General features: G+C 40.3%; 43 protein-coding genes, 4 pseudogenes and 1 riboswitch. Of the genes and pseudogenes, 38 read left to right on the top strand and 9 right to left on the bottom strand.

From position 1 onward, the window contains the following. The 5 genes from H538_RS0114145 to H538_RS0114125 all read left to right on the top strand — a co-directional run. Positions 1-488 (top strand): aldehyde dehydrogenase family protein (locus tag H538_RS0114145; RefSeq protein ID WP_154657981.1); only part of this gene is annotated, 488 nt, incomplete at its 5' end. 64 nt (positions 489-552) lie between these two features. Continuing rightward, complete coding sequence (locus tag H538_RS0114140) at positions 553-1,467, top strand: proline dehydrogenase family protein (protein WP_026678172.1); 915 nt, start codon at positions 553-555, stop codon at positions 1,465-1,467. Between the two features lie 192 nt (positions 1,468-1,659). Beyond that, on the top strand, positions 1,660-2,433 hold the full coding sequence (locus tag H538_RS0114135) for an ABC transporter ATP-binding protein (RefSeq protein ID WP_026678171.1): 774 nt from the start codon (positions 1,660-1,662) through the stop codon (positions 2,431-2,433). Beyond that, entirely contained in the window at positions 2,420-4,351 is a 1,932-nt protein-coding gene (locus H538_RS0114130; RefSeq protein WP_026678170.1) for an ABC transporter permease, read from the top strand. Before H538_RS0114135 ends, H538_RS0114130 begins: the two co-directional genes overlap by 14 nt. A 206-nt stretch (positions 4,352-4,557) precedes the next feature. Continuing rightward, positions 4,558-4,761, top strand: coding sequence for a DUF6501 family protein (locus H538_RS0114125; RefSeq protein ID WP_026678169.1), 204 nt, complete (start codon positions 4,558-4,560; stop codon positions 4,759-4,761). Between the two features lie 30 nt (positions 4,762-4,791). Here H538_RS0114125 and H538_RS0114120 read toward each other — a convergent pair whose 3' ends face one another. After that, positions 4,792-5,598, bottom strand: coding sequence for an alpha/beta fold hydrolase (locus H538_RS0114120; RefSeq protein ID WP_026678168.1), 807 nt, complete (start codon positions 5,596-5,598; stop codon positions 4,792-4,794). Positions 5,599-5,841: 243 nt separating this feature from the next. On the opposite strand from H538_RS0114120, the gene H538_RS0114115 reads away from it, so the two are divergent. From H538_RS0114115 to H538_RS0114105, 3 genes are all read left to right on the top strand, one after another. Then, positions 5,842-7,236: an L-cystine transporter gene (locus H538_RS0114115; RefSeq protein WP_026678167.1), complete on the top strand. Its 1,395-nt coding sequence runs from the start codon at positions 5,842-5,844 to the stop codon at positions 7,234-7,236. A gap of 126 nt (positions 7,237-7,362) precedes the next feature. Beyond that, the gene (locus tag H538_RS0114110) at positions 7,363-8,595 is read left to right on the top strand and encodes an aminopeptidase (protein ID WP_026678166.1); all 1,233 of its coding nucleotides are present in this window, start codon (positions 7,363-7,365) and stop codon (positions 8,593-8,595) included. Positions 8,596-9,021: 426 nt separating this feature from the next. Further along, positions 9,022-10,221, top strand: a complete 1,200-nt coding sequence (locus H538_RS0114105) for a saccharopine dehydrogenase family protein (RefSeq protein ID WP_026678165.1) — start codon at positions 9,022-9,024, stop codon at positions 10,219-10,221. Positions 10,222-10,314: 93 nt separating this feature from the next. Here H538_RS0114105 and H538_RS0114100 read toward each other — a convergent pair whose 3' ends face one another. Beyond that, a complete protein-coding gene (locus H538_RS0114100) occupies positions 10,315-11,775 on the bottom strand; it encodes an amino acid permease (RefSeq protein ID WP_026678164.1) in 1,461 nt (486 codons plus the stop codon). Positions 11,776-11,874: 99 nt separating this feature from the next. Then, a riboswitch (Lysine riboswitch) is annotated at positions 11,875-12,063 on the bottom strand. A gap of 188 nt (positions 12,064-12,251) precedes the next feature. On the opposite strand from H538_RS0114100, the gene H538_RS23935 reads away from it, so the two are divergent. The 4 genes from H538_RS23935 to H538_RS0114080 all read left to right on the top strand — a co-directional run bounded on the left by H538_RS23935 (position 12,252) and on the right by H538_RS0114080 (position 16,896). Beyond that, on the top strand, positions 12,252-13,859 hold the full coding sequence (locus H538_RS23935) for a phosphodiester glycosidase family protein (protein WP_051291488.1): 1,608 nt from the start codon (positions 12,252-12,254) through the stop codon (positions 13,857-13,859). Positions 13,860-13,992: 133 nt separating this feature from the next. Continuing rightward, complete coding sequence (locus H538_RS0114090; RefSeq protein WP_026678163.1) at positions 13,993-15,465, top strand: amidase; 1,473 nt, start codon at positions 13,993-13,995, stop codon at positions 15,463-15,465. Positions 15,466-15,614: 149 nt separating this feature from the next. Then, on the top strand, positions 15,615-16,106 hold the full coding sequence (locus tag H538_RS0114085) for a CarD family transcriptional regulator (RefSeq protein ID WP_026678162.1): 492 nt from the start codon (positions 15,615-15,617) through the stop codon (positions 16,104-16,106). A gap of 214 nt (positions 16,107-16,320) precedes the next feature. Next, positions 16,321-16,896, top strand: a complete 576-nt coding sequence (locus tag H538_RS0114080) for a histidine phosphatase family protein (protein WP_026678161.1) — start codon at positions 16,321-16,323, stop codon at positions 16,894-16,896. Positions 16,897-16,970: 74 nt separating this feature from the next. On the opposite strand, the gene H538_RS0114075 is transcribed toward H538_RS0114080, so the two are convergent. Beyond that, complete coding sequence (locus H538_RS0114075; protein ID WP_026678160.1) at positions 16,971-18,221, bottom strand: MFS transporter; 1,251 nt, start codon at positions 18,219-18,221, stop codon at positions 16,971-16,973. A gap of 248 nt (positions 18,222-18,469) precedes the next feature. Between H538_RS0114075 and H538_RS0114070 the strand changes: the two genes are divergently transcribed. The 7 genes from H538_RS0114070 (at position 18,470) to H538_RS0114040 (ending at position 24,621) form a co-directional block, all read left to right on the top strand. Further along, positions 18,470-20,794: a xanthine dehydrogenase family protein molybdopterin-binding subunit gene (locus H538_RS0114070; RefSeq protein ID WP_026678159.1), complete on the top strand. Its 2,325-nt coding sequence runs from the start codon at positions 18,470-18,472 to the stop codon at positions 20,792-20,794. Next, the gene (locus H538_RS0114065) at positions 20,791-21,630 is read left to right on the top strand and encodes an FAD binding domain-containing protein (RefSeq protein ID WP_026678158.1); all 840 of its coding nucleotides are present in this window, start codon (positions 20,791-20,793) and stop codon (positions 21,628-21,630) included. The genes H538_RS0114070 and H538_RS0114065 overlap by 4 nt, the downstream gene beginning before the upstream one ends. Then, complete coding sequence (locus H538_RS0114060) at positions 21,627-22,112, top strand: (2Fe-2S)-binding protein (protein WP_026678157.1); 486 nt, start codon at positions 21,627-21,629, stop codon at positions 22,110-22,112. The genes H538_RS0114065 and H538_RS0114060 overlap by 4 nt, the downstream gene beginning before the upstream one ends. A gap of 120 nt (positions 22,113-22,232) precedes the next feature. Continuing rightward, entirely contained in the window at positions 22,233-22,394 is a 162-nt protein-coding gene (locus H538_RS26475; protein WP_169729207.1) for a hypothetical protein, read from the top strand. Positions 22,395-22,576: 182 nt separating this feature from the next. Then, complete coding sequence (locus H538_RS0114050; protein ID WP_026678156.1) at positions 22,577-23,095, top strand: YfiT family bacillithiol transferase; 519 nt, start codon at positions 22,577-22,579, stop codon at positions 23,093-23,095. Positions 23,096-23,131: 36 nt separating this feature from the next. Continuing rightward, entirely contained in the window at positions 23,132-23,656 is a 525-nt protein-coding gene (locus H538_RS0114045) for a GNAT family N-acetyltransferase (protein WP_026678155.1), read from the top strand. Between the two features lie 269 nt (positions 23,657-23,925). Next, entirely contained in the window at positions 23,926-24,621 is a 696-nt protein-coding gene (locus H538_RS0114040; RefSeq protein WP_026678154.1) for a YukJ family protein, read from the top strand. A 25-nt stretch (positions 24,622-24,646) separates the two neighbouring features. Here the strand turns inward: H538_RS0114040 and H538_RS23930 are convergent, their stop codons facing one another. Then, positions 24,647-25,930, bottom strand: coding sequence for an MDR family MFS transporter (locus H538_RS23930; protein ID WP_051291487.1), 1,284 nt, complete (start codon positions 25,928-25,930; stop codon positions 24,647-24,649). A 114-nt stretch (positions 25,931-26,044) separates the two neighbouring features. Between H538_RS23930 and H538_RS0114030 the strand changes: the two genes are divergently transcribed. Then, complete coding sequence (locus H538_RS0114030; protein WP_026678153.1) at positions 26,045-27,772, top strand: SgrR family transcriptional regulator; 1,728 nt, start codon at positions 26,045-26,047, stop codon at positions 27,770-27,772. Between the two features lie 77 nt (positions 27,773-27,849). Here H538_RS0114030 and H538_RS0114025 read toward each other — a convergent pair whose 3' ends face one another. Next, a complete protein-coding gene (locus H538_RS0114025) occupies positions 27,850-28,800 on the bottom strand; it encodes a DMT family transporter (RefSeq protein ID WP_026678152.1) in 951 nt (316 codons plus the stop codon). A 117-nt stretch (positions 28,801-28,917) separates the two neighbouring features. On the opposite strand from H538_RS0114025, the gene H538_RS0114020 reads away from it, so the two are divergent. From H538_RS0114020 to H538_RS25605, 3 genes and pseudogenes are all read left to right on the top strand, one after another. Further along, complete coding sequence (locus tag H538_RS0114020; protein WP_026678151.1) at positions 28,918-30,324, top strand: aminotransferase-like domain-containing protein; 1,407 nt, start codon at positions 28,918-28,920, stop codon at positions 30,322-30,324. A 63-nt stretch (positions 30,325-30,387) separates the two neighbouring features. Beyond that, positions 30,388-30,724 (top strand): annotated as a pseudogene (locus tag H538_RS23925) (GNAT family N-acetyltransferase); the annotation flags it as partial. After that, positions 30,721-30,804 (top strand): annotated as a pseudogene (locus H538_RS25605) (SDR family oxidoreductase); the annotation flags it as partial. The pseudogenes H538_RS23925 and H538_RS25605, both read left to right, overlap by 4 nt. A gap of 62 nt (positions 30,805-30,866) precedes the next feature. On the opposite strand, the gene H538_RS0114010 reads toward H538_RS25605, so the two are convergent. Further along, entirely contained in the window at positions 30,867-31,442 is a 576-nt protein-coding gene (locus tag H538_RS0114010) for a DUF2238 domain-containing protein (RefSeq protein ID WP_026678150.1), read from the bottom strand. 11 nt (positions 31,443-31,453) lie between these two features. After that, entirely contained in the window at positions 31,454-32,032 is a 579-nt protein-coding gene (locus tag H538_RS0114005) for a DUF2238 domain-containing protein (RefSeq protein ID WP_026678149.1), read from the bottom strand. A 267-nt stretch (positions 32,033-32,299) separates the two neighbouring features. Between H538_RS0114005 and H538_RS0114000 the strand changes: the two genes are divergently transcribed. The 5 genes and pseudogenes from H538_RS0114000 (at position 32,300) to H538_RS0113980 (ending at position 38,175) form a co-directional block, all read left to right on the top strand. After that, positions 32,300-34,117 carry an assimilatory sulfite reductase (NADPH) flavoprotein subunit gene (locus H538_RS0114000; protein WP_026678148.1) on the top strand — a complete coding sequence of 606 codons (1,818 nt, stop codon included), beginning with the start codon at positions 32,300-32,302 and terminating at the stop codon, positions 34,115-34,117. Positions 34,118-34,142: 25 nt separating this feature from the next. Next, on the top strand, positions 34,143-35,861 hold the full coding sequence (cysI, locus tag H538_RS0113995; RefSeq protein WP_026678147.1) for an assimilatory sulfite reductase (NADPH) hemoprotein subunit: 1,719 nt from the start codon (positions 34,143-34,145) through the stop codon (positions 35,859-35,861). Positions 35,862-36,018: 157 nt separating this feature from the next. Continuing rightward, positions 36,019-37,124, top strand: a pseudogene (locus tag H538_RS23920) (metallophosphoesterase). An 88-nt stretch (positions 37,125-37,212) separates the two neighbouring features. Beyond that, complete coding sequence (locus H538_RS0113985) at positions 37,213-37,656, top strand: GNAT family N-acetyltransferase (RefSeq protein ID WP_026678146.1); 444 nt, start codon at positions 37,213-37,215, stop codon at positions 37,654-37,656. Between the two features lie 156 nt (positions 37,657-37,812). Continuing rightward, entirely contained in the window at positions 37,813-38,175 is a 363-nt protein-coding gene (locus H538_RS0113980) for a VOC family protein (protein ID WP_026678145.1), read from the top strand. Between the two features lie 131 nt (positions 38,176-38,306). On the opposite strand, the pseudogene H538_RS23915 reads toward H538_RS0113980, so the two are convergent. After that, positions 38,307-39,155, bottom strand: a pseudogene (locus H538_RS23915) (alpha/beta fold hydrolase). A gap of 559 nt (positions 39,156-39,714) precedes the next feature. Here H538_RS23915 and H538_RS0113970 point away from each other — a divergent pair. The 7 genes from H538_RS0113970 (at position 39,715) to H538_RS0113950 (ending at position 45,773) form a co-directional block, all read left to right on the top strand. Next, the gene (locus H538_RS0113970) at positions 39,715-40,353 is read left to right on the top strand and encodes a PDDEXK family nuclease (RefSeq protein ID WP_026678144.1); all 639 of its coding nucleotides are present in this window, start codon (positions 39,715-39,717) and stop codon (positions 40,351-40,353) included. Beyond that, positions 40,346-40,651: a hypothetical protein gene (locus H538_RS23910; protein WP_035350942.1), complete on the top strand. Its 306-nt coding sequence runs from the start codon at positions 40,346-40,348 to the stop codon at positions 40,649-40,651. The genes H538_RS0113970 and H538_RS23910 overlap by 8 nt, the downstream gene beginning before the upstream one ends. Beyond that, the gene (locus H538_RS23905) at positions 40,606-42,312 is read left to right on the top strand and encodes a DDE-type integrase/transposase/recombinase (protein WP_154657980.1); all 1,707 of its coding nucleotides are present in this window, start codon (positions 40,606-40,608) and stop codon (positions 42,310-42,312) included. The genes H538_RS23910 and H538_RS23905 overlap by 46 nt, the downstream gene beginning before the upstream one ends. A gap of 16 nt (positions 42,313-42,328) precedes the next feature. Continuing rightward, positions 42,329-42,589 carry a hypothetical protein gene (locus tag H538_RS27065; RefSeq protein WP_322786413.1) on the top strand — a complete coding sequence of 87 codons (261 nt, stop codon included), beginning with the start codon at positions 42,329-42,331 and terminating at the stop codon, positions 42,587-42,589. Beyond that, entirely contained in the window at positions 42,561-43,325 is a 765-nt protein-coding gene (locus H538_RS23900) for an ATP-binding protein (protein ID WP_322786412.1), read from the top strand. The genes H538_RS27065 and H538_RS23900 overlap by 29 nt, the downstream gene beginning before the upstream one ends. Before the next feature lie 11 nt (positions 43,326-43,336). Then, positions 43,337-44,659 carry a hypothetical protein gene (locus H538_RS0113955; RefSeq protein ID WP_026678143.1) on the top strand — a complete coding sequence of 441 codons (1,323 nt, stop codon included), beginning with the start codon at positions 43,337-43,339 and terminating at the stop codon, positions 44,657-44,659. Between the two features lie 493 nt (positions 44,660-45,152). Continuing rightward, positions 45,153-45,773: a DUF4030 domain-containing protein gene (locus H538_RS0113950; RefSeq protein ID WP_026678142.1), complete on the top strand. Its 621-nt coding sequence runs from the start codon at positions 45,153-45,155 to the stop codon at positions 45,771-45,773. A gap of 135 nt (positions 45,774-45,908) precedes the next feature. Here H538_RS0113950 and H538_RS0113945 read toward each other — a convergent pair whose 3' ends face one another. Continuing rightward, positions 45,909-46,334 carry a hypothetical protein gene (locus H538_RS0113945; RefSeq protein ID WP_026678141.1) on the bottom strand — a complete coding sequence of 142 codons (426 nt, stop codon included), beginning with the start codon at positions 46,332-46,334 and terminating at the stop codon, positions 45,909-45,911. A gap of 200 nt (positions 46,335-46,534) precedes the next feature. On the opposite strand from H538_RS0113945, the gene H538_RS0113940 reads away from it, so the two are divergent. From H538_RS0113940 to H538_RS23890, 3 genes are all read left to right on the top strand, one after another. Beyond that, entirely contained in the window at positions 46,535-47,470 is a 936-nt protein-coding gene (locus tag H538_RS0113940; RefSeq protein WP_026678140.1) for a tyrosine-type recombinase/integrase, read from the top strand. 26 nt (positions 47,471-47,496) lie between these two features. Continuing rightward, on the top strand, positions 47,497-48,036 hold the full coding sequence (locus tag H538_RS25600) for an HNH endonuclease (protein WP_081412666.1): 540 nt from the start codon (positions 47,497-47,499) through the stop codon (positions 48,034-48,036). A gap of 82 nt (positions 48,037-48,118) precedes the next feature. Further along, the coding region (locus H538_RS23890) for a transposase (RefSeq protein ID WP_026677951.1) at positions 48,119-48,344 on the top strand (226 nt) is incomplete at its 3' end.

Raw genomic sequence — 48,344 nt, 5'->3', positions numbered from 1 at the left:
ATGTGAACACTTACATGGGTCCAGTCATTGACCAGGCCGCGTACAACAAAATTATGAAATACATTGAAATCGGCAAACAAGAAGGGCGCTTAATGACAGGCGGTGAAGGGGACGACTCCAAAGGCTACTTCATCCAGCCAACAATCATTGCCGATGTAAAAGAAAACGACCGCTTAATGCAAGAAGAAATTTTCGGGCCGGTTGTCGCGTTCTGCAAGGCGCGTGACTTCGATCATATGATGGAAATCGCGAACAACACCGACTACGGCTTAACAGGCGCGCTCATTTCGAACAACCGCGAGCACATTGAACGCGCAAGAGAAGAGTTCCATGTCGGCAACCTTTACTTCAACCGCGGATGTACAGGCGCGATTGTCGGCTACCAGCCATTTGGCGGCTTCAACATGTCAGGAACCGACTCAAAAGCGGGCGGCCCTGACTACCTCATCTTGCATATGCAAGCGAAGACGACAGGCGAAACACTATAAACAAATTATGCATTGCAGCTTTTAGCCGAGCTGCAATGCGAACTTCATAGGGGGGGTACTATCCATGTTAGCGGCAATTTCAAAAAACTTTTTCCTTGCAGTATCTGAGAACAAGACATTGAATAAAGCGGCAAGAAAATGGGGACTAAAATTCGGAGCCTCGAAAGTCGTTGCCGGCGAAACGATCGAAAGTGCAATCCAGGCAGTAAAAGAATTGAACGATAAAGGTATCGTGGCAACGCTTGACCATTTAGGAGAGTTTGTGTCAAGCCGTGAAGAAGCGATTGAATCGACTGATTATTGCGTGAGAACGCTTGAAGCTATCGCTACATCCGGTGTGAAAAGCACGTTGTCCGTAAAAATGACGCAACTCGGTCTTGATATCGATCATGACTTTTGCTTTGACAATATGTGCCGTATACTAGATACAGCAACTAAACATAACCTTTTTGTCAGAATTGATATGGAAGATTATTCTCACTGCCAAATTACTTTGGACATTTTACGAGAATTGCGGAAAACATACGACAATGTCGGTACGGTCATTCAAGCGTATTTATACCGGACGGAAAAAGATATCGAAGAATTGAAAGGGGTTTCGCTCCGCCTGGTAAAAGGGGCGTATAAAGAGCCGCCCGAAGTTGCTTACCAGGATAAAAAAGACGTTGATGAAAATTATTGGAAAATTATTAAAGCCCATCTTCTCAGTGGAAGCTTTACCGCTATTGGATCACATGACCATAACATTATTGCGAAAGTCAAACAATTCGTAAAAGAAAACAACATTCCGAACGATCAATTCGAGTTCCAAATGCTATACGGATTTAGAACGGAAATGCAGCAGCAATTGGTTAAAGAAGGGTACAATATGCGCGTCTATATCCCGTACGGCGACGACTGGTTCGGATACTATATGCGCCGTTTAGCCGAAAGACCACAAAACGTGGCATTCGCTTTAAAAGGTTTCTTTTCAAAATAAGATAAAAGAGTTTATTTAGCCTGTTCCTTGACTACTTAAAGGAATAGGCTTTTTTCTTACAAAATCGTAAGCCAACTGTAAGGTAATTAGATGGCTCCTGTTTCTATCCATCTGTAAAGTTATAAGTGAAAAATTAACGAATATGGATAGGCCGCCAATTAAAGGCCCAATCGAAATGGGAGGGAATACAAGATGAATGTCGTATTAGAAGCGAAAAATGTTTCTAAAATCTATTCTACAAAAGGAAAGGGGAATGAATATAAAGCGTTGGATAATGTTTCATTTACCGTGAAGGAAGGAGAGTTTGTCGGGATAATGGGTCCTTCTGGCGCCGGGAAAACAACGTTATTAAATATGATTTCAACAATTGATAGCCCAACGTCTGGTGAAATTTACATTGACGGGAACAATATCGTCAAAATGAAAGAAGATAAGCTTGCGTTATTTCGGCGCAATAAACTCGGCTTTATTTTTCAAGATTATAATTTGCTTGATTCGCTAACCGTTGCAGAAAATATTGCACTTCCTCTTGCGCTGGCGAAAGTCAATGCAAAAGAAATCGATAACCGGGTTAAAAAAATCGCAGCAACTTTTGGGATTGAGCGGATTTTGAACCACTATCCGTATCAAATTTCTGGCGGGCAGAAGCAGCGCTGTGCCGCATCTCGCGCGATCATTACAAATCCGACATTAATTTTCGGAGATGAACCAACAGGGGCGCTTGATTCAAAATCTGCAACAGATTTGTTAGAAAGCTTAACACAACTAAACGAAAAGGCACGGGCGACGATATTACTCGTCACACACGATGCGTTTGCCGCAAGTTATTGCCGCCGTGTCCTTTTTATTAAAGATGGCCGCATTTTTAAGGAACTGTATAAAGAAGAGAGATCGCGCAAACAGTTTTTTTCCTCGATTTTGGCTATATTGTCCGACATCGGAGGTGGCGTAAGTGACGTTATTTAACCTTGCGATCCGAAATGTGAAGCGAAATTTCAAAAACTATTTTCTTTATTTCGCTTCAATGATTTTCAGCATTGTTATGTATTACACCTTTGTGTCGCTTAAGTATAATTCACAAATTGAAAAAGCGGCGGACGCGTCAACGAAAATTTCAGGAGGGTTTAGTGTTTCAAGCGTTCTGCTCATTTTATTTGTGGCGCTATTTATGATTTACTCTAACGGCTTTTTTACACGCAAACGAAAAAAAGAAGTCGGTTTATACTCCCTTTTGGGCCTGCGGAAAAAGCAAATCGGAAAAATGCTCTTTTACGAAAATTTATGTATGGGTTTAATTAGTCTCATGATTGGGATTTTGATAGGTGCTTTGCTTTCAAAAGCGTTTTTAAGCTTGCTTCTTGTGCTTATGGGGCTTGATTTGCACGTAACCTTTGAAATTCCTGTAAGAGCAGTCCTGCAAACATTTGCCGTCTTTTTCTTGATTATTCTATATACATCCTTTCAAGGATATCGGCTCATATACCGTTTTAAGCTAATTGAGCTGTTTTCTGCGGAAAAGGAAGGAGAGGGCGTCCCGAAAGGATCCTGGTTGATGGCGGCCGTCGCCATTTTATTCATTGCAACGGGCTACACAATGGCGCTCTTTTTTATGAAAATTGCTACTAAAGGTCTCGGGTTGTTACCGCTCGCGTTCGCCATTCTCTTTTTTACGGTCACCGGAACGTACATGTTGTTCCATTTTTTTACGGTTGCTATGTTGAAACGAGCGAAAAAGAAAAAACGTTCCTTTTATAAAGGAATGAACATTTTTAGCACATCGCAGCTTTTATACCGGATCAAAGGAAATGCGACGTCACTTGCGACGATTAGTGTTCTTAGTGCTGTAACGCTTTGTGCCGTCGGTTTTTCGGCAACAGTATATATAAGCACGTTTCAGACGGCAGACCAGATGCGTCCGTTCAGTTATTCATATGTGAAAAAAGATAAACACCTGGATGAAAAAGTGAATGCCGCATTAAATAGAGAAAAAGCGAATCATCCGGTGACAAACGATGTCGCGCTAAAAACGGTGTTTGTCAAAGGGGAAGTAAGCGGTGTTCGGTATGTTAGCAACATCCGGTACATGATCGATGAAGGATTCCATCTTATGCCGGAAAGTGAATTTCATTCATATATGAAACAAATCGGCAAAAGTGAAAACGTGCATTTAAAACCCGGAGAAGTATTTGCGGTCGATGGTTCATATGATGATAATTTAAGCGGATTTGATGATTCATATGTCCATAAATCCGTCCAGCTGAATATTGGTAAGTCTTCGATGCGGATGAAAATTAAAGGCGCCGGTGCTTATTACCTTTCAGATTTTGGTGAGTTCGTACTAGTCGTGCCGGATCATGTATACGACAGGGTGAAACAAACTGGCAAAGAGCGGGTTGTCCGCAATATTACTGTGAAAAACGAACGGGACAGCGAAGCGCTCTCAAACAATCTTGCGAAGGCTGTTAAAAACAGCGAGCAGTACAGCGATTATTATCACTTGTTTAGTGAAGGGCTGCAAAGTTCAGGACTCATGATTTTCATCGGGGTTTTCTTAGGATTAGTCTTTCTGCTTGCGACAGGGTCAATCATTTATTTCAAACAAATGATGGAAGCGGCTGCGGACAAGCCACAATACGACATTTTACAAAAAGTCGGAGTAACAAACCAGGAGAAGAAGCGCGCGATCCGAAAGCAAATGGCCGTCGTCTTTACCGCTCCTCTCATTCTCGGAGTGCTTCATACGCTATTTGCTTTAAAAGCATTGGAAAAAATGATGCCGGTAAGCGTCGCCATCCCTATTTTCATCTGCGTGCCGGTGTATATACTTATTTATTTTGGCTATTACGAAATGACTGTTCGGTCGTACTATAAAGAAGTAAGCTAAGAAGAGATATAATTTCATTTACCGTATTGAAAGCATAATCTTAAAAACTGCATTATTAACCCGGATTTTCAAAAAAGAAGAAAATCCGGGTTACCTTTAGTTTTTCTTTTAAGAACTTTCTTTAAGGTTGTAACGGCTGGTTTTTAGTTGATTAAAAATGGTATACTGACAATGGAAGATTAAGCTTTGGCAAAGGAGCAATGGGAATGATACATAAAACATGGCTTGAAAAAGAAACGATAAAAAAAGTGAAATGTGTCCATACAAACGCTGAAAAGTATATGGTGGACCGCGTGTTGACTGCCGGAAAAACGTACGACGTGAAAAATGAAACCGAAGACTTTTATTTTATTGTCGACAATACCGGAAAAGTCGGCGGCTATTACAAAAATTACTTTGAGGAACAATAAAAACAACAGCTGCGCGCTGTTGTTTTTCAGTTAATTGAGAGACTTTATAAACGCATCAACTTCCTTATTAAACAAGTCAGCTTCCTCCAGAAACGGGCAATGGCAGCTATTTTCAAAGACCACTAGCTTTGAGTTCGGGATGTTTTCCTGTAAATGCTTCCCTGCGGCAACAGGAATCAGTTTTTCTTCTCTTCCGAAGCAAAGTAGGGTCGGGATCTTAATTGTCGGCAATAGTGAACGATAGTCGACCACCGATTGATCAAATAGAATGGCGCTCGCAACCGATTCCAGTAGCTTACTTACTTCCGCGAACATCCAGTCCATTTCTTCATCGGCAAGGCCATTTTTAAACATTAACGGAATAAATTCTTTCACAAATGAATCTCTGTTCGTTTGAATCTCTTTCATAAAGTGGATAAGCGTTTCCATATTAAACGCGCCGATCGGGAAATCCGGCCATTTGAAATCCGATGCTAATTCATCGATAATGACCGTTCCTTTTATATTTTCTTGACCAAACTGCTTCATATATTCCCAGACGACAAATGCCCCCATTGACCAGCCAACCAGCACAATGTCTTTCAGATTAAAAGTTTGTATAAACTTATGAAGATCTCCGGCATATCCCGTAATCGTATGACCGGAGTGAACGTGAGATGACTTTCCATGGCATCTTAAATCTAAAGCAATCGCCCGGTAGTTTTGACGAAAGTAAGGAAGTTGTTTTTGAAAGAATTTGCCACTCATCCAAACGCCGTGGACAAAGATGACCGGAGTACCTTCACCAAGCGCTTCATAGTATAGTTTTACATTGTTTTCTAACTTCAAATAAGGCATGCAATCCCCCCTCTATCGGTTATTAGATGATACTTACATAATAAGTTTGCTATTCCTGAAATATGTTGTTTTATAGCTCCTATTTTCATATATGGATAGCAATAATCCGGAACTTGTTCGAATAAAATAAGGGGAAAGAAAATATAAAAAGGAGGGAGGATAGACGCAAGTAATTCCTACTTGACGTATCGGAATACATGTAATATAGTTTTTTTATTAAACGAATAAAGGGGGAGAAATAGGGTGTCTACATTTCTCGTAATTGTCAACATCGTTATTATGCTACTTTTAATTTCCGTCCTATTTTACATGCAACGAAAGCACGTTTCTTTCTCTAAACGCGTATTTACGGCATTAGGAATAGGAATTGTGTTCGGGCTTATTTTGCAATTTATTTATGGTCCGACATCTAACGTCATTGTTCATTCGGTAGATTGGTTTAACATTGCAGGTTACGGCTATGTTAAATTGCTGCAAATGATCGTCATGCCGCTCGTCTTTATATCGATTCTTGTTGCATTTATTAAGACGAAGTTGTCAAAAAATGCAGGTAAAGTCGGAGGTTTAGTGATTGGGACATTGCTCGTGACTACCGCCATTGCAGCGGCCATCGGCATTGCGTCGGCGCTTTCGTTCCATCTTCAAGGAATTGAGCTTCATAAAGGAGATGCTGAGACGCTTCAACTGCAAACGGTGAATCAAAAACTAGATAGTATTCAAAACATGACAGCACCGCAAAAGATTCTTGAATTGCTTCCTGGCAATCCATTTCTAGATTTCACAGGGGCTCGCCCTACATCGACAATTGCTGTTGTTATTTTTTCCGTTATTATTGGGATTGCCTTTCTCGGTGTGAAGCGAAAAAGCCCTGAACAAGCGGAATTGTTCGCGAAAATTGTAGATTCGCTTTACGCCATTGTCATGAGGGTCGTAACACTTGTGTTGCGTTTAACTCCATATGGAATACTTGCATTAATGACAAAGATTGGGGCAACGAGTGATTTAAATGCGATTTGGAAACTGGGCAAATTTGTGGTTGCTTCTTACATTGCGTTAATCGTCATGTTCATTATTCACTTACTTATTCTTTCTTTATCGGGGTTAAGCCCTTTGACCTATGTGAAAAAAGCGCTGCCGGTTCTTACATTCGCATTTACATCGAGAACAAGTGCAGGAACGCTGCCACTAAATGTGAGCACACAGACGAAAGAGTTCGGAGTTCCAGAAGGCATCGCCAATTTTGCCGGCTCGTTTGGGCTATCGATCGGGCAAAATGGATGTGCAGGCATTTATCCAGCTATGCTGGCGGTTATGGTTGCACCATCTGCCGGGATTGATCCATTAAGTCCTTCATTTATTTTGACATTGATCGTTGTCGTCGCACTAAGCTCACTCGGTGTGGCAGGTGTCGGAGGGGGAGCAACATTTGCTGCACTTATTGTCTTATCGACGATGAACTTGCCTGTTGCAATCGTTGGACTTCTTGTTTCGATCGAGCCGCTAATCGACATGGGCCGCACAGCGCTGAACGTGAGCGGAAGCATGACGGCAGGGCTATTAACAAGCAAGGTGACAAAAGAATTAGATACAACTGTTTATTCATCACAAGCAAGTAGCCAACAACAATTAGAGGCTTAAACCGATCAGGTCGCCAAACTTCCGGCGGCCTGATTTTTTGTATATAGTAATAATGTTCAAAATAGTTAACAAAATAACGAAAAAAATTTATAATAAAAAGATGGCAAAAATAACAAGGGGGTTTATATGGACAATTTTCAAACGTATCTTGACCAGTATGCTGAATTGGCAATTAAAGTAGGGCTAAATGTCCAAGAAGGGCAGCATGTTTTGATCCAGGCACCTATCCATTCGGCGGATTTTGTCAGAAAGGTGGTAGAAAAAGCCTATCTTGCAGGAGCTAAAACCGTTTACGTCGATTATAACGATGAAGAATTAACTTTATTAAAGTATAGGCTTGCGCCGCAGGAAGGCTTAAAAGAGTTTCCGATGTGGAGAGCAAACGGATATGTCGAAATGGCTAAAAATAATACAGCTCTACTGCAAATTTACGCACCAAATCCAACGCTTTTAAAAGACATTGACCCTGAAAAAGTCGCCATTGTCAACAAAACAGCGGCAACAGCAATGAAAGAGTTTAATGATTATACGATCACGGGAAAAATCAGCTGGAGCATTATTTCCGTTCCGTCACCAGAATGGGCAGCTCAAATTTTTCCTGGGGAAAGCAAGGAAGAAAGTGTAAAAAAGTTGTGGGAAGCTATATTTACCGTTACCCGGGTGATGGAAGAAGACCCTATACATAAATGGCAGTCGCATATTGAGAATCTCACTCGAAAAGTGGACTACTTAAATGAAAAAAAATATAAAAAGCTTCATTATCAATCAGAAGGAACCAACTTAACAATCGAACTTCCAAATGAACATCAATGGTTATGCGCCCAATTTACAAATAAAGCGGGAACTTCCTATGTTCCGAATATGCCGACAGAAGAAGTATTTACTGTTCCGGTAAAATATGGGGTTAACGGCGTCGTAACTAGCAAAAAGCCGTTAAATTATAACGGAGTATTAATTGATAATTTTTCACTTACATTCCAGGATGGGAAAGTCGTTGATTTCCAGGCTGAGACAGGTTATGAAACATTGAAAAATCTTTTAACTATTGATGAAAACATTTGTTATTTAGGGGAGGTGGCGCTTGTGCCGCACAATTCTCCGATTTCAAATTCAAATCTTATTTTCTACAATACATTGTTCGATGAAAATGCCTCCTGCCATATTGCGTTAGGCGCCGGACTGCCAATGTGCATCAAAGACGGATCCGATATGACGAAAGAAGAGCTGGAGAAAATCGGACTAAATGATAGCATCAATCACGTCGATTTTATGATCGGTTCTCATGATTTAGCTATTGATGGGGAAAAAGAAGACGGATCAATTGAACCAGTTTTTCGCAATGGGAATTGGGCTTTCTGATTTAAAAAAAGATAGAGCAAAATGATGGGGGAATCCTTTTAAACCGGAAGATGTAGCGAAACTTTTATATGCTGAACGAGAAAATTATCGATACAAGAAAAGTCATGCAATGATTATAATTCCGTGAAATAGCATACAGTCTTTAAAAAACGAGGGTGTTATTCAGCCTATAATTTGCTGAATGGCACCCTCGAGTTTTGTTTTTAAAACATCCATATCGCATTTTGAAGAAGCATCAAGGGGTTAAATGGAGAATAGGAATGATAAAAAGAAAGTAAAAGACAACCTCGGACAAAGAAGCAGTCGTTATTTAACTTAAAGGGGGTGGCAATTAAAATTGAGGAAATGGCATGAAATGGTATTTGATAAACAAAGGATGTTTCGGATTCGGATTTAGAATTTTTAATTAAATAGGAGGACGACTGTTTGGGTTTTAATGTAGCGATAGTAGGAGTTGGCGGAGTAGGTCAAGTTTGCGCATCAGAAGTAATCAAAAAACGTTATTTATCCAGGCTGGTTCTTGCGGATATTTCTACAATTGAGGCAGAAATCTTTGCAAATTCATTAAGGAAAAACACTTCAGCAGCGATTTCGGTTTATCAAGTAGATGCCAGCAGCAAAGAAAGTGTTGCCTCTATTTTGAATGGCATCGACGTACTGCTTCATGCAGGGATTCCGAAATTTAATTATACGGTAATGCAGGCGTGTATCGATACAAAAACCCATTATATTGATATGGCTTCCGATAGCCCGGACGACCTACTATCTCAACTGGATTGGGGTGATAAATTTAAAAAAGCGGGAATTTTAGGCATTATGGGGTTAGGCTGTGACCCTGGATTTTCAAATATTGCGGCAAGATATGCAGCGGATCAACTGGATACAGTTAAATCCATTACGATTCTTGATGGAGATAATTCTAAAGTGGACTATGAAGGCTTTTGCACCTATTTTAGCCCACAAACGGCCATTCAGGAATGTCTGGCAAGACCAAATTATTGGACCGCAAAAGATGGAATGAAATATTATCCGACACCATTTGCGAATAAGGATGAGTTTGAATTTCCAGACCCAATTGGCTGGTTAGATTGCTATGTGGTAGAACATGAGGAACCTACAACCCTTGGTCAGTCAATCGGGAAAGGATGTGAATATGTAGAGTTCCGGTATGCGCTTCACCCGGATTTTGTAAACACCCTTAAAGTTTTACGTTTTTTAGGGCTTGATAGTGATGAACCCATTCAAGTAGGAGGGGTGAACGTAATTCCGCGTGATGTTGTCGTAACAACAATGCCGAAACCTGCTGAACTTGCCGGAAAAATCCATGGCTATTCATGCGTTGGTGCGAATGTGAAAGGGACGAAAAATGGTGAAAACGTTGAATTATTTGTCTATACAATCGCGAATCACGATGTAATCTTTGAAAAGGCGGGCTTTCAAGCAACAGTCTGGCAAACCGGCGTTCCACCCGTTGTTGCTGTTGACATGATGGCTGAAGGACTTTTAAATGAAACTGGATGCATTCCACCCGAGAAGATTGCCCCCGTTCCTTTTCTTAAGCGCTTAAAGGCAAGAGGCATGGAATGGTATGTGATAAAGAAAACGAGTCCAATTTTGATGGCTTGAAAATAAAAATGAAATAACACCACCCGTGATAATGATAACGGGTGGTGTTCTCTGCGCTTGACCCTGTCAATTGGGCATTAACGGGCTTTCGATTTAAAATTCACATTGATCAAGTGGAACGACTTTAGTTTTTTTAACGAATTTATATCCAAGCCAAACGATAATGAATAGCGGCAATCCGATATAGGAAACAAGTACACTGTACCAATCAATTGAACCACCCATAAAGGCGGAATAGTTTTGACCTAAAATGACAACGAGACAAAGCGCAAAAGCGAATAATGGACCGAACGGGAACCACTTTGCTTTATATGGCAATGCATTTATATCGAGTCCCCGGGCGACATACGCTTTCCGGAATCTGTAATGGCTGATCGCAATCCCGAGCCAGGCGATAAATCCAGACATGCCGGAAGCGTTTAACAACCATGTATAAACAACCCCGTCGCCAAATAACGATGCTAAAAATGCCACGCAACCTACGAGTGAAGTAACGATCAATGCATTGACCGGAACACCGCGGTTGTTTAATTTAGCAAGAAACTTGGGCGCTTTTCCTTCCCGGGCCAAATCCCAGAGCATCCGGGTTGAAGCATACATCCCGGAGTTTCCCGCAGATAAAACCGCCGTTAAAATAACCGCATTCATAACAGAAGCAGCGAAAGCAATTCCCGCTTTATCAAACACGAGCGTAAAGGGGCTTACTGTTACATCGCTGTTGGCGAGGTTGCCATTTGTATAAGGGATTAATAAGCTAATAACGAAAATGGCCAATACATAAAACAACAAAATACGCCAGAACACTTGACGAACAGCCCGCGGGATATTTTGACGGGGGTCGTCACTTTCACCGGCAGCTACGCCAAGCAGCTCCGTTCCTTGGAATGAAAATCCTGCCGCCATAAATATGCCGAGAGTTGCCATGAATCCACCGTGAAACGGCGCATCTCCTACGGTGAAGTTTTTAAACCCGATCGCATCTCCGTTCATAATTCCAAAAATCATAAGGAAACCAACGATTAAAAAGACGATCACAGTAATTACTTTTATGATCGAAAACCAATATTCCGCTTCTCCAAACCCTTTAACGGATAAAAAGTTTAATAAAAACATAATAACTAAAAAGAGACCGCTCCAGAGAAGAGAGGGGCTATGCGGAAACCAGAACTTCATGATCATCGTAACAGCCGATAATTCAGCAGCTATGGTAATTGCCCAGTTATACCAATAATTCCACCCTAATGCAAACCCGAGAGAAGGATCGACAAATTTTGTTGCATATGTGCTGAAAGAACCGGCAACCGGCATGTATGCTGCCATTTCCGCAAGGCTTGTCATTAAGAAATAAACCATAATTCCTATCGCAATATACGCGAGAAGAGCTCCTCCAGGACCGGCCGAGTGAATCGCGCCTCCGCTTGCGAGGAATAACCCCGTACCAATCGTCCCCCCGAGTGAAATCATTGTTAAATGCCGTGACTTCAAATTCCGTTTTAATTCTGTTTTTTCGCTGGCAGTTGGATGATCTGCCAGATTTCTTGCTGCGCTTTGCATAAAATAACACTCCTCTTTCGTTTATTTGGAAGGAGTGGGAAATAAAAAAACCGCCGAAAGGAATCGACGGTTGTCTAATCTACCCGAATCATGCACCTTCCGTAAGATAGCGCACCACGTTTGATTGGATTACAAACGCGGCAGTTCTGTTCCTATTCGGAAACAGCCCCAGCTTAAGCCCCCAGAGATGGACTTAAACTTCGGCAGCTTTTCCTTTCAGATGGAGTCATTGACGTTCTCTGCATCTCGTCCCTCTTACTCATAAAAGCCGCGACCTCTACCTCATCGGATTGATGAGGATTTTAATCTGTATTCATTTAATAAGACATTTTTATTATAAATGATTCGACATGATCAGACAATAGTTTTCTAAAGAATACTTCTTGTATGGAATTAACAATGTTTTACATTGTTTTCATTGTGAATTAATAAACATGCGATAGCATAAAGTAAGCAAAATGAAGGGAGAACGAAAAATGAAAGTGAGTCCAAAAAGAATAAAAAGTACAATTTTTTCATTAACTTTTGCTTCCGCCATTGCTTCTATATCTATTCCTTCATCTTTAAATCCTTCAATAACTCTGGCGAAAATGAATGAAGCACCCACAACACGGCATATTAAAGAGCTCCCCCTCGGAAAATCCGGACTCCCGGAAAAGCGAGTAATTAAACAGCTCACTGAAGGTGTTACGTTCATTTCCATTGAAAGAGGCAAGAAATCGAACAACGAGTATTATACGGTGGACATTGGCTTTTTCAATAAAAAAACGGATGCGGCTATGATGATTGAAGACTTAAAAAACAAAGGGTATGACACTTATTTACATACGATTAAAAATGATTCAACCAACGATGTGAAACATCACAAATTAGGCTATTTAGTTCGAGTCGGCAAGTTCCCGGCGGAAAAGGAAGCTAACAATTTAAATAAAAAATTAAAGTCTGACGGCTTTTTAAATGCAAAAGTTACATACACTGGATTTGATAGTCCAAGGACAACCGGCCCGTGGTCCATTCATGTAATAGAGATTGATCGCCACCGATTTAAAGGCACTATTTCAACTTCTCTGGCAATGGACAAGGTTGAAGGAAAAGAAACCGTTTCAAGTATGGCGAAGCGAACACAATCGATAGCGGCGACCAACGGCGGCTATTTTGTGATGGATGCCAAAGACGGGACTCCAGGCGACCTGGCGGGAATTTCAGTCCATAAAGGACAACTTGTAAGCGAAGCCGTTAACTCCCGCACAAGCTTTATTTTACCGAATGCTAAGAATAACGCATCAATTTCAAAAGTGTCTACTCATTTGAGCATTCAATCATCAGATGGAGCGAAAAGAGAACTGGACGGGATGAACAGGCAACCTGGATTTATTCGAAGCTGCGGGGGCGTTGGCGGCGATCTTCCGACACAGCTTCCCATGCATGATTTTACTTGTAAGGATGACAGTGAACTCATCGAGTTCGATCCGATATTTGGGAGGAGTACACCAGAGGGCAAAGGTGTTGAAGCCGTATTGAATGCTGAAGGAAATGTCGTTGAGGTCAGAGAACAACGAGGGGGGCCGATCCCGTTCAATGGGTCTGTAATAGCAGGAACGAATGAAGCGGCCCTATGGTTGAAAAAACATGCCAAACGAGGAATGAGGCTAACTACTAAACACTACCTTTATGTTGATGGCAAACCATATGCCGCAGGAAAAGGAACAAACATTGTCAATGGCGGGCCACGTTTGTTGAAAAATGGGAAAATTTTTGTTAATGCGGAACAGGAAGGCTTTCATGCCAATGAAGAATTTTTCTACCATTTCGGGATCACACGTCACCCACGGACGATGGCCGGTATCAAAGCAAACGGAAATATATTGTTAGTCACTGTTGATGGAAGGAATCCGGAGCGAAGTGTAGGGACCAGTTTTAAAGAAAGTGCAAAAATAATGAAAGCATTAGGAGCTAAAGAGGCATTAAATTTGGACGGTGGAGGATCAACAGCTATGGCAGTTGGCGGAAAGCTCATTTCTCATCCGTCAGATGCCGCGGGTGAACGGCCGGTCGGTGATTCGATTACGATATTGCCTAAATAAATATTCTATTCATTTATCCCATTGAGTAACTTTACCCAATGGGATTTTTTATTTAAATAAGCTATTAAAGTAGCATTTTTAATGGTACGATAAAAAAGAAAATTCAATTATTTCCAATATTAAAGAGGTGTTGATGATGAATCCATTATTGCCGAAAATATTTCAACTTGAGGAAACAACGATCAACAATATTCAAGAAGCGTTTCAGAATGGAAATTTAACATCAAAAGAATTGGTCTGCATGTATATGGAACGGATATCCCTTTATGATAGGCAAGGTCCAGGCCTTAACACGATTCTTGAGTTGAATCCAGATAGCATACATATCGCCGAAGCGTTGGATGAAGAAAGAAAACAAAAGGGGGCGAGAAGCCCGCTTCACGGGATACCCGTTCTTATTAAAGACAATATCGACACGAATGATAAAATGCATACAAGTGCCGGGTCTCTCGCCTTAAAAAATGCCTATGCTGCACGAGATGCATTCATTGTAAAAAAGCTTCGTGAAGCAGGTGCGGTCATTCTTGGAAAAACAAACATGACGGAATGGGCGAACTTTATGACCGAAAATATGACGAACGGATACAGTTCGCGTGGAGGCCAGGTGCTGAATCCGTATGGCCCGGGAACTTTCGATGTGAGCGGTTCAAGTTCCGGGTCTGGAGCAGCCATTGCAGCTAATCTTGCGACGGTAGCAGTCGGAACAGAAACGTCAGGATCTATTTTATGCCCGTCATACGCAAACAATATTGTCGGCATTAAGCCAACAGTCGGCTTGCTTTCAAGAGCGGGGATCATTCCGATTTCAAACAGCCAGGATACAGCTGGCCCAATGGCAAGAACGGTGACAGATGCCGCCATTTTACTCGGCATTCTTGCAGGAGCGGATGAAGAGGACCCGGCTACTTTGAAATCAATCGAAAAAGCAAAAAACGATTATACGGCCTATTTGGATAAAGGAGGCTTAAAAGGGGCGCGTATCGGATTTGCTAAAAAACGTTATTTGAAAATGCTATCGAACTCACAACAACAAATTATGAAAAATGCGATTTCGATTATGGAGCAGCGAGGCGCGACGATTATTGAATTAAATGAAACGTCGCCGTTGGAACATGAAGAAGGGGATTTTGCCGTTTTGCTTTACGAATTTAAATCGGGAATCAATGATTATTTAAAGAGGCTCCATCCAGCAGTTGGCGTTCGAACATTAAAAGATATCATCCAATTTAACAAGGATAATGCTAAAGAGTGCTTAAAATTTGGACAGACCCTCCTGTTAGAAAGTGAACAAACGAGCGGAACATTAACTGAGCCCGAATATATCAAGAGCAGGTTAAATCAAATCGTAAAAGCCCAGAAACTTGGGATTGATAAAGTGATCGAAGAACATCAGTTAGATGCCGTTCTTTATCCAGGAGAATTCGGGTATGAGATCGGAGCGAAAGCGGGCTATCCGTCAATCACCGTCCCTGCCGGCTTTGATGATGCAGGTGCGCCATACGGTATTATTTTAACGGGAAGGGCATTTTCCGAACCGACTTTAATTCGTCTCGGCTATGCATTTGAGCAAGCTTCACTATTTAGGAAGCCTCCTGTTTTAGAATAAACCATGCTGTCCGCCCCCTTCAACTAAAGATGTGAAAATGATTAAATTTGAACGTGTGATAAATCGATTGACAAAGCGTTATCATCAGTGATATTATGATGAATTTGATAATTCAACATTGTTATGGTATCGTTAAACTAGATACTTTATTGGAGGTGGATGAATTGTTTCAAATTGGCGATAAGATTATTTATCCAATGCATGGTGCAGGCGTAATAAAATCCATTGAGGAAAAAGAATTCCTGGGTGAAAAGCATCGATATTATGTGATAAGCATGCCGATCAGCAACATGCAAGTAATGGTTCCTATTGGGAAATTATCGAAACTAGGCATTCGCCCGATCGTTAATCATTTAAAGCTAGAAGATGTCTTACGCATATTTCATCATGGAGAAACAACTCAATTACTTCCGTGGAAACAAAGGTACGATTTGAACATGAAAAAAATAAAAACAGGAAAAATAGAGGATGGCGCTGAAGTTGTTCGTGATTTAATGAGAAGAAATAAGGAAAAAGCGCTTAATTCAAGCGAAAAGCGGATGCTGGATAATGCGCGACAAATTTTAATTAGTGAATTAATGTTAATCGGAGACTGTACAGAATTGCAGGCAACCGATCTGTTAAATAACTCAATTGATTAGACTAGACATAGAAAAATTATATCTTTTATTAAAACTCAAGAGAACCAGATCGCCTGAGATCTTTTTGTTCCATTTGAATGAATATCCCCACGATATATCCCCATTATTTTCTTCACTCATACGTTATTATGCCGATTCAAAAACTATAAGGTCATTTACCCTTTGACCAGCTATTAAAAAGGAAGATTGTTCAAAATAGAAGGGGTTGAATGATATGGAAATGATTTTTGTTAGACACGCGGAAGGAGAGCATACGATCAATCTACCGGACAGTCTTCATATAGCTGACCCATCGTTGACGAAGCAAGGAATAGAACAAGCAAACTCTTTAAAAATACGGATTCCCTTAAATCAGGAAGAGCTATTAATTGTCAGCCCCATTCGGAGAACATTGCAAACGGCGATGTTATGGAGCAAGGGAACGCCGTGTTTAAAATATGTTACGCCTTTTGTTGGTCCAAGGTTGTTTCCGCTGAAGCAAAATGGAAAAACATTGCCCTGCGATCGGCTGATGCCCATTTCTGGTCTTAAAAACGAATTTCCGGACTTTGTAATTGACAATAATGCTTCATCAGTCTCTTGGGAGAACGGTATCAATTGCTTACCGGAAAATCAATTCAGTATACTGGCAAAACAATTTATAGGATGGTGTAACAAGTTCAACAAAGAGAGAATATTCATAGTCACTCATGATGGGACGATTACTGCTTATCGGCAATTTCTTATGGGAGAACAATTAACGCGGGATGATTTTCTTGGAGAAACAGGATGGATTAAGATAACAGTTTGAATATTACATATTTAGATCGATCACTAATGAAAGGTTCTCCAAGTTTAGGAGAACCTTTTATCTTTAACATCAACCTATTTAGATTCGAAGCGGAGATGTTGCTCTTTAAAAGATTCTGATGGCTCTAGTTTCAGGTGCTTTTTTCTAAAATACCCCCAAATAGCTGACATTGTTAACAGTAAAGCAGCGATGATAAACACCGTTCGCACCCCATAAGTTTCAGCCAAGTAACCGAAGATTAAGGACGATATTCCAAAAACGCCAGTAAAAATAGCATCTCTTGCCGAAAGCACTTTCGGAAGCAGTTGATCCGGACTCGTTAATTGGATGACGGTTTGTTGGCCAATTGCTTTTATTTGCGTCGCAAGTCCAACGAGAACCGATAAAAATAAGGAAAGCAAGGGAAATGGCGATAACCCGAAGCCTAATGTGAAAAGGCCAACGAATAACGTTCCGGCGCAAATTCCAATATGAAGGTTTTGTTTCATAAAGGATTCTCTTTTAAAACTAAGCAGCCCTCCTAAAATGAGGCCGGCAAAAAAAGTTGAATTAATGTAGCCCCACCATGCTTCGCTTTGATGAAGGATGTCTTCAACGTAAAGATATAAGATCGCTGCAATCCAAACAACATTGCTAATGGCATCAATGAAGTCGATGAAAGCAACTGTTTTTAATGAAGGAGTGATCCATATGGCGAGCCAGCCCTCTTTTAATGAGTTCCACTTACTAGTAGAAGAGGCACGTACCGTTTTTTCTTCATTGTCCCGAATAAAGGCCATCATGAACGTTGAAATAAAGAAAAGGATGACCGTTAAAGCCACTAAAAAGCCTCCATTAAAAATGGCTACTAGCATCCCGCCGATCGGCCAACCCCCTAGTTGTACAATTTGGTCAACAATTGAAATGAAGCTATTCGCTTTAATGAGATCTTCAGACTTTATCAACCGGGGAAGAATAGCGTTCCGTGCGGGTGTTGCCCAGCCATCAAGAAACGCAATGAGGGCAACGAGAGGAAAAATAAAGTAAACCCGATCCGGTTGAAATAAAGTCAATAAGTAAATCGACACAATGCATAATAGAATGCTTTTTGCGAGCTGAGAATAGACAAGGATTTTTCTTAACGGATAGCGGTCAATGACCCGGGGGGCTCCTATCCCGCCTAAAAATCGCGAAATTGTAATGACAAACGGGACGAATGCCATTAATGTGCCTGAACCAGTTGCTTTGTAAAGAATGCTGATAAGCCCGACAATGTAAAAGAGATCTCCACAGTTGGCCAGGGTTTGCCCAATCCATAAATAGTGGAAAGAACGTTTTGTACACATCTATCCTATCCCCTTTGCAAAATATTCAATTTTTTAAAAGGATAGGATCTTTCACATTGGATTTTTCCTCCAGTTTTTTTGTATCTCAATTATAGCGAAAATCATTAAACCTTGCTATGGAGAGCAGGAAAAATTTTTATTTATAGATTCATAATCCCGTTGATCAAGAATACACTTGAAACTGACGGAATACATTAGAATTTAAATTTTTAAAAGGGGCAAGCCATACGTTTAAAGGGGGCGATGGAATGGAATCCATTGGCCGGAGTGTCATTCGTAAGGACGCAGTGGCAAAAGTTACAGGAGCCGCAAAGTATACGGCAGATTTAAAAACCGTTGGGTCGCTTTATGCAAAATTGGTGACAAGTCCATACGGCCATGCCCGGATTTTATCGATAGATACGTCTGCCGCAGAAAAGGTTAACGGAGTACATAAAATTTTAACAGGAAAAGATACCAACATCTTAACAGGTGAAGAAATTAAAGACCGTCCCATTCTAGCTACTGATCGCGTCCGTTATCACGGTGAACCTGTTGCTGTCGTGATTGCCGATACGCTTGCGATCGCTAAACAGGCTGCCAATTTAGTGAATGTATCTTATTCCCCGCTTCCTGTTATCCGTTCACCGAAAGAGGCCTACCAGCAAGGTGTTCCGCTCGTTCATGAACATCTAGGTGACTATGAAAAAATTGCCGAAGTTTTTCCAAAGCCCGGAACGAATATATGCAACCATACAAAAATTCGTAAGGGGAGCATGGAAATTGGCTGGGCAAAAAGTACGGTCGTAGTCGAAACGGAAGTCTCATTCCCTCCGTCCGATCATTGCGCCATGGAAACGAGAAGCGTCAGCGCAGAAATTTTACCGAACGGGCAAGTGATCATCCATTCTTCATCGCAAGTGCCCTTTACGATTAAAAAAATGCTTAGTAGCATTTTTGGACTGAACCAGGGCAAAATCACGGTTCATACACCTCTTGTCGGCGGGGCATATGGAGGAAAATCGGCTATTCAATTGGAGTTTATTGCTTATCTTGCTTCAAGTGCGATAGGTGGACAAAAAGTACAATTAATCAATTCTAGAGAGGAAGATTTCATTACTTCACCCGTTCACCTTGGACTTGATGCGAAAGTCAAATTAGGGTGTGATGCAGAAGGTTATCTACAGGCTGCGGAAATTACGCTGCTTTTTGACGGCGGTGCCTATTCCGATAAAGCGGTCGATATGAGCCGGGCAGCGGCAACAGACTGCACAGGTCCTTATCAAGTTGAGAACTTATGGTGTGATTCATTCTGCATGTACACAAACCATCCATACGCGACTTCTTTTCGCGGATTCGGCCATCCAGAATCAACGTTTGCCGTCGAACGCGCAATCGAACGTTTAGCGGAAAAACTCGGCATGGACCCAATTGAATTTCGGTGGAAAAACGCTATCAGACCGGGGCAAACAACACCGACACAAGTCATTTTAAATGAGAGCAGAATCGGGAATGTGCGCCGCTGCATTGAAAGAGTAAGAGAGTTGATTAATTGGGAGGAAGGCCGGCGAATTGAAATTACTCCTGAACGTATTCGGGCGAAAGGGGTAAGCTGTTTTTGGAAAAACTCGAATATCGATACAAATGCCGGTTCTGGTGCCATTTTAAAGTTTAATGAAGATGGCACTGTTCATCTGAATTGCGGCGTCATTGAAATCGGAACCGGATCACGAACTGTTCTTGCACAAATTGCTGCCCAAAAGCTGGGAATCGATGTGGACCAAATTTACGTTGAGATGGATATCGATACGAGCTCCACACCTGAACATTATAAAACGGTTGCTTCCCGCGGACTGTGGATGGCCGGGAGAGCCGTGTTGGCCGCAGCCGAAGATGCCATCGGTCAATTGCTGAACGTAGCCGCTCAAGTGTTCCGTGTTTCTTTAGACGATCTCGATATCGGAAAGGGATTCGTTTTTCTAAAAGACAATCCTGCAAGAAAGCTCGCATTGAAAGAACTTGTCTATGGCTATGTCTACCCGAATGGCAATGCGATCGGAAGCCAGGTTATCGGGAGAGGAAGCTATACGCTGCGCGGGATGACTTTTTTAGATCCAAAAACCGGAAAAGGTGTGCCAGGCCCTGATTGGACGGTTGGTGCCCAGGCGGTGGAAGTGGAGTGGAACAAGCGGGATTATACGTATAAAATTTTACGGGCGGTCACCGTCATTGATGCCGGAACGATCATCAATCCAAAGCTGGCACAGGGCCAGGTAAAAGGCGCCATGCATATGGGTTTAAGTTTTGCTAGCAGGGAGGGCTTTATATTTGGTCCAAACGAAGTCGTTGAAACTACCCAATTCCGCACATACAAAGTTCTCCGGTATGGAGAAAATCCGGATTATACGGTCGATTTCGTCGTGACGCCATCCCGGGAAACGGCTTATGGGCTGCGGGGAATTGGGGAACATGCGCTCATTGGCATGCCAGCCGCGTTAGCGAACAGCCTCTCAACTGCTGCCGAAGTGCATCTTAATCGTCTTCCGCTTACCCCGGAACTTATTTGGCGAATGAAGACAGGTGGTGTAAGATGATTGGATTTGACTTTGAATATTATCGTCCTGCCACGTCAAATGAAGCGGTTAAACTCTATGAATCGCTTCAGGCACAGGGAAAGCGTCCGGTCTATTATGCGGGCGGTACCGAAATCGTCACATTTGCCAGGCTTAATCAAATTGAAACAGGGGCTGTCATTGACATTAATAGTATTCGTGAATGCCGGGTCTATCAGTTTAATACCAGTGAGCTTGTTATTGGAGCGACAGTAACGTTGACGCATCTGGCGGAAACGTCCGCCTTTCCCCTTCTTTCAGTCACAGGCGGACGGGTTGCTGACCATACAGCTCGAAATCAAATTACCATCGGCGGAAATATTTGCGGTGAAATCAATTATAAGGAGGCACTATTGCCTTTTTTGTTAGCGGAAAGCAATGTCATCATCGCCGGAAACAATGGCTATCAAGACAAACCGATCATGGAAGCATTTAATAAGCGTTTGCAATTAGAGCCCGGGGAATGCCTTGTTCAAATTTTAACTGACCGAAAATATTTAAACTTACCGTACTTCAGTGTAAAGAAGCGAAAGATCGATGTGATCGATTATCCGCTTCTTACGCTTACTGCATTGAAGATCGATAATACGATCCGTGTAGCCTTCAGCGGGCTTTGCGGATACCCGTTCCGCTCAAGGGAAATTGAAACGATTCTTAATAATCATGAACTTTCTCGTGAAGAACGAATCGAGCAAACGGTTCTACATTTGCCCGCACCTGTGCTGGACGATTGGATTGGATCGGCAGAGTATCGATTGTTCGTCTTGAAAAATACGTTAGAAGACATGTATTTGGCATTGGAAGGGGAGTCATTATGACAGATCAATCCCACACTCGTTTTTCTGTGGCTCTAAATGTAAATGGTGTGAAAAGAAAGACGGAAGTCCGTTCGGCAGACATTTTGCTTGATGTCTTGCGAAATAATTTTGGGTTAACTGGCGCGAAACCGGGGTGTTTAAACGGAGATTGCGGATCGTGCACCGTTCTTGTCAACGGATGGCCGATCAAATCGTGCATGATGCTGGCGGTTGCAGCAAGCAATACGAATATCGTAACAGTAGAAGGATTGAAAGGCTCCGCCACCCAGCGGGCCTTTATTGAAAAGAATGCTTTTCAATGTGGCTATTGTACTCCCGGTTTCATCATGAATATTGAAGGACTTTCGGCCATTCATCCTGATGCCGACGACAGTATCATTGAAGAGTGGCTCCAATCCAATATATGCCGATGCACGTCCTATGAAGAAATTAAAGCAGCTGTGTATAAAGTGTTAGGGAAGAAACCAGAAGCAGGCAGATAATACGTAATGAACAGCCATATCAAAAAAAGGTGCAGAGCTTTCTGCATCTTTTTTCCTTTTTTCGTAATTATCCGCTAGAATAAAATCATGCTTATTATTTTTAAAAAGGAGATTAGAATCATGAATGAAAGCTTTTATGTTGGATGGGGAACTCTTGCACTTATTAACGCGGGTCTTGCACAGGGGAAAAATCGCACCGGACTAAACTGGTTTTTGTTGTCTATTATTCTTGGACCTTTAGCGACGCTTGCCTTGCTTTTCATTGAAAAAAGAGAAAAATAATTCGTTTTGTACAAACCGTTAACGATTAACTCGAAACCTCTTTTTTGCCTATTTCATTAAATGATAGAAGGTTTTTGTACGATTGACAGTATGTTTTAAAAATAGAACACTTTTAAAAAAAGGATTATATCAGAGTTTGTCGAATGATTCTAAAAGAGTTTAATAGAGGGGAGAAAACGTTTATGGATTTACGCTACCCGGTTGGGCAATTTATATTTGATAGCCATATAAGCCCTGAATTAATCGAGGGTTGGATAAAAGAAATTGAAAATGCTCCTATCCAACTGAAGGAGGCTGTGCAAGACCTTAATGATGAACAGCTGGATACGCCATATCGCTCCGGAGGCTGGACCGTTCGCCAGGTCGTCCATCATTTAGCCGATAGCCACATGAATAGTTTTATTCGTTTCAAATTGGCCATAACAGAAAATAATCCGACGATTAAACCCTATAGGGAAGATAAATGGGCAGAACTTCCCGATTCGAATCTTCCTATTACTATTTCACTTGTCTTTTTAGAAGCATTACATAAAAGGTGGGTCGCTTTATTGCGCTCATTAAACGCTTCAGATTTTGAAAAAACGTTTAACCATCCTGAACTAGGCGATCAATCGATTGCAACGGCCATTGGCTTGTATGCCTGGCATGGTCGTCACCATATTGCCCATATCTCTTCTCTGCGCGAGCGGTCAGGATGGTAGAACAATAAAATTCTTATTCTAATTGGAAGTGAAAACATGAAAGGCAACGTTCATTTAATAAAGCCGACAATCAAGTTACAGGATGAATATCTCTCGTTTTACGAAGAATGGAAAGATTCGGGTGAAGAGATGATCCCGAGGGTGATAAAAAGAGAACCGTATCCGTTTAAAGAACTGGTTCAATTTCTAAGAGATTCGGAAAGCGGGGAGAATTTACCTGATTCTTACGTTCCCCATTCGACATATTGGCTCGTGAATGAAGGAAAGAAGATAATCGGGGCAGTGAATATCCGTCATGAACTAAATGAAAAGCTGTTGAATAGCGGGGGACATATTGGTTACGGGATACGTCCTTCAGAAAGGCGGAAAGGCTATGCGACCAGGCTTCTTACATTAGCACTGGAAAAAACAAAGGAAATGGGATTAAAAAAGGTTCTAGTCTGTTGCAACAAAGATAACATCGGGTCTGAACGAACAATTTTAAAAAATGGCGGAGTGTTTGAAAATGAATACATTGAAGATGATGGAAACATTGTCAGACGCTTTTGGGTTCTTTTGTAGGTGAATTGAAGTTTCGGAAAAGAAGAGGGCATAAAACCGGGGGAGGCCAGTTCCTTCTTCTTTTCCTACTGAGGGTCAAGCTTATTCCACATTTTACACCAACGCTTTAAAGTTGTAAATATCAAAAGATAACAAAAATTCAGATGGTTGGAATTACCTTTTTTATCCGAAAGACTCTGTTTTAACCGGGCCAAAAGCCTCTTGTTTTATAAGGGATACGTTTATACACTTTTACATATGTCAGTAACCATCACCAGAGGAGGGTTCCAATGCCAATTAGCCACTATGGTGTATTAAAAGGAAAAGTGACGGATTCGATGAAAGGAAATGAAGACAGCCCTCATTACCAGGTCCTCGTTGAAGATGATCAAGGGACTAAGTACCGAATAGCGATCAACATTAAATCGCAATCTTATCCTTCTGAAGTTTTGTACTTTGTTAGCGACGATTTTAATTCTGGCAATATTACGCTGCTGCCTGGCATACCGTCCGGTTTTACAGAAATTAACGATAATCGTTCAGGGCTCGCCCTCGATTATATTCGCGGAAATTTATTTGACCCTAAGAAAATGATTCCATTGCCGGCAGATACACCGGGACCGGACAACGATTTAAATGATAAAATCAACTACTATATTGAAAAGGCTAAAAATGAAAAAGCGGTCATTTACGCATATGGAGATAAGTGGGGACCAGAGCCCGATAAACCAGATCAATATTTTAACTTTTTGCCTGGCAACGGCATCCATGATATCCATATGAACCAGGGCAACGTTGGCAAATGGGAAAAAGATAATGGAACATGGCAAGATGGCGGCGTTTTAATTTATTTTGAGGAATCTCAAAAGTGGATCGGCATTTTTTTGGCTTTCCAATCACAGTCATGGTGCACGGATGACCAGGGGAATGCGACTCGCCCCGTCAGTGAATGCAACTATTTGAATGCCGGAAAATCTAAAAAATAACTCCGCGCGGAAGCGGAGTTATTTTTTATGATGGTACTTTCTTCGTAGCCAGATGTGAAGGATTCGGCTGTTCCTTTGTTGTTCTCATCCGAATCCCTAACGAGCAAAAAACGATTCCTAAAACGCCAAGCAAAATATAGAGCATTCCCATTCCAATCCCGCCAATTGCCTGGCCTGCAATAATGCCCAAAGCGCCAACCATTTTGCCAATTTGAAAAACGAATCCATTAAACGCCATATACGCCCCGCGGCGAGAGTCATCAACGATATCTGCCAATAATGATTGTCTTGTCGGGACATATAAAAGTTCACCGATCGATAAAACAATGACGGCCATAAAGAGCAATAGTACATTGTTTGAGAAAGCAAGAAACGAATAACCGAATCCAAATAAGAGAAATCCTGTATACATGATCGGTTTGTCAGGTTTATGGCGGATCCATTTGGATACGAAAGCAGTAAACAAGACAATTATAACTGTATTGACGACTGTTAGAAGACTTAACAGCTTTACCCCGTCAACTATCAGATGTCCCATTCCAATCAAAGAAAACGTTTGAGGAATAATTTCTTTTTCCAATCTTACGGCAATAAAATTGTTTCGCTGAAATTCAATGGATAATACAGCGATGCCTCCTAATGTAAATAAGAGGAATGGCCAGTCTTTCATAACCGATTGATAGCTTTGAATTAGCGGTTTTAAGCCATACGAGCTTGTTGAACGTTGGGACGGCTTCATTTGATACGTTTCGATAATTAATGTGGCCGTCATCCAAAGCGTAATAAGCGACATCACAAAAAGCGCAACAATCAGCTCAAAGAAATGGCTGTTATATAGCCAGCCGCCGACGATAAGCCCGAGCATAATGGACAAATTGACAGCCCAATAGTTAATGGAATACATAAATGCACGCGTTTCTTTCGTACTGACGTCAATTAACATCGCTTCCGCTGCCGGATTGACAATCCCTGATGAAATGCTGATGGCAAGCAACATGAAAAACGTCATCCACGCTGATGTAAACCATGGGGAGTTCGCCAGAAGCATTCCGAGAAAAGCGATAACTTTCATCCATTCACCTGCTACCATCATCCGCTTTCTTCCGAGTGTATCGGCCAAATGCCCCCCGTATAAGCTCGCTATAAACTGGACGACCGTCTGGATCATCAATAAAATTCCCGCCCATGATGCATTCAGTTCTTTTGTAAAATAAATGGCCATAAAAGGAAAGATCATCGAGCCGATCACGCGGCTTAAAAATGACGTATAAATTCTGATTCGAATATTTGGGTGTAGTTCTTTAAACATTGCTACAACCTCCTTTTCAAATTATTTTGCACTTTCAAAAAGGGGTTAAAAAGGGTACAATTCAAATAAAAATGTCCCCTTTTATCTTTTATATAGAAGCTCAAGGAGAAAGAAATGAAAGACATATCTTATTTTCAAATGAGGGCTTTTCTCTATCCAAGGGAAACTCAATTATCAGCCCCGTTTAAGTTACATGAATTAGAAGAAATATGGTTTTGTACGTTGAAAAATGTAAAACGGAAGCTTAAAAAGTTCGAGGATGACGGTCGTTTAGAATACTTGCCCGGAAAAGGGAGGGGACACTTGTCCCGGGTTATTTTTAAACAGCCATTTCAAGAAGAAGTCCGGAAAACGCTTGACGAATATGTAAAAGACGATCAGCTTGATTCGATTATCCAGCTGATGCAGCTGCCGATTCCAAAATCATGGTTTACTCATTTTGTAGGAGATGTACAAACGTTATTCGGTCTGCAGAAAGAGAATGGATCCAAAGATACGCTCCGTACGATTATGTCACGAAACATAACAACTTTGGATCCTTTGTTTGCATCAATTGCGTTTGAATCCTTTTTAATTCAGCAGCTTGGCGACACACTTGTCCGTTATGATGAGACGGCGGATTCCATTGTGCCACATCTTGCACACCATTGGACGGTTAATGAAAACCATACGGTATGGACGTTTTATTTAAGAAAAGGAGTCCGTTTTCATCATCAAAGCGTTTTAACGAGTGAAGATGTCATTCATTCGTTTCAACGCTTTATTAAGTACTCTACTCCGAATTTTTGGCTAGTTCAAGAGATTCTTTCGATCGAAAAATTGTCAGAATTCACCGTCCGGATTACTCTTAAAAAACCAAACCCGTTTTTTCTTCGATATGTTGGTTCCGCCAACTTATCTATTTTACCGAAGGATATTCCATTTGATGAACATCAATGGATCGGGACTGGTCCTTTTCTTTTAAAAAAACGTTCAGAAAAACAGCTGATTCTTGAAGCTTTTGATTATTATTTCCTTGAGCGGCCGTTTTTAGATGAAATTGAATTTTGGCGGGTCTCTCAGGAAACGATGCAGGTGATGACCTATCAGGTGGGGAAGGAAATCGAATGTGACCATCCCATACAAAAACAGGAAGTGGAAAACGGATTTCGTTTTCTTTCGTTCAATTTCAGGAAACCTTCAATCGTCCATCAACATTCTTTTAGAAAAGCGGTCTATCATTTATTGGATATAAAAGAAATGTGGAAAGAATTGAGGAGGGGAAAACTGGTAGAAGCATCAAGCTTTTTCCCGCAAAAATCTTCACCGGTGCTAAAAAGTCGTAGTCTTGTAAAACCATTGTTAGAAAAAGCTGGCTATAATGGAGAAACACTGACCCTTTTTTCCTTTAGCCATCCAAAAGCGATGGAAGAAGCTGAATGGCTGGTGAACAGGGCGAAGAAGGAAGGACTACGGCTTCGAATAGAAAATCTTGAAATGAAAGACTTCTATACTTCTAAATTAGAGAATGAGGCCGATCTTGCATTTATGGGAGAAGTTTCTTCAACAGATGCTCACTTATCATTTCTGGCTGCCTTTTATAATAATGCCCTTCTTTTTCGCAGGTTTTTGAAAGAGGATGATCTTTGTTTGATCGAAGGGTGGCTGGATCAAATGAAACAAGAAACAACGTATGAAGGCAGGGAGGCATGGATTGATAAAGTGGAGGACTACATTAGGAACGAGCATCTTTTCATTTTCACGCACCACCCGATTAAATACCGAACGTTCCATCCAATGATCCAGGACATTCAATTCCAATCATACGGCTATGTTGATTTGCGAAAATTATGGATTCAATAGATAAAGGGCAATAGCCGACATTCTAAAAGAATATCGGCTATTCAACCTTCGTTTAATTATGCTTCTAAAAATAAAAGTCAACTATTCTCCGCTTCAGCAGTACAAGTGTTCTTCTTTCGGATTTTTGGTAGTGTATTTATTTGGATTAACTTCCTCAACGAATCGATATTTACTAAAATAATACCGAGAATAATCGTAATCACCCCAAACAACATAAACCATGAAAATTGTTCATTATACAAGAAAATCCCCAACCCGAGTGCAATTAACGGGGAGATGTAAAGCCAGGTTGATGGAAATAAGGGGTTGGTTTTCGCAACAAGCCAGTAGTAAATCGTATGTCCTAACATGGACCCTGCAATGATTAAATATAAGAGGGATCCGATCGAACTTCTTGTTGCCAGTGTTTCGATGTGAATAGACTCCGTGAACAATGATAAAATGAGCAGCATCGCCCCGCCGTACATCATTTGAACGGCATTTAATGCCACAGGTGATTCATCCACAAAACGTGGAAGAATATGTTTGGAATACAACGTGCCCGATGCATAGCAAAGTTCTCCAGCCAGAATCGTAATGCATCCGATCATCCAAAAGAAACTCACTTTAATTGTCATGCCAGGCAAAATCAATAAAACGACGCCGGCAAATCCAACCAGGCAGCCGATCAGTGATTTTCTGGAAACCTTTTGCCTCAAGAAGAGCGTTTGAATCAACAGAATCATAATCGGGCCGGTAGCGGATAATACGGCCGCTATTCCAGAAGTAACGTAGTTTTCAGCCCAATACAGCGTTGCAAAGGTGCCAAATGTCAGCCCCATTCCCGTAAATAGCAATTCTTTTCGATAAAGAAGGGAAAAATTCGTTCGTTTTTTCAAAAGCATCCATATCATCAGAATGGATCCCGCAAGCAGAAAACGAAGGCCTGCCATGAATAAAGGCGGCGCGCCCGAATCGATTCCGATTTTTATGGCCAGGAAAGTCGTTCCAAAAATCAAGCACATCAGTACATAGTTGAAAATGATCATTTAAGTTCCTCCTCTTTTATAAACATCATAAAAGCTAAAGGACAGAACAGATATGATACAATAGAACAGATGAAGTTGGCAATTGGTTACAATTAAAGCTAAAAGGGCGTGGCGATCATGAAACCCTCTGATTTAATAACTAAAAATTCAAGCCGTCTTTTTGAGCAAATTTACGACCATATGATGAATAGAATAGAGCGGGGGGATTGGAAAGAAAATGAAAAGCTCCCTTCTATCAGGGCACTGGCTGAGGAATTGAACGTCCACCGCCTTACCGTCTTCAAAGCATATCAATTACTGAAACAGAACGGTAAAGTATATGTAAGGGACAAATCAGGCTATTATGTCATGCCGGAAAATAAACCGTTATTTCAACGATTGGATTATCCAATCCTATCGTCTTATGTACAAAAAAGCCACTTATCCGAAATTCATGGCATACCGGCCACTTATCAATTTTCTCAAGCCCTGATTGACCCCACTCTTCTTCCAAACTATTATTTTTCGGAATATGTGAAAAAGGTATTTGATCTTTATCCGAAAGTGCTTGGAACGTATTCTTCCGTGCAAGGAGATGAAGAGCTCAGGGAGTCTCTCGCCTGCTATTTTTCAGTGCATGAGGGCATCCAGGCAACATCAGACGATTTATTAATTACAACCGGCGCACAACAGGCTATCGATTTAATTGCAAAAGTTCTCATTAAACCGCAAGATGTAATATTAATAGAGCGGCCGACGTACAGTGCAGCCATCGATATTTTCAGGCAGCAGGGCGGACGAATGATCCCGGTAGAAATTCATCCCGATGGTTATTGCTTAGAGCAAGTTGAATTGAGTATGAAACACTATAGGCCAAGACTCTTTTATCTCAATCCTACTTTCCATAACCCGACTGGCTATACAGTCCCACAAGAGCAGCGCAAACAGTTGGTCGATCTCGCTGAACGTTACCAATGTCTTCTCGTAGAAGACGACTCTTACCGTGACATTTATTTTGGAGAGGAGCCGCCTCTGCCTATTTATTCATTTGATACGGATGGCTGGGTCATGTATGTCCGCAGCTTTAGCAAGTATATAGCCCCAGGTCTAAGGATTTCTGCTGTCGTAACCAATCCATCACTAATGAAGCATCTTTTAACCGCGAAATCGCTTGCCGACAATGGCACGCCTTTGTTGAACCAGAAAATTTTCTTGCATTACTTCAAATCCGAGCGGCTCCGGAAACACCTGGAAAAGCTCCGGATCGCCCTGAATATCCGAAAGGACGTCATGGAAGAAGAACTCAGGGAAACAGGTTGGGAATGGTTAAGTCCAAAAGGCGGGCTTAATTTGTGGATCAATTTGAAAAATAAAGAATCGATGGAAGAACTGCTTGCCAAAAGCATTGAACAATCCATCTCGTTTGTTCCCGGCTCTATTTTTGATCCGAACAGGGAGCTTGAGTCATGGATTCGGCTGAGCTTCTCTTATATTAATGAAAAGCAAATAAGGGAAGGGATGAAGCGTTTTGTTAATCTATTCTAAATTACACGGAAATTTGCAACGAAATAGCCGGTGTTTTTATGAAACAAATTTGGAGGATTAATGGTGTTGAAAATACGAAACGTAAACATGGGAGATTTGCCTGAACTTGTAGTCATTGAACATCTTTGTTTTACAAAAAAAGAGGCAGCAACGAAGGCAGCGTTTATAAAACGAATTCAATTCATTCCGGATAGTTTTTTGTAGCTGAAGAGGACGGTTCGATCGTAGGGTTAGGTAATGGACAGTCATTGCAGCCCCATATATTACAGACGACTTATTTACTGATATAAAGCCAAATCCAGTATCTGGAGGTCACCAAAGCATTTTAGGATTAGCAGTATCTCCACATTTTCAAAAACGTGGCATAGCATCAGCGCTACTTGAACATCTTGAACGGAAATGGTCGCTTACTTAGCATCAGATAAAGCAAATTACATGACCGGTTCGATTGTCGTCGTCGACGGCGGATTAACTTTATAATGGATGGCAAGGGGCTGTCACAAAAAGTCATGTTTTATGACTTTCTGGACAGCCCCATTTAGTTATTGATGATTTACTTTCACTTTTGTCCTTATTCCAGACCATATGGCAATAATGAGCCCGCCGACAAGATCGGCAATCAAATCCGTCATCGTATCTTTATTGCCGCCGCCCTGAAGTGTCATGCCGAACAATTGATCCGAGCTAAATTCGTATATCTCCCATAAAACACCGCCAAGCAATGCAAAAGAGAGTGTAAACAAAAAGACAAACCATGGGGATATCGCTTGCCCCGCATCTCTATGCACAAGTCTTTCATAGAGTGCCACTGCAGTAAAAGCGAGAATAATTCCGCTTATGACGTGCATAAACGTATCCCACCAGCCAAGGCCATACAATCCGACGATAGATCCTAAATATTGCGATCCAAATAAAAATATCAAGTATGAAATGACGATTGGCAAATTAAATTGAAGCTTTGTGAAAAGGGCCAATAATAAAGGAACTGCACCGCATACAATACCGCCAATCGCAACGAGTGATTTAAACGATTCACCATTTGCATAATAATAAATGGATAAAATCACCATAAATAGCACGTAAATTGAACTAAGTATAATGACAAGCTTGCGATTCATCGTATCACCCCTTATCCTCGGATTTTTTGGGTCTTTAAGCTAAAGTAAAGAGAAAGAAGAAAGCCGCCGGTCAGGCCGCAAATCAGATCATACATTGTATCCTTATTACCGCCTCTTTGCATCGTATGTGTAAAAAATTGATCTCCTGCAAACTCATAAATTTCCCATAAAACAGTCGCAGTGACCGCAAGCGAAAGGAGAAAAAGAAAGAAAATCCAACGCGAGATGCCTTTTCGGACTGGCTGAGGAATCAATACTTGATACAAAGTGATTCCAATATAGCTTACGAGAATGCCTTTATAAAAATGCAAAGAAGAATCCCACCATTTGTATTTCAAATAAAAACTTTCGATGGATCCTAAATAGGTCGTACAAAAAATTAACACATAGTAACCAAGCAATGACGGAATATTAAAAGGATTGTTTTTTAAAAACAATAAAAATAGAGGCACTGCGCTTACACCGATTCCTCCAAGTGCCACTTGCCAGCGGGAAGAATCGTCCTTCATAAAGTAAACGATAAATAATACAGCGAAAAATACGATAAGTATTTCACTAAAAATAATGATTATTTTTTGTTTCAATGCCATCACCTATTTCCAAAAGAGTCCTTATCAATATGTCCATATTTATGCTGGTGAAACCATAGTTGGAAGTGATCGATGAATTTCTCTTTTGTTTCGGCCCGATTTTTTAATAAAAATGGTTTTAACTTAAAAACCAACTTGACTTATAGGAATAATATAGATATGATAAAAATTAATTTTTAATAAAAAGCGAATTGTACGAATTGCTAAAACAAGTCATTTAAATATAAGTGAATGATGAGTTTATATTTTTTTGTGAGGTGGGTATCGTTGCAACTTCAGGTAATCAACAGTCCATTTAATGAGGAGCAGGTGGAGCTCCTTAACCGTCTTCTGCCAACTTTGACCGGGTCTCAAAAAGTCTGGTTGAGCGGATATCTTACAGCATTCCATTCTTCTTCGGTAGCAACTTTAGACGATAACGTAAGAGCATTTCCCGCCAGAAACCATGAGACGCCGATTTCAAAGGAAGTTACCATCCTTTTCGGTTCACAAACTGGAAACGCACAGGGACTTGCGAAAAAAGCTGGCAAAACGCTCGAGGAAAAAGGGTTTCAAGTAACGGTCTCGGCAATGAGCGATTTCAAGCCGAACAACTTAAAGAAAATCCGAAACCTTCTAATAGTTGTGAGCACACACGGAGAAGGCGATCCACCTGATAACGCGCTCTCGTTTCATGAATTCCTTCATGGCAGACGTGCCCCGAAACTTTCCGATCTAAACTATTCTGTACTGGCATTAGGTGACAGCTCATATGAGCATTTTTGTCAAACAGGAAAAGAATTTGATCAGCGGCTGAAAGAGCTCGGGGGAACACAACTTTATCCGCGGGTTGACTGTGACGTTGATTTTGATGAGCCGGCAGGTGAATGGTTGGACGGAGTGCTTGGCAGGTTAAGTAAAACGGGGGATACCAATGCCTCAAACAGGCCATTAACAACACAGCAAACAGCAGAATCAACGTATTCAAGATCGAATCCTTTTCAAGCAGAAGTGCTTGAAAATATAAATTTAAACGGCCGCGGTTCGAATAAGGAAACACGCCACCTTGAGATTTCCCTTGAAGGGTCTGGTTTATCCTATCAACCGGGCGACTGTCTTGGCATCTATCCAGAAAACGATCCTTCACTTGTAGACCAGCTTCTTGAAGAGCTGAAATGGGATGCTGAAGAAAGTGTAACCATTAATAAACAGGGAGACATCCGATCTCTTAAAGTAGCTCTTACTTCCCATTATGAAATTACGAATCTATCAAAATCGCTTCTTGAGAAGGTGGCTAAGCTATCGGAGAATAAAGATTTATGGGAACTTTTATCTCCAGGCAATGAAGAACGATTAAAAGCATATATAGAAGGACGCGATTTGCTTGATTTAGTCCGTGATTTTGGTTTATGGGGGGGATCAGCACAAGAGTTTGTTTCCGTACTCCGTAAAATTCCACCACGACTATATTCGATCGCAAGCAGCCTGACTGCAAATCCGGGCGAAGTGCATTTGACGATTGGCACTGTCCGGTATAATGCACACGGACGTGAACGTAAAGGGGTTTGCTCCAGCTTTTGCGCTGAACGCCTTGAGCCGGGCGACACTCTGCCTATTTTCATTCAGCATAACGAAAACTTTAAGCTGCCGGAAAATCCGGATACGCCGATCATTATGGTTGGACCGGGCACAGGCATCGCACCGTTCCGTTCCTTTATGCAAGAGCGCGAAGAAATAGGTGCCGAAGGAAAATCGTGGCTGTTTTTCGGAGATCAGCATTTCGTAACGGATTTCCTTTATCAGACCGAATGGCAAAAATGGCTGAAAGACGGCGTGTTAACGAAAATGGATGTTGCGTTTTCCCGGGATACGGAGGAAAAAGTCTACGTGCAACACCGTATGCTTGAACATAGCAAAGAACTGTTTGAATGGCTCGAGGAAGGGGCGGCAGTTTACATTTGCGGAGATGAGAAAAATATGGCTCATGACGTCCATCACACGCTGCTTTCGATTATCGAAAAAGAAGGCGGCATGAGCCGTGAAAAAGCAGAAGCCTACCTTGCCGATATGCAACAGAAAAGACGCTACCAGCGGGATGTATACTGATTATGGAATAGAAGGAGTTTTCGACATGGTCAATAATAGTTTAAAAGCACCAGAAGGCCCACCAAGCGATGTTGAGCGGATTAAAGAAGAAAGCAATTATTTGCGCGGTTCATTGAAGGAATCGATGCTTGATCGAATTAGTAGCGGCATTCCTGATGATGACAACCGCCTTATGAAATTTCACGGCAGTTACTTGCAAGATGACCGGGACCTAAGGAATGAACGGCAAAAGCAAAAGCTTGAACCTGCCTATCAGTTTATGCTGCGTGTCCGCTTGCCAGGCGGTGTAGCGACTCCAGATCAATGGCTCGTCATGGATGAATTGGCGCAAAAATACGGCAATGGAACCTTGAAATTGACGACAAGAGAAACGTTCCAAATGCATGGGATTTTAAAATGGAATATGAAAAAAACGATCCAGGAAATCCATGCAGCTCTTTTAGATACGATTGCGGCATGCGGCGATGTAAACCGTAACGTCATGTGTACCTCGAATCCATATCAATCGGAAATTCATGCCGAAGTTTATGAATGGGCAAAAAAATTAAGCAATGATTTATTGCCGCGTACAAGAGCTTATCATGAAATTTGGCTTGATGAAGAAAAAGTGGCAGGCACACCGGAAGTAGAAGAAGTTGAACCAATGTATGGTCCGCTTTATTTGCCAAGGAAGTTTAAAATCGGCATTGCTGTTCCTCCATCCAATGATATCGATGTTTTTTCTCAAGACCTCGGGTTTATTGCGATTGTGGAAGATGGGAAGCTTCTCGGTTTTAATGTCGCTATCGGCGGCGGCATGGGGATGACGCACGGTGACAAAGCAACATACCCGCAGCTCGCTAAAATTATCGGCTTCTGTACGCCAGACAAACTTTACGAAGTCGCGGAAAAAACGATCACGATTCAGCGAGATTACGGAAACCGCTCCGTCCGCAAAAATGCACGGTTCAAGTACACTGTTGACCGGCTAGGGCTTGAGGTCGTCAAGGCTGAGCTGGAAAACCGCCTTGGCTGGCGACTTGATGAAGCAAAGCCGTATCATTTCGAGCATAACGGTGACCGTTATGGATGGGTGAAAGGTATTCAAGGGAAATGGCATTTCACCCTGTTTGTCGAAGGAGGCCGCGTTACGGACTTTGATGATTACAAGCTGATGTCGGGCTTGCGTGAAATCGCTAAAATCCATACCGGAGATTTCCGCCTGACGGCAAACCAGAATTTAATGATTGCCAATGTTTCCAGCCAGAAGAAGAAAAAGATCGAGGAGCTTATCGACCAATACGGGTTGACAGACGGGAAACAATATACTGCGCTTCGCCGCAGTTCGATCGCCTGTGTCGCTCTTCCTACATGTGGTCTCGCAATGGCGGAGGCTGAACGCTACTTGCCAAGTCTTATCGATAAAATTGAGAAAATCGTTGAAGAGAACGGCTTGCAGAACGAAGAAATTACGATCCGCATGACGGGGTGCCCGAACGGTTGTGCGCGCCATGCACTCGCTGAAATTGGTTTTATCGGCAAAGCGCCGGGAAAATACAATATGTACCTTGGCGCGGCATTTGACGGCAGCCGCCTGAGTAAAATGTACCGTGAAAACATCGGGGAAGAGGAAATTTTAAAAGAATTGCGGATGCTTCTTTCCCGCTACGCCAAAGAACGAGAAAAAGGTGAGCATTTCGGCGACTTTGTCATCCGCGCCGGGATCGTTAAAGCCACAACAGATGGCACGAACTTTCATGACTGATTGATTGCTATAAAGATAGCCAGTCTATCATTTCAATAGGAATGATATGACTGGCTATTTTTGAATATTTTTCTGAACAAAAAGGAGCAAACATGAAGTTTGTCGAAGTATACTGGTAAACGAAATAAAGTGGGTAACAAGTAAAGGAGCATTACCTTTGAACAAAATTAAACAATTATCACTCCCGGCGAATGCAAGAGTTATTGTAATCTCCGATATTCACGGAGAATTAGAGCTTTTTAAAAGGTTGCTAGAAAAGGTGAATGTTGAAGCGTAGGATTACTTAATCATCAATGGCGACCTTTGTGAAAAAGGCAGCAACAGCAATGGCGTCGTAAGGTACTTAATGGAACTTTCGGCTAATCATCCAAACGTTTACGTCATAGAAGGGAATTGCGATACGTTAGTAGAAGACCTATTGAATGAAAATCCAAAGTTAAATAACTACTTACGTACGAGAAAGCGTTCTTTACTCAACGAATGGCTGAAGGAATTGGGGTATTATGTTAACTATGAAACGAACGTCAAAGATACAAAAAAACGTTTAATCCATCATTTTTCAGAAGAAATGAAATGGCTGTCGGATTTGCCAACTGCGATCGAAACAGAAGACTATATTTTTGTCCATGCGGGTTTAGAAGAGATTGAGAATTGGAGAGATACAGATCGGGCGACTGCCTTAACAATGCCATCTTTTCTGGAAAAGTCACATCACGCAGACAAGTTTGCCATCGTCGGGCATTGGTCGGTTGTCAATTATAGTTCACATGTCCCCTCTCATAATCCGATCATTGACCGTGAGAAAAAAATAATTGCCATTGATGGAGGAAACGTCATTAAACCAACCGGACAATTAAATGCGTTTATCATTGACAGGTCGCCTTCCGAAGATAGATTTTCGTATACATACGTGGATCATTTGCCGAATGCTAACGTGTCAGAAGAATACCATGCAGAACTTGAAATGTTTGGTTCGATTGCATATCCATTTTATGATGTTGTTCCGGTTAAAAAAGGCGAACACTTTTCTTTATGCAAACAGCAAGAAACAAACAAGCTGCTGCATGTAAAAAATGAATATCTTAAACAACAAAATCAACCAGGGCTTTTAACTGTGAAAAGTGATTTATCCTGTGCGCTATTATCCGTAAAGAAAGGAGAACTCGTTTCCATCATCGATGATAGCTGTTCCGGATATGACTTAATAAAAAAGACGGGGAAGTCGGCTGGATACGAAAAGGCATACTTGTTAATACAAACTAAATTTGCAAAATAGATAAAGGGAAAGATATTTTATGACTTCTCCTTCAGAGATTTCATTGTGGCAACACTCATCCAGGAGGGGATTAACTTGAAATATGAGGCGTTCACGAATTTAGAAGTAGAATCGTACTGGTATAACAGCATGTGTTCACTACATGAAAGCATTTTTTCATCGAAAAGATCCGATACGATCAAGGAAGAGTTATCCTGGAGACCTCAGTTCCTTATACTGGTTGCAGTACATAAAGACCGTGTTGTTGGATATAAAATCGGCTATCAGGATCGCAAGGGCAGGTTCTACAGCTGGCTGGGCGGAGTTGATCCGGAGTATCGCAATCAAGGGATTGCATCAAAACTCATGCTTAAACAACACGAATGGTGCAAGGATCAGGGTTATGATGTGATCCGCACGCAAACTAAAAACAAATGGAAGAACATGCTCATTTTAAATTTACGCCATGGATTCGATATCGTTGGAACATATACCGACGAAAAAGGGGAACCGAAAATCATTTTAGAGAAAAGGCTTTGACACCTCCACGGCTAAAGCTGATGGGATCCTTCGGTAGTTAGCGTGCAGTCCAATTGTTATATACTTATATACTAAAGAATAAATGATAATGAGAATACGTGATTCTTGGTGGTTAAACGAGATCGCAAAAATAAAACAAATAGGAGTTGAAGTATCATGCAGCGTTTATTTATTTGGGTCGAAATTCCCGTTAGCAACATGGAACGAGCCAAAACGTTTTACGAGCAGATTTTTAAGATTGAAATGCCAAAAATGGCGATGGGTGATTGTGATTATGCGTTTTTCCCTGTTCAGGAGAAGTTTAATGGGGGGGCTCTCGTTCAAGGCCCAAATCACAAACCAGCAGTAGACGGAGTCACTGTGTATTTGGACGGAAGCCCCGACCTGGCAACAATTCTGTCACGGGTTAATGAGGCAGGTGGAAAGGTGATAATGGAGAAAACGTATACTGGCGAGGCCGGCTATTTGGGGCTCTTTCAAGATTCTGAAGGAAATCGCATCGGACTACAGCATTTGTGACCTTCCACAAACGAGATATTTCTACCTGTTTCCCGCCCTAAAGCAGCCCTGTGACTGAGCCTTTAAGCCATTAGGATGAAAAACATCTTTAACGGCAGTACTACAAAAAATAGCAACAATATTTTTTGTAGTTATAGGATATTATTTCTGAAATGAATAAGTTCTTTCTCGAACCTTTCAGCCTCTTCAAGGAAAGGATAATGGTTGCTCTTATTGAATATGACCAGCTTTGAATTAGGGATCTGCTCATGCATTTCGAATGAATAAGTTACAGGGCATTGCACATCGTATTTTCCGCACATGATTAATGTTGGGGTTGAAATCAACTTTAATTTTTTTGTCACATCAAATATTGGATACTCCCGATTAAAGTAATTTAACCGGGCTGCGGACATTTTCTTCTTAATGCCTAAGTTAAATAACTCATGATACTTGTCCGGCTCATATAAGGACAATTTTGTTCTTTCGGATGAAAGCTCATTTCTTTTCTTTGCAGATAAATCGGAGCGCTTTAACGTTTCGATTAATTCCTGCATCCGGTTAAATTGAGGATGCTTTGGATTATAAATACAATCCGCTGAAAATGTCGAATAATCCCTTGCTGCTGCTCCAACAATGACAGTAAACTTCAAGCTGCTTGAAAAATGGATGCCATAGATAACGCCTAACATACCACCGGTTGAATGGCCGGCAAAGCCCCATTTCTTATAACCTAACGTTTCACGAATGGCTTCTAAATCAAATATGGTTTCCAACATGCTTAGTTGGTAAGACTCATAAGCTTTTTCCGAGTTCCCGACTTCTCTCAAATTAATTAAAAACACTTTATTGGTCTTTGTAAATGCCTCAGCGAATTAATCGCCTGTTTCATTAAATTCAGAGTAGAGATGTGTGACACAAAGAGGCTCACCTTCACCTTTTACAAATATTTCAAATGTCCCGCGATTTGTGCTTAATAAATGGTTTATCCAACGATTCATCAGTTCCTCCAGTTGTCTTATTTTTTATTTCTTTTCTTGAGCAAGGTCATTAAATCCTTTAATAATCGGAATCATTCACAAAGTTTTCATTTTACGCCTGGTAACAGCTACGTTGGTCCCGGGGTAATTTTTATCAAATTTTTCTATGTATATGGAATAATAAAGATAGCAATAGATGCGGCTTTCTCTAAAGGGCGGTCGGCTCACTCCCAAAGAGAAAAGGGGGATGATGCCTGTGACAGTTGCTGAAGCAATCACTATAATGATGTCATTTGGTACATTTTGTAGAAGGACATAATAGAGGGTTCATAATGTAATCAAAAATCACCATTAAACTAGTAATTTACAATTTTAATGAACCCACTTTTAAGTCCTACGAATGGTACATAAAAGTGGGTTCATTGCCGTTTCAGAAGGTAAAAGTGGGTTCATTATTTCCATTACTAACAGTAATAAAAAGGCAGAATCCTACAAAATAATTTAATATCAAAGAAGGAATTAGCAGATTCATGTAGAATTTAAGAAATTGTTTGTAAGCTAGATCGCGAGGTGATAATTCATGTATTCACCGATTCCAATTAAGCGAAGTAGTAAGTTTGGAAACAACTATTGGGAAGCGTATAGCCCAAAAGTTCAAAGAAATGTTCGTCTTTTTAGTGACTTAGAATATGACTATTGGATTCTAATTGAAACAAACCCGAAAATACAAGCTTTCTGTGAAAGACCACTTGAAATAAAACAAATTTACAACGGAAAAATAGTAAAAGCGATGTTCGATATGTGGATTAAATGGGAAAACGGAGAGGAACAGTTTGTTGAGGTTCAATATTCTGTTAGCAATCGATCCGTTAAACTTGCCTCGATTATCCAACAACTATGGTGTAAACATCACCAAAAAGACTTTCTTATTAAAACAGAAAAAGACATTCGAGAAAACCATATTTTACTTTCAAATATGAAAACAATCTTACCTTACATAAGCAATCGTCCTCATCCCGTTGAAACAGACTTATACAACATAAAAAGATATCTCTCCAAAGTAAAAAGATGTACAATCGCTGAATTAGACCATTATTTGGCCCTCGACCGTATTAGAATAAGAGAAGCAATCTTTTGGCTCCTATATCATGGACAAATACAAGCAAATGTTGATACTACCCCGATTGGTTCTAGTTTGGAGGTGTGGACGAATGTCTAGAAATAGATTTTTTGAAAACGATAACATAAATCCAAAACATTTAGACACTTCATTATGGCCAAATGTTTTATTGGATCAGATTGACGATGAATTTAAACCTGTCTTTTTAAAAAGAAAACAGGCGGTTGAACTATATCTTAAAAACGACAAAATGTTAAAGGAAATTTCAGCCCTTACTGGTATCAGCCCTTACTGGTATCAGCCCTTACTGGTATTAGTAGAAAACATATTCGTGAATATACAAAACGATGTTTGCAAACGGACGAATATGGAGAAATATGGGGATTTAGAGCATTAATCCCTTATAAACATATAAAACAATATAAACGTAAAAATTTATCCCATGGCGTATCAACAAATTTAGTTGGCGCTTTTGAGTTACTTCTTGAAACTTATCCTTCCATAGAAGAGACTATACGTAATTACTATTTAAAAAACCGCAAAAAGACCTCTAAGATTAACCAAAAAGTTCTTCATAAAAAATTTCTAAATGCTTGTCGTGAGATTGGCCTTACACTAAATGACTATCCCTTTAATACAGAAACCAATGCTAAAAAGGCACTTCAGCGCTATACAAAAAAACTAGAAAAACTTCACTTTCTAAATCACGAAGCCCAATCAAAGCATGATTTTTTTACAAAAGAAAATCAAAATTCCCCTTTGCTTATTCGTCCTTATCAACGTGTTCAATTTGACGGTCACCGCATTGACACAGCTATAGCTGTCGTTTTTAAAACCCCTGAAGGGGACGAGGTTATCGAAGTTATGAACCGAATTTGGCTATTAGTCATTATTGATGTTGCTACAAGAGCGATTTTGGGTCATCATCTTTGTTTAAACAAAGAATACTCATCTAGCGACGTCCTACGTTGCATACGAAATGCAGTCGTTCCCTGGAAACGCAAATCGTTAACCATCCCAGGTTTAAAGTATTCTTCAAATGGAAGCTTTCCCTCAGATTCATTGAAAGAAGCACAATGGGGTTTATGGGATGAGTTCCTTTATGACAATGCCAGAGCAAATTTATCAAACATAGTACGTGATCGTTTAACACAAATCGTTGGTTGCGCCGTGAATGCAGGGCCGGTTCGTGTGCCAGAGCGTCGAGCCATTATTGAAAGATTTTTTAAAACGTTAGAAGATAACAGTTATCATCAATTGCCAAGTACAACAGGCAGTCATCCTAGAGATCCTTTACGAAAAGACGCGGAGCAAAAGGCTATTAAATATAGAATTTTGTCCTCACATTTGGAGGAAATTACGGACGTCCTTATTGCCAATTATAATGCAACTCCACACGAAGGGATCATTAATTTAACCCCGTTAGAAGCTTTGCAACAACGTGTTTCACGAGGTATGCTTATTCGAACAATCCCTGAGGAACAAAGAAATGAGGTGGCATTTTTCTCGATGAAAGTAGAACGAGTGATCAAGGGAAATAGGCAACACAGAAAACGGCCGCATATTAATTTTGAAGGCGTTGTGTATCACAATGAAATTTTATCGCGTTCCTACGATTTAATCGGAACGAAACTAACTTTATTGGTTAATACCGAAGATTTAAGATCCATACATGCCTATTTACCGGATGGAAGTGAATTTGGAACATTAACTGCGTCAGGAAAATGGGGGATTTCCCCACATGATTTAAAAACAAGAAGATTACTCAATAAACTGCGTAATCGAAAAATCATCCATGTCTTAAATGAGGATGACCCTGTTGAAATTTTACAACGGTACTTAGAATCAGAATCAAGGAAAAAAAAGAATGTCAGAAATACACTGTCCACATTAAATCGCTATCTCGAAGAATATTCATCTAAGGAACTAAACGATCAGAAGAATCTTGAAAAAAGCAAAAAGCAGAACGAATTAGAAGGATTAGAAACACGACAGAAACATGAACAATTGACAGATAAACCTTCTTCAAGACGATTGACAAAAACTATCTCTTATTAAGAAAGGAGGAGAAGTGTTGAAACTGGAACAAATGGTAAGTATTTCTGAACAATTGGGAAGACCTTACGTTCCTAAAGGAAGCCATCCAGTTGAGAATGGGAGATACCTTATTGCCACAAATGAAATTGATCGATTATTTGAATCGATTTGCCAATGGATTGATAACCGAGCTCCCGGTGCGATCGTTTATGGCAGACCTCGTTTAGGAAAAAGCAAGGCTATTGATTACATTATGAAAATCTTACCTGATGAATATAAAAAACCTTCCTGTTTATAAGATCATCTGTCGTCACTATAAAAATGCGAATGAAGGCGTATTTTTTGAAGATATATTAAAGGATATCGGGCACAATTTGGCCTTTAGTGGAAAGGCCAATATTAAACGGGATCGATTAACTAGATTTTTAATTGAACAAGGAGAAAAGTCGCAGCAACATCGGATCATTTTGTTTTTAGACGAGGCTCATCGGTTACACGAGTTACATTATGGATGGTTGATGGATATTTATAATGAATTAGATTGCGTAGGTATTCATCTAACCGTAATTCTTGTTGGCCAAAATGAATTACTTTATCAACGATCAGCTTTCATACGGGCAAAAAAAGCGCAAATTATAGGAAGATTTATGGTTCATGAATACGAGTTTACCGGTATTCGCAACATTGAAGATTTAAAACCTTGTTTGTCAGGATATGATCACGATTCAGAATACCCCATAGGAAGTGAGTGGTCGTATGCCCGTTATTTTTTCCCGGAAGCCTTTAATAAAGGATACCGTTTGGAACACTGCGCAGAAGAATTAATGAAGATATTTAATGATTTACGACGGAAAGCTGGGCTAACAAAACCTGTGGAAATTCCGATGCAATACTTAACGTTAACGGTAGAATATGCGCTTCGAAAATTTGGAGCTAACGGACAGAATTTGGACTGGTTAACTACGGCTTGCTGGGAAGAAGCCATATTGAAGTCGGGTTACGTAGAAGCAGAAATTCATCAGGAGATCATATAGGGGGAGGGAAAATGCCGATAAAAAGAAGATTTCTATATATAAACGACGCCTCCCCGTTGCAATCACAACCATTTACTTGGCGAAAGGAATGGATATCTCCTTATGAATCCCCCTGGAGTATATTTGAAAAGTTTAAATATGCCAATCGAGCTACGGTTAAGGATTTATTTGATTTGTTCGGTACAACATATAGTAAAAGTCTAAAAGCTTCGAATTTAAGCCAAAAAGCTTGCAATTTAATTACTTTAGAAGGATTAGACGAATCTTTATTAAAGAAAGCCTTCGGTTTATCCATCAAAGAGGTTAATAGACGTACCATTAATATGCTCACCAACATTTTCCAGAAAGACGATCAGCAACTCTACTTTCATACAATATTAAAGCTTTGTCCCAAGTGCATTAAAATAGGGTACCACAGTATTTTTCATCAATTTAGTCTGATTCATCGTTGCCCATTTCATAATGTTTCATTTGTTGAAGGTTGTCCCAAATGTAAAAGGACAATGTTTTATCAATTAACGGATCGGTACACAAAGGAGCCTTTTCGATGTAAATGTGGCCATCTTTTATTTTCACTAAAAAATGGGCAACGCTATCCAGTTGCCTGGAAACAAATGAGTATTCAAAACCAATTTAATCCCTTAAAATATTGGATTACTTTTAATTTAAATAATGTTCATGAAAAGTTTTTTCTAAATATTCATCCTGACTCGGATTTGCAAAAAAATGATGGAGTGATGGAATTTATATTAGAAGCTGTTTCGTCAAACTATAAGACCAATCGATCGGAGATTCACCGAAAAGTTACATTTTCATCTCGAATTTGCAATTTACAACTAAAAGATGAACACTATGAATTCAATTTAAAAAAGGAAATATATCAATCATCGAGGGATACCATAAGGTCCATCGTGTCACATATTCAAAAGATTTTTGATAATCATTCCAGTTGTATTAGGCGATTGACCACATTAAATTTCAACTATAGTCCATACAAACCATTCAAAAATTGCCCCTATGCTTTTTCATTTGTACATTGGAGGCAATTTATTGAAGGAGCAGACAGTGTCTATGACTTGGGCTTAAAACGAAAAGAGGTTCCATTTTTCAATTCGACTGAGTACTATTTTGCTACGAATCAAGATCATAACTACTTGAACGACCTTCTTTTTTGGCTTAGAAAAGCCTGTCAAATCGAAAATATCGCTACATTGAAATGGATAATAAACCGTGTTATGAGCCATTTGACGGTTAATCATCTAAAAAATTGGTTAAGAATATCACATTTGTATGTGAAAAAAAGGTGGTGTTTTATGCTGCTCCATTTAATTTAGAGCATTTGCCATTTTTCTTAATCATCATTCCCAAAAATCAATCTCACCCGATTGAATTTCATTGGTGGACAAGTAAAGAAACTCTTCATATCGATAACCTTTTACAAACGGATTTGGCTTGTCCATTCGTTACTGAACGAAATTATAACAATTTCTTTTTATGATTCAAGATGGCGGAGATTTTTGCATATGCTGTATTATTCCATTGATCCAAAAGGCGATTGCTCCCCCAATTGCTTTTTTTTCAATGCAAAAAAAGTTATTTACTTTTAACGATCTAAAGCCGCATTCTTCGTATGAAAAATGAGGCTACTAGGGATAGAGGTAGCTAACGTCCTATCTTTCGCAAAGTAGATACCAGTAATTGGACAGATTGCGTTTAGGTGTTCAATTGCTGGTTTTACCCCAACAAGGGTTTGGTGAATAAACTCGAATAAAAAAGAAAAAACTAAACCAAATAATACAAAAAGCTTTACATAAGGGGGACACTCTAGTGAATAACTCAAGACAATGGCTGCTTAGTGGAACTATTCTTTTATTCATGCTAGGAATGATATTTATACCTCAAATTGCTATAGCAAAATCTGAAACGAATCTAAATTGGCATATGCAATTACATAAGGGACTAAAAAAAATATGCAAAGGTTGTCACGTTGACCCTATTTCACAAAAAAAGTATATATATATTACAGTGCCTAGTACAGAGAAAAAAACAGTTGACAATAAGGTACGAAAATTCGTTGATAATGTTTTAGAAGAACATGGTTATGATGCTTATACGGTGAAAGTTGTAAGGAAAAAAAAGATAAAAAATCAACTAAATGAAGAAAAAGTAAGACGATGGATGATAAAGATAATAAATCCTATTAAAGATGAAGTAATCGGCAAAACTAAATACCAGACATACGATATAGCGATTGACTTTCATCCCGCTCCTACAAAGTTGATTTTTAAAACCTATATTAAAAGTTCAGATTTGATGGCAAAACGGAAAGCAAAAAAAATCGAAGCTATGATAAAAGATTATATTAAAGCAGAGCAATTGGATCAATTAATCGATGGAGAGCCTTATAAAATAATTGTTAGAAGCAGGGACAATAAAGAACTAAATTAATCAGTTAAGCTTTTTCATTGTAATCAATGTTTTATATATATTAAGTGTAGTATAGATAATGGATATCAACAAAGTAAAAACTGAGAGTGAGCAATTTTTTTCTCATTCTCAGTTTTTACTTAAAATTTGTTTCTCTTAGTCCCAAAGCTGGAGACGTACATATTCCGATTGATATTCTGCAACTCCAACACAAACCTGTAATTCAGCCTTACCATTATCACCATCTGGTTTTATTGGAAAAGAAAGAAAGTCATTAGCAAAACGTGAACGCGTTTCATAAAGTTCGTCAACACCAGTTCCATCAAGCTCCCAAATCCATACAATCCATGTATTCCCAGGTAGTGAATTATTTGAGACTTGAACCGCAAAATCACCGCCACCCGAAGTTGTATTTACACAATTATCAAAACTCTTCTGATAATCTTTGTATAACCAAAACCATGGATTGTCATATTTGGCATCCCACTCTCCTGCCCCCATCATTGGACCATCTTTAGCAAATGCTGATGTTGGAATTAACAAAACCCCAACCATAAGACATACTGAAATAAGTTTTTTCATTTCTATCCCTTCATCCCCTTATAATGTAAATTTTTTGTCACAAATTTTACATTCGATTTAAAATTAAAAATACCTTCCTTTTTTGTTTCTTTAAGATATTAAAGAAACATTCACTTAACGAAAGTGTAGATAGAAGTAAGAAAGAGTAAAACCTATTGGGGTATAAAACTCGTAACAGAAATTTTTCAGGAGGGAAGAGAATGTCTAACGTCATTCCATTACATCAATCCAAACCTTTGATTGAAGAATACAAAGCGTATATTTCTGGAAAATCAGCGAAAACGATTGATGCATACATACGTTCTATTCATCAATTGACAGAATGGATTTCAGCTAAACCCGGAAGTGCAGGAAAATTCCAACCGGAGCAATTTACAAAAACGGCTATGGAAATGTATTTAAGTTATTTAGAGGACGAGGGATATAGTATTAACCATCGAAATCGTATCAAATCTGCAGCATCCAGTTTTGCACGCTGGTTAATTGAGGAGAAGGGATTACTACAGCAAAATCCGACTCGAGGCGTTGACATTCCACCACAGCCATTATTAGCTCCGCGTGAATTGAGTAAAGATCAGCGTTATGTATTGAGAAATCTTGTGGAACGGGAAGGTGATCTCCGAGGAAAAGCAATTTTTGCACTTGGATATTGGGCCGGGCTTCGTATAAGTGACGTGTCTTGGTTAATGGTAAAAGATACTTACATCGGTCCGAAAATCGGGTGGCTACGTGTCGGATACAAAGGAGGGAAGAGGAGGGAGATTGATTTATTGAACCAGGTACGCCGACCACTTTCCAATTACTTGGAGCATGGAAAACGAATAAAGGATAGCCCATATGTCTTTACATCACAACGCTGTGAACAGTTAACAGAGGCAGGAATTCACCACTGGTTTAGAAAACTAAAGTCACTAGCAACTAAGGATGAATGGGATCTGATTCATGATGTAACGTTCCATCATTTGCGTCACGACTTTGCACACCGTGCCCGGGAATCTGGTTGGACCATTGAAGAAATCGCATATTATCTTGGTCATGTCACAAAAAAAGGTACACCGGCTATTGCTACAACTGCTCGTTATACTCAGGTAAGCAGGAAACAAATCAAAGAAAAACTGTATCAAATTAAAGGTTAGTTAGGAATAAAATGCAGGTGTTTACTATGAATTTAAGACATGCATGTCCTCTCTATAAAAAATGCAAGATTTGCGAACAAATAAAATATTATTCTGAATTCCCACCTAGAACCGGGCGAAAGCGCAGTTCCGGAGCAAGGAAATCTTATTGTAAAGTCTGTGAACCTAGAAAACATGAAAAAATTCTTCCTGCAATACCGTGCAATTATAGCTTTGATATATCACTATTATCGTACGGTGACATTAAAGTGAAGGAAAAAAAGAAAAATGGAAGATTTTTTGAATACTATGTTCCTGTACAGATTGCTACACAACTGGTTACTGAAGAAGCTGCAGGGATTGTTCACGAAGGGTTGATTCATAAATTATACAACAAAGAGGAATTTCGGCATTTGATCATCGAAAGAAGCTCCTATACCTGTTTTTACTGCGGAAAATATGGTGATACAATTGACCATTTAACCCCAAAGTCAAAAGGTGGATTAACTACACCAAAGAATTGTGTTTGCGCATGTAAACGATGTAATCAGTTGAAAAATGATGATGATGTAAAATATCTTGTGTAAGTCAAAGAAGGCCTTCTCAAAATAAAAAAAGTAGGGTACTCTCGGAATTGTCGAAGATTCCAGAACGAGAGGAGACCCTACTATGAATTTTAGTATAACTGATATTCTGTCACAAAATCAATTGGATCAAATGGTAAAGGATTTTTTGAAAGAGAAGATTGAATTCCTGCTTCAGGAGGAGATCAAGAATTTCATCAAAGTAGAAAACCCGGATCAAAAGCTGCAGCGTAACGGCTATTACCCACGGGGCTTAGACACGAAGTACGGACGAATAGAAGAACTCAGTATCCCCAGGGATCGGCAGGGGC

Origin of the sequence: Fictibacillus gelatini DSM 15865 (genome assembly GCF_000430745.1) — a bacterium.
Lineage (GTDB): Bacteria > Bacillota > Bacilli > Bacillales > Fictibacillaceae > Fictibacillus_A > Fictibacillus_A gelatini.
The sequence above is the reverse complement of the archived record's forward strand: the minus strand, read 5'-3'. Positions and strand labels throughout refer to the sequence as shown.

What these genes read in the sequence shown, in the direction of transcription:
- H538_RS0114140 (WP_026678172.1), top strand. Translation starts at nt 553, where the DNA reads ATGTTAGCGGCAATTTCAAAAAACTTTTTCCTTGCAGTATCTGAGAAC.
- H538_RS0114135 (WP_026678171.1), top strand. Translation starts at nt 1,660, where the DNA reads ATGAATGTCGTATTAGAAGCGAAAAATGTTTCTAAAATCTATTCTACA.
- H538_RS0114125 (WP_026678169.1), top strand. Translation starts at nt 4,558, where the DNA reads ATGATACATAAAACATGGCTTGAAAAAGAAACGATAAAAAAAGTGAAA.
- H538_RS0114120 (WP_026678168.1), bottom strand. Translation starts at nt 5,598, where the DNA reads ATGCCTTATTTGAAGTTAGAAAACAATGTAAAACTATACTATGAAGCG.
- H538_RS0114110 (WP_026678166.1), top strand. Translation starts at nt 7,363, where the DNA reads ATGGACAATTTTCAAACGTATCTTGACCAGTATGCTGAATTGGCAATT.
- H538_RS0114100 (WP_026678164.1), bottom strand. Translation starts at nt 11,775, where the DNA reads ATGCAAAGCGCAGCAAGAAATCTGGCAGATCATCCAACTGCCAGCGAA.
- H538_RS23935 (WP_051291488.1), top strand. Translation starts at nt 12,252, where the DNA reads ATGAAAGTGAGTCCAAAAAGAATAAAAAGTACAATTTTTTCATTAACT.
- H538_RS0114090 (WP_026678163.1), top strand. Translation starts at nt 13,993, where the DNA reads ATGATGAATCCATTATTGCCGAAAATATTTCAACTTGAGGAAACAACG.
- H538_RS0114080 (WP_026678161.1), top strand. Translation starts at nt 16,321, where the DNA reads ATGGAAATGATTTTTGTTAGACACGCGGAAGGAGAGCATACGATCAAT.
- H538_RS0114075 (WP_026678160.1), bottom strand. Translation starts at nt 18,221, where the DNA reads ATGTGTACAAAACGTTCTTTCCACTATTTATGGATTGGGCAAACCCTG.
- H538_RS0114070 (WP_026678159.1), top strand. Translation starts at nt 18,470, where the DNA reads ATGGAATCCATTGGCCGGAGTGTCATTCGTAAGGACGCAGTGGCAAAA.
- H538_RS0114065 (WP_026678158.1), top strand. Translation starts at nt 20,791, where the DNA reads ATGATTGGATTTGACTTTGAATATTATCGTCCTGCCACGTCAAATGAA.
- H538_RS0114060 (WP_026678157.1), top strand. Translation starts at nt 21,627, where the DNA reads ATGACAGATCAATCCCACACTCGTTTTTCTGTGGCTCTAAATGTAAAT.
- H538_RS26475 (WP_169729207.1), top strand. Translation starts at nt 22,233, where the DNA reads ATGAATGAAAGCTTTTATGTTGGATGGGGAACTCTTGCACTTATTAAC.
- H538_RS0114050 (WP_026678156.1), top strand. Translation starts at nt 22,577, where the DNA reads ATGGATTTACGCTACCCGGTTGGGCAATTTATATTTGATAGCCATATA.
- H538_RS0114045 (WP_026678155.1), top strand. Translation starts at nt 23,132, where the DNA reads ATGAAAGGCAACGTTCATTTAATAAAGCCGACAATCAAGTTACAGGAT.
- H538_RS0114040 (WP_026678154.1), top strand. Translation starts at nt 23,926, where the DNA reads ATGCCAATTAGCCACTATGGTGTATTAAAAGGAAAAGTGACGGATTCG.
- H538_RS23930 (WP_051291487.1), bottom strand. Translation starts at nt 25,930, where the DNA reads ATGTTTAAAGAACTACACCCAAATATTCGAATCAGAATTTATACGTCA.
- H538_RS0114030 (WP_026678153.1), top strand. Translation starts at nt 26,045, where the DNA reads ATGAAAGACATATCTTATTTTCAAATGAGGGCTTTTCTCTATCCAAGG.
- H538_RS0114025 (WP_026678152.1), bottom strand. Translation starts at nt 28,800, where the DNA reads ATGATCATTTTCAACTATGTACTGATGTGCTTGATTTTTGGAACGACT.
- H538_RS0114020 (WP_026678151.1), top strand. Translation starts at nt 28,918, where the DNA reads ATGAAACCCTCTGATTTAATAACTAAAAATTCAAGCCGTCTTTTTGAG.
- H538_RS0114010 (WP_026678150.1), bottom strand. Translation starts at nt 31,442, where the DNA reads ATGAATCGCAAGCTTGTCATTATACTTAGTTCAATTTACGTGCTATTT.
- H538_RS0114005 (WP_026678149.1), bottom strand. Translation starts at nt 32,032, where the DNA reads ATGGCATTGAAACAAAAAATAATCATTATTTTTAGTGAAATACTTATC.
- cysI (WP_026678147.1), top strand. Translation starts at nt 34,143, where the DNA reads ATGGTCAATAATAGTTTAAAAGCACCAGAAGGCCCACCAAGCGATGTT.
- H538_RS0113980 (WP_026678145.1), top strand. Translation starts at nt 37,813, where the DNA reads ATGCAGCGTTTATTTATTTGGGTCGAAATTCCCGTTAGCAACATGGAA.
- H538_RS0113970 (WP_026678144.1), top strand. Translation starts at nt 39,715, where the DNA reads ATGTATTCACCGATTCCAATTAAGCGAAGTAGTAAGTTTGGAAACAAC.
- H538_RS23910 (WP_035350942.1), top strand. Translation starts at nt 40,346, where the DNA reads ATGTCTAGAAATAGATTTTTTGAAAACGATAACATAAATCCAAAACAT.
- H538_RS23900 (WP_322786412.1), top strand. Translation starts at nt 42,561, where the DNA reads ATGAATATAAAAAACCTTCCTGTTTATAAGATCATCTGTCGTCACTAT.
- H538_RS0113955 (WP_026678143.1), top strand. Translation starts at nt 43,337, where the DNA reads ATGCCGATAAAAAGAAGATTTCTATATATAAACGACGCCTCCCCGTTG.
- H538_RS0113945 (WP_026678141.1), bottom strand. Translation starts at nt 46,334, where the DNA reads ATGAAAAAACTTATTTCAGTATGTCTTATGGTTGGGGTTTTGTTAATT.
- H538_RS0113940 (WP_026678140.1), top strand. Translation starts at nt 46,535, where the DNA reads ATGTCTAACGTCATTCCATTACATCAATCCAAACCTTTGATTGAAGAA.
- H538_RS25600 (WP_081412666.1), top strand. Translation starts at nt 47,497, where the DNA reads ATGAATTTAAGACATGCATGTCCTCTCTATAAAAAATGCAAGATTTGC.